Here is a 56,499-nt window from a genome sequence, read left to right as displayed (position 1 = left end):
CCCGACATAGCCCTGGACCCATTCGTGGATCGCCTGCCAGACCAGCAGGGCATCGTCGCGATAGGGATAGTCGGGCAGCTTGCTCGCATCGCCAACCCCGCGCGCCTTGAGATCATTGGGCAGCATCGCGCGGGTGAAATCGAACGTAGCCCGCGCATCGGCAGCCATCTGCTGGCTGGAAGCGATCGTCCCGCCAAAGATCCGGTCGATCGGCCCGCCGGCGGTGATCAGGCTGGTCGCGGCTTCGTAGTTGATGAACAGCGTGCCTTCGAAATGCGGCACCAGCAGCGCGCACAGCGGGTGGACTTCGGCAAGGTGGCGGCGGGTCGAGACGGCGACCGCCTCGATCACCAGATGGGTGTGGGCAAGGTGCGCGAACAGCTCGTGCCAGTTGCCGTCGGCGACCTGGACGATCAGCTTGGCGATATCCCAGCCCCATTGCTCGTCGCTGCGGACCGAAGGAGTGAAGAGCGGGTGCTCAGCCGGGTCCTGCCCGCACTGGATCGCGACCGGGACCAGGCTGGACCCGCCCGGCGGCACCGCGAACAGCGCGATCGGGCAATAGACGAACTTGGCCTGCCCGTCGGTCGATCCGGGGATCAGCACCGACAGCGCCGCGTAGTCGAGCAGGTAGAGCCGCCCGTCGGCCAGGGCATCGCTCAGGCTATCCCCGGCGACGATCGCGGCATAAGCCGCCGCGTTGAGCGGGAACTTGGCCGGCAACGCGTCGACCACCCTCGCCAGCAGCATCGGATTGGGACCAGCGACCCGCAGCCGGGCGAATTCGGCATCGTCCTGAAAGCACCAGGCGATCCCCGGCAGCGGAATCTCGCGGAACAGGTCGCGGTAAGCCTCAAGGCTGCGGGGAAAGCCGGAGCCGAGGTCCGCCTCGCTCGCCACGCCCAGTTCGAGCGCGGCGCAGAGCTTGCGCGAATGGTTCTCGAACCGCGCCGCCAGCGCTTCTTCGCCCAGCGAGAGCACTTCCATCTCGACGTCCTCGACCAGCCGCGTCCAGAAGGTCCCGCCGCTTGTATTGTGGGCGATCTTGGCCTGGATCGCGGTGACCTCGGCCTTGATCTCGGCCACCAGGGCCTGGTTCACGGCGATCTCCCCCGCCTCGACCAGCGGATCGCGGGCCAGGGCTTCCAGCTGGACGGCGATGTGGTTCTCGACCAGCTTGACCAGGATCCCGGCCAGCATCACCCACCAGCTCAGCGTCGGGGTTTCGGATCCGGGCAGGCCCTGGACCACCGGCACGTCGGGCAAGGTGCCGACCGTGCCCCATTGGTAGTCGAGCCGGGTCAGGTCGAGCTGGATGGCACGCGCGGCCTGCTGCTCGGGAGTGTCGTTCTGCGGCAGGCTGGGATTAGCGGGTGCGGTATGCGGCATGAAGGGCCCTTCGAAATTCGCGTCTATTCAGCATGACGACTATCGCCGCATTTTTAACAATTACAAGTCTTCCGCATTTTTACTTACTGATCAAATAGAACGCTGAAATACGCGTGCGGTTTAACTGATGTTTCAGGGTTTGCCCCTAGCCCTGTTGCCGTGACCAAGGTGGGGGCAGCGATCCGGGGGTTCCTCAACCCCTATGTTCCGGAGGAAATCCGGGACGAGTTCCTGTTGCTGTCCGCCGGGCAGCTGCAGGAACAGTCGAAGCTGCTGTTCCTTGCCTTCCTGCTGACCACGCCCTGCGCCGCGCTGGCCGCCGCGCCCGACGCGAGCCTGTGGGTGCGCTTTGTCGTTCCCGCGGCGATGGCGCTGTTCTGCCTCGCCGGCTACCTCAACCTGCGCCGTGACCTGCGGCTGACGGTGAGCCCGCGCCGCGCCCGCGCCTTCCTGCGCCAGGCGACGGTCTCGTCCAGCCTGATCGCGACGATGTGCTCGGCCTGGTGCGTCTATTCGTGGCTCGGCGCGCCGCCGGACGAGCGGATCTATTACCCGATGATCATAGCATTGGGCGCCTTCAGCACCGCCTATTGCGTCGCCAGCGCGCGGCTCGGCGCGATCCTCAACCTGGTGATCAACCTCGTGCCGATGGCGGCGCTGCTGTTCACCTCGGGCCAGCGGATGGACCTCGCGGTCGGGGTCAGCCTGCTGGTCGCGGCGCTGTTCCAGCTGCACATGATCCACAAGCAGCAGACCAATGTGATCCGCCTGCTCAGCCTGCAGCGCCAGAGCCGCAACCTGGCAATCACCGACCCGCTGACCGGCCTGCTCAACCGCCGCGCGCTGCTCGACACCGCGACCGAGCTGGGCGCGCAGGGCCCGATCCGGCTGCTGCTGATCGATATCGACCACTTCAAGGCGATCAACGACGCCCACGGCCACGACCAGGGCGACGAGGTGCTGCGCGAGGTCGCCACCCGGCTTGCGATCAAGGCTGACCTGCTCGGCTCGGTCGCGCGGATCGGGGGCGAGGAGTTCGCGATCATCGGCATGGCCCAGGACCTGCCCGAAGCGCTCGCGCTCGTGCTGCTCCACGATCTGCGCACCGCCGCGATGCCGCACGCCGCGCAGGTGACGATCTCGATCGGGCTGGCCGACGGCCCGGTCGCCGACGAACCCGCCTGGCGCGAGCTTTACCGCCGCGCCGACCGCGCGCTCTACGAAGCCAAGCAGACCGGCCGCAACCGCGCGGTCAGCTTCGCCAATCTGGCCGAAGCGCCGGACGACAAGGTCGCCGCGGCCTGAGGGCGCCGCCCTCCCCGTCCCCCGTCAGACCAGCCGCCATGATGGCTTGACCGAGGCGCGCCGGCGCCAGTTCAACGAGGCGCTGGCCGATACCGGCAGCGTCAAGGCCGTCCTTCGGCAAGCTCAGGACGATCGGAGGGTGCGCTACCTCCGCTCACCCTGAGCTTGTCGAAGGGGCCCCCACCCGGTTCAGCGCCGATGGCCGCGTCCTCGTCCGCCAGAACACGGTCGGCGATCCGCTCAAGGCGACCGAACTCAGCCGCCTCAAGAAGCAGTGGCGCAAGGAATGGGAAGCCGAACGCGCGGCCGAGCGCCACGATCCCCAGGCCACGGCCGAGGCGCTCAACGACCGGATCGAGCGGATCCACAAGAGCTGGCTCGCCAAGATGAGCCCCCGCACCCGCCGCCTGTACGACCTGTTCGAGCAAGCCAAGGACATCGACCGCCAACGCCGCGCCCGCCACCAGCTGCTCCGCCTGCCCAAGGACTGGACCGGCTCGCTCTGGGCCGAAGGCGAAAGCCACCCGCTGGGCGGCGTGGCCGACGAGAATTACCGCGCCGAGACGCTGGGGACGGTCGCGGAGGAGCAAACGGAGCACGCGCACCATGCGGCGAAGCTGGCGCGGCGGGGGAAGAGGAAGGGGAAGGATGGTGGGAGTGAGGAGGTGCGGGAGGGGTGAATTTAGGAGAACTTCGCGACCCTATCCGCACCACTGCTAGAAAACACGGGATGAAGCAGGGTTGCAATTGACAGGTTCTAAGATCGACAACTCTTGGGATTCTTAGATACGACATCCGCTGAGGCAATAGATGGCGATATGAAAACCAGTAGAATGACAGACGATAATCCAATCCAGATAGCGCGTCTTAACACAACATATTTAGACCAGCAAATTTGCGCCAACGTGTAACAATGATCCAATCTTGCTGCAGTAAGCTGACTTTCAGAGCATTCAGCAACCTTCTGTCGGTATGCGAGTCCGCTCGGGAGATTTTTTACCGCCCCGAAAAATATTATTCCCTCTGCACCTTTTGGGAGTCTCGGCATAACGACCCAAATTGAATGGAAAGCAGTGAGAACCAAGCCCGCAATCGCAATGCTTCCAACGATGGACCTTTCTGACGTCCAATCTGCTGTAATTAAATCTAAAAACTTCTGATTGGAAAGCATGTAAGCGAAAATCGCAGAGGATAGGCCGAAGACTGCGGCGGCTTTAGTATCAGCAAGTGCAACGTAGTGCCTGAGATAACTCTCTTCGAAACTTGCGAAATCTGTCTGCCAACGAGGAAATTCGTTTTCCGTCATATACTGTCCTAACGTACCTATATTGGTCGAACCCATCGCCCATCAAACAGGTAAAGTGGGTACGGCGAACCGTCGGGATATGTCCAACCTGTCTGCGAAGTTGCAGTACGAACGTGGCTCTGCAGCCATTCTCGGGGGAGGCCGCCAAGCATCTCTTGTCCAATCATTAGGTCGCCAGAATTTGCAAACCTAAGCATCTTCGAGGTTCGGTTTGCTGTAGCCCCTACAGCGACGATATGATTGAACCTTTGTGCCGCACCCATTCGAGCAATCGTAACAAAGCCAAAATCGATGCAAATGCGAAACGCCAATGGGGAAGCATTGCTCGCAGAAATAGCAGGATTGATGAAATTCTCAGCAGCATAGAACATCGTCATGGCGCAAGCTACAGCGCGCTTCCGCGGGTCTCCCGGCCCCGATCGTCGACTAAAATATGCCATCACGCCATCACCGGTATTCTTTTCTACAGAACCACCATAGTCTTCTATAATTCGAACAATCTCACCAAAGAAAAACGAAAGGCATCGTACGGTGACCTCTTGCTCCCCCTCAGTTTCGGAAGGTCGCGAAGTGAAGTCCGATATGTCGAGAAACATAACTGCAGCTTCTAATCGCCTACCCCTCCCAATAGGCAAGTTGGCTGGATCCGGGATCAAAAATCCTTTTGCAATGGTCCGTTCTTGAGCTTGTATTCTCCGACGAAGCAGTTCGATGCGACGACTTTGCACGTGATGATATACGGAACTTAGTCGATCAAGGTCATTGACTGGCATCTAGCGAACCTCAAAGACCTGATAACCTGGGATTCCCACGCACTGATCGTCAAAATCCACGGCGTAGGAGCGCTCAAGCCATTGAACATGGCCGATCCGATAGAGATCATATCCAACCCGGAATGAATCGGGCGCGCAACTCTGTTCTATTTTTACCGCTCGGTTTAGCGCATCACTGGTTACTTCCAGTGTTCGGAACCCTGTGAGAGGAACATTAATCGCACGAATTTGTGCTGGTCCGAAATCCGCTCCGATGCGTACTGACAACTTAGGGAAGCCCTCACCTTCTAGGGCCGGATTCACAGCACCGTGCAGCACATGAAGAAGCGATCCGCCTAGGTCAAACGCGCTGTCGGCAAGGACGTTGAAGCTCGGCAAGTCCAATAACGCAATGAAACCGTCGCCTGTGGTCTTAAGTATAGACCCTTGAAATTGCCCGACTGTTGCGCCGAGCTCCTGCATCAATATGCGATGTGATGCTTCAAACCCCTCTGGATGTGCCTGCCGCAAGGCGGTCGAACCGCAAATATCGACCGATACGAATGCGACATTTTTTTCTTCTTCTAACTCTAGCTCTCGATGCTCTCTACCTGATTGTCGCGGCCGAATGTAAGCTCCATCGCGCAACTCGCTCGCAACAGCAGCCTGCCGTTCACTGGCATATTCTTCAATGGAATCGACAGTGCGCTCCGAAGCAAAAACTGGAAGACCAGATGCACCGCTCACAAAATCATTGAGATTAAAGACCGTCTGAAAGTACTTGTCGAGAAACCAATTCCCTTCTTCCTCGCGGTCAATTTTCTGATAGCGCCGAGGGTCTGGTGTCAGCACCATTCGAACCAACCCAGACTCGTCGTCAATTGCAACCACTTCTCGGGTCAGATCGAGCCTAAAATGTTCTTGCGCCCGCCTGGGCGGGCGATCTTTGCGCGTTTGGTCAGGGTCATCGCTCATCGCAAAATGACTCGATTTTTGCTTAGGTCAGTTGACCGTCCAATGGAGCTATGTATGGCTAATTTCATTTACTGCAAAGTGCAAGTTACGAAGGGAAAATGGATCGGTGATCAATTCGCGGTGCACATTTGAATTAGGATAACAGCATATCAATTGTCACGCGCTACAGCTCCCCCGCCTGCAGTTCCGCCGCATCAATCCGTACCGGCTTACCCTCACGTACCACCACAATACCCGTATCGGTCTGGATCGCGACATTGCACGCCAGCGCTACCGCGCGGCGCATGGCGGCCAGCGATCCGCGCAGATCGGGGTCTTTGGCTTTCCATATTTCTTTGGGCTTCATGGCCAGTGCCGCGAATCCCAGCTTTGCGCGCACTGTTCGGCCGGCTTTGAACGTACTCTATGCGAACCCTCACCCCTTCCGCTTCTTCCGCGCCGCGTAGCGTTCATCGCGCGCGGCTTTGAGTTCTGCTTCGGTGGGGCCGGTCGGCTCTGGCGGGGCGGCGGCGGCGGCGAGTTTGTCGGCTTTGGCCTGGGCCTGCGCGGCCTTGGCGGCGGCGCGCTTTTCGGCGGCGGCCTGTTCGCGCGCGGCGGCGGCGGCCTGGCGCTTGGCTACTTCGGCGGGATCGGGAGCGGGCTTGGCGGCGAGCTTGGCTAGCGCCTTGGCGCGGGCCTGCTGGGCGAGCGCGGTGCGTTCCTGGAAGCTGGGTTCTTTGTACGAGGCCATGGTGGGGTGATTCTCTTTGTGGTTGTCTGGATGGTGTGCGGGGGGCCGTAACACGGTTGCGGGGGTTCGTCGCGCGGGAGTTGGTGTGGGGGGAGTGCCCCTCCGTCATTCGCTGCGCGAATGCCACCTCCCCATCGCAAGGCGATAGGGAGGATCTGGGGGTGGCGCCAATTTGGTAGTCGCCCCGGACTTGATCCGGGGTTGGGCTTGTTTGTTGCGGGGCGGAAGAAGCAAAAGCCTTGGCCCGGATCAAGGCTGCAAGAGCCACGGGTCTCTTTACGCGGCTGACGGTTGGGAAGAGACTATGGGGTTGATACCCCTCCGTCATTCGCTGCGCGAATGCCACCTCCCCATCGCAAGGCGATAGGGAGGATCTTGGCGGTCTTACTCCTCGCCCATCCTCAGCGCAGCGATAAACGCTTCCTGCGGGATGCTGACGTTGCCGTACTCCCGCATCCGCGCCTTGCCCTTTTTCTGCTTTTCCAGCAGCTTCTTCTTGCGGGTGATGTCGCCGCCATAGCATTTGGCGGTCACGTCCTTGCGCATCGCGGCGATGGTTTCGCGGGCGATCACCTTGCCGCCGATCGCGGCCTGGACCGGGATCTTGAACAGGTGGCGGGGGATCAGGTCTTTCAGGCGTTCGCACATGTGGCGGCCGCGCACTTCGGCGACGCCGCGGTGGACGATCATGCTGAGCGCGTCGACCGGCTCGTTGTTGACCAGGATCGACATCTTGACCAGGTCGCCCTCGCGCAGGCCGATCTGCTCGTAATCGAAGCTGGCATAGCCGCGGCTGATGCTTTTCAGGCGGTCGTAGAAATCGAACACCACTTCGTTGAGCGGCAGTTCGTAGCTGATCTGGGCGCGGCCGCCCACGTAGGTCAGCCCGGTCTGCACCCCGCGGCGATCCTGGCAGAGCTTGAGGATCGAGCCGAGGTATTCGTCGGGGGTATAGATCGTCGCCTTGATCCAGGGCTCGTCGATCTGCTCGATCCGGCTGGGATCGGGATAGTCGGCCGGGTTGTGGAGCATGATCTCGCGCGCGTCGTCGGTGCGCGATTTGCGCAGCTGGATGCGGTAGACCACCGAGGGGGCGGTGGTGATCAGGTCAAGGTCGTACTCGCGGGTGAGGCGCTCCTGGATGATCTCGAGGTGCAGCAGGCCGAGGAAGCCGCAGCGAAAGCCGAAGCCGAGCGCGGCGCTGCTCTCCATCTCGAAGCTGAACGAGGCGTCGTTGAGCCGCAGCTTGGCGATCGACTCGCGCAGCTTTTCAAAATCGGCGGCGTCGACCGGGAACAGGCCGCAGAACACCACCGGCTGGACTTCCTTGAAGCCGGGCAGCGCCTGGGCCGCGCCGTTTTTGGTGGTGGTGATGGTATCGCCGACCTTGGCCTGGGCGACTTCCTTGATCTGCGCGGTGATGAAGCCGATTTCGCCCGGGCCGAGCTCGCTGAGCGTCTCGATCTTGGGGGTCATGCAGCCGACCCGGTCAATCAGGTGTTCGGTGCCGCCGGCCATGAACTTGACGCTGAGGCCCTTGCGGATCACCCCGTCGATCACCCGGACGAGGATCACCACGCCGAGGTAGGGATCGTACCAGCTATCGACCAGCATCGCCTTGAGCGGGGCGGCGGCGTCGCCCTTGGGGGGCGGGATGCGCTGGACCACGGCTTCGAGCACGTCCTCGATCCCGATCCCGGACTTGGCGCTGGTGAGGACGGCCTGGCTGGCGTCGAGCCCGATGATTTCCTCGATTTCGGCGCGGACCTTGTCGGGCTCGGCGGCGGGGAGGTCGATCTTGTTGATCACCGGCACGATCTCGTGGTCGTGTTCGATCGACTGGTAGACGTTGGCGAGGGTCTGCGCTTCGACCCCCTGGGCGGCGTCGACCACCAGCAGCGCGCCTTCGCAGGCGGCGAGGCTACGGCTGACCTCATAGGCGAAGTCGACGTGGCCGGGGGTGTCCATCAGGTTGAGCTCATAGTCGAGGCCGTCCCTGGCCTTGTACTTGAGCCGCACCGTCTGGGCCTTGATGGTGATCCCGCGCTCTTTCTCGATGTCCATGTTATCAAGGACTTGCGCCGACATCTCGCGCTCGGTCAGGCCGCCGGTGTACTGGATCAGCCGGTCCGCCAGCGTGGACTTGCCGTGGTCGATATGAGCAATAATGCTGAAATTTCTGATACTTGAAAGCTTGGTCATGACAATCCCGGAACCTTTGACCCGCCGTTAGCAGGCCCACCCCGTGCTGTCACGGGTGGTGCGCCGGAATCGTCGGGGATGCGGCGCCATCGGTCGTGTCAAAGTACCATCGTCAAACTCTGCGCCAGCCTTGATTCGGCCGATTGCTGGTTCTGGCACTTCTCTGCTGGCTTTACCTATCGGTAACCTCTGCCAGCTATCGCCGACTATGGACGCAATTCGGATATAGCGGGGCAGCGGACGGAAAATGGCTGAAAAGCAAAGCCAGTTACGGCGATTAGTCCGCGACAATTCCGGCAATGTCGGCCTGATTGTCGCGGTTTCGGTGATTCCGCTGTTGGCCCTGATCGGCGGCGGTCTTGATATGAGCCGCGCCTATATGGCGAAAACTCAGTTGCAATCCGCCTGCGATGCCGGAGTTCTGGCTGGGCGGCGCGCCATGGGCAAGACCGGCGTCTACGACACCAATGAAAAGGCCAAGGCGCAAAAGCTCTTCAACTTCAACTTCGATGCCGGGGCTATCGACGCAACCGGAGTTACATTCGTTACCGCCAGCAATGATCAAGGGCAGGTAACCGGCACAGCCACAGCCAGATTGCCGACTGTGGTCATGAAGATGTTCAACAAAGACAAGTTTGATCTTCAGGCGGACTGCATGGCCGAATTGCAGGTTTCCAATACTGACGTGATGTTCGTGCTGGATACCACCGGTTCGATGGCAGGGACGCGCATCACCGGCCTTCGAGAAGCGGTAAAAGACTTTCACAGGACAATGAATGAAGCGGTGACCGCGGATGATACGCGGGTGCGCTATGGTTTTGTGCCCTATTCGACCACAGTCAACGCCAAGGGCTTGCTTGCGGACCCGACCACACCGATGCCGACCGAATATTTCAGCGACACAGCGCAATATCAGTCGCGTGAGGCCAGGTTCAACACGCCAGTGCATGTCGGAACATCAACCGTGATCAGCACGGTTGATGAAACATATCCGTCCAAGCTTAGCTCAACCAACTGCAACAAATATGGAAGCAACACTTATCCGACCACGGGCTCCAATCCCGTGATCACGGGTACTGCCCCGGCCACGGTGACGCGGAAAGACTATACCTTCAAATCCTGGACCGGCACGGGCACCACCCGGACATGCGTGCGGACCGTAAAAACCACACAAACCACTTACGTCACCAAGTATGCGTTTTCGAACTGGCGCTACAAGCAGGTGACGCTCAATACGTCTAGTTACAAGACCGGCGCGAGCGTGGCTGTGGGCACGGGCATCACAGCGCCCAGCGGGTCAATCGTCGATAAGAGCGAGAATTTCACGTACGCGGACACCCCCGGATACTATAATATGCTCACTATGGCGCAGTTGAACGGTAGCAGCATGCGCAATGTCGGCCTGACCAACATGACGTGGAACGGCTGTCTGGAAGAACGCGATACCGTTGACGACGCCGACTGGAGCCCTATCCCCGACAACGCATACGACCTTGACATCACGTCGGCACCAAATTCTACTGAAACGCGCTGGCGCCCCCAATGGGGTGGATTGACCTACTACCGGTCGAACCAGGCGTTTGAGGATTCCACCAGCAATTATTCGACGGTAACCCCTCCCTGTCCGGCGCAGATGAAGTTGTTTACCGAAGTCGAATTGGCGGCCGACCCGAACGACGTGCCTGCTTGGCTGAACACGTACCTCAACGGGCTCACTCCATCGGGTAATACCTATCACGATATCGGTATGATCTGGGGCGTTCGCTTGGCCAATCCGCGCGGGATATTCGAGGACAACGTCAACAAGGACGACAAGGCCGTTAGCCGCCACCTGATTTTCATGTCTGACGGTCAGATGGAACCTTACATCTGGGGCTACAATGCCTATGGCATTGAAGTGCTGTCCAACCGGATTGCGCCCTTCGGCAGCGATACAAACACGGTTGCGGCGCGGCATACCTCAAGGTTCCTGGCCGCTTGCGAGGAAGCAAAAGCGCAAGGGATCACCGTCTGGGTGGTTGCGTTCGGCACCACGCTCACTAATGACATGAAAGCCTGTTCAAGCGATGGCCGGGCCTATTCGGCCAGCGATACAACCGCCTTGAAACAGCAATTCAAATACATTGCTTCACAGGTCGCCAACCTGCGGCTGGGACAATAGGCGATGGCTGGATTGAGCTCTCTTCGCAAGGCGCCGAACCTGGCATCTGACTCCAACGGTGTGACCGTCGTAGAATTTGCCCTGATCGCACCGGTCTTCCTGCTGATGCTGTTGGGAACCTTCGATCTGGGTCAGGCGATATATTTGCAAGGGGTATTCCACGGCGCTGTGCAGGATGCTGGCCGCGATGCCGGGCTTGAATCGGGTGCAGCCAATCTAACCGCGATCGACAACCAGGTGATGCTTCAGATCAAGAGTGTGGCACCGGCCGGGGCCATTATTTCGTCTCGCCGCAACTACACCACATTCAATGATGTTGGCACTCCGGAAGATTTTGAAGATGCCAACAACAACAACGTCTATGACGACAATGAGTGCTTCACAGATGTCAACGGCAACGATCAGTGGGATTCTGACCGTGCGGCCAATGGCCTGGGTGGGGCGGACGACGTTGTCGTCTATACGGCAACGCTAAGCTATGACCGGATCGTACCAATTGGCGGCATGATGGGATGGAGCGACCGAAACACGATCTCTGCATCGACAGTGCTGCGTAATCAGCCTTTCGGCAGCCAGGCAGCCCGACCGGAAAAGCAAGTATGCCCAACTTGAGGAAGTCTTTTTCGGAGTTATGTTCGCGTCTTGCCGGCGACCGTTCGGGCGTGGCATTGATCGAATTTGCCTATACGGCACCGGTTCTGGCGCTGTTGCTGATCGGCGGCGTGGAACTAACCAACTTCGCCATCGTTCATATGCGCGTTAGTCAGGTTGCAGTCTCACTGGCCGACAACGCCTCGCGCGCAAAGCAAAGTGTTGTATCCGGGGTGCCGCGGATCCGCGAAACCGACGTGAACGAAGTGTTCGCCGCAGCACTCTTGCAGGCGGGAGCACTGGATTTGCAGAGCAATGGCCGACTCATCCTTTCGAGTGTCGAAACGAATGCAAATGGAGGCCAATGGATCCATTGGCAACGCTGCTTTGGAAATGCGAACTATGCTTCCAGCTATGGCCGGCAGGGAGATGGCGCCACTGGCACCGCAATTGTCGGTGTCGGCCCTGCTGGACGCCAGGTTACTTCCGAACCGGGTTCGGCGATCATGTTTGTCGAGGTCGTCTACGACTACCAGCCACTGTTATTTTCAGATTACCTTCAAGGGGCTCACGTTCGCAAAACAGCAGCAATGTATGTTCGAGATAATCGCGACCTGACAGGGATTTACAACCCTTCACCGGCTGCTGCCGTAAGGGCATGCCCATGATGCCAACTGGTTTCCGACGTTGATTGAAATGGATCAGTACAAATGAAATTGATCTATGTCCTGCCGCCGGTCCTGGCTGCATTGCTAGGGGTCGAGGTCCTGTTTGGCAATGGAAAGGCCGTTGGCGTATTGACCGAAAGTGACGGTGCGCCAAGGCAGTTCGCGCAGGCCGCAGGCCAGTCAACTGGCCAGCCCAGCCCCGCCCCCAGCAAGGTTGCTGCATTGAACAAGACCAGCCCATGGGGCGTGGATCCAGGCGATGAACCACCGCCTGAAGGATTTGCGGACCAACCCTCTGCCGATGGCAGCGAAGATGGCCTTGAGGGGACCTTGGATGAAGACCGCGGCCGCGCTTCCCTGCCCCCGGCAATCAATGCGCCGCCTCTGGCGCGGCCAGTGCTGACCGCTGCCGGCGCCAAGGTTAGCGCGCCAAGGGTTGAACTTATTGAAACCTGAATCTGGAACGATCCTGGTTGCTGCCCGGCCGATAACAAGTTGGGCGAAGACGGCTTGTTTCTGCGCCTAGGCGACCTTTACCTTAACCTTCCCGGTATCCATCTGCCCGAACTTCGGCAGGCTCATCCCAACCGCACCTTGCTGCATCATCTGTATCGGATGCTGGCCCGCGGGCAGGGCCTGCAGCGGCATCCCGGCCTGAGCCATGACATAGGGCGACACACGGTGGCGGGTGCATAGGCCCCCCGCGCCGTCATCGACGAGTTGCTGTTCGAATTCGAGCCCTTGAGTAGCGCCCGCCGATCGCCGCACCACCGCAACTGCCAGCTGGCCTTCGCCAAAGTCGACCACGAAGGGGGTGCCGACCGGAACGTCGAGCAGGCCTTCGACCATGCACCCGCCGCGCGACAGGTTGCGCATGGTCGCCTCATAGCGGTGATCTTCGTGGATCAACCCAACCTTGCGCAGCACCGTGCGGCGTTCGGGACGATATTTGCTCGGGCCTTCGGGTTCGATCACCCATTCGCCGCTGAACATCGCCTCGGACACGTCTTCAGGCGGCAAGGCGACGGCATAGATATAGCCCTGGATCTGCTTGACGCGCAACTTGCGCATCGCTTCCAGTTCGTCGTGCGCCTCGATCCCCTCGGCCGTTGTATCCATGCCAAGGGCCTCGGCCAGGCTGACGATCGATGCGATGATCGCGGCGTTGCGATTGCCTTCCTGGGTTACGCCGCGGATAAAGCTCTTGTCGATCTTGATCTTGTCGAACGGGGCGTGTTGCAGATAGCTGAGCGAGGAATAGCCCGTTCCGAAATCGTCCAGTGCCAGGCGTACGCCCAGCAACTTGAGCTGGTTGAACATGTCCGTGGTTGCACTTGCTTCACCCAGGAAGATGGATTCGGTCAGCTCCAGTTCCAGCCGTTCGGGTGGCAGCTCGGCATGGGCAAGCGCCTGCGCAACAACTGATGCAAAACTGGCATTGCCGAACTGCGAGGCCGATACATTGACCGAAACCCGGACGTTCCCCGGCCAGGTCGCGGCTTCGGCGCAGGACCGTTTCAGAATCCAGTCGCCCAGCGACCCGATCAGGTTCGCCTCTTCGGCAATTGGAATGAAGACAGCGGGCGAAATTTCCCCCAATTCCGGGTGAGTCCAACGTGCCAGCGCTTCGAGCGATACCACTTTGTTGCTCTTGGTATCGATGATCGGCTGATAGACCACCCGCATCTGATCATTGGCCAGCGCATCGCGGAGATCTTCCTCGATCTGGCGCCGGCGCTCAGCCTCTGCGTGAAGATCGCTCGAATAGAACCGGAACTGGCCGCGGCCGCCGCCCTTGGCGGCATAGAGCGCGAGGTCGGCCGAGCGGACCAGTTCCTCGGAATTGATCCCGTCGTAGGGGGCAATCGCAATCCCGACCGAGGCACCAATCACGCAGCGGCTGCCTTCGATCTGGTATGGCTGACTGATCATCGCGATCAGCGTCTTGGCGATTTCGCCGAGACGGCCACGATCGTCGATGTCGGGCAGCATGATCTGGAACTCGTCGCCGCCAAGCCGGCCGATTTCACAGCCGGCGTCGGTTACAATGCGCTGGATCCGGCTGGCGACCTGCTTTAGCAGTTCGTCGCCGGCCGGGTGGCCGAGTGTATCGTTGACCGCCTTGAAGCGGTCGAGGTCCATCATCATCACCGCGCAAGAACGCTTGGCCGATTGATAGGCCGTAAGCGTCGCTCCCAGCCGCTTGCCCGTGCGGTGCCGATTGGCAAGACCGGTCAATGAGTCGTACTGGGCCAGACGCGATGCGTCCTTCTGGCTTTGGCGAACAGACGTGACATCGCTGCCATTGCCGCGATAACCCAGAAATGTTCCGTCGGACGCGATCTGCGGCCGACCTGAAATTGACCACCAGATTTCCTTGCCTTCAAGCGCGGCGCGAACCTGCAGGTCGGAGAAGGTCTTGCGGGCCGAAAGCATCAGCGGCAGCGTCCGCTCGACGGTATCCTCTTCGTCCCGGTCGAGGATGAAAAGGCTCTGCACCGACTGGCCAAGAATTGCTGTGCGGTCACAGCCTAGCTGTTCGGCAATGCAGTTGGAAATGTATGTGATCTTGCCATCTGCATCGCTTGACCAGAACCAGCCCAGACCCGAAGTCTCATAGTCGCGCAGCAGCAATATGGCCTGCTGCAGCTCGGCTCCGCTGAGCGGGGCCTGATCGCCCGGCGCGGCCGCGCCCTTGCTGTTACCCAGCAAGTTGCGAAACCGACCAAAAGCAGAACCGCCCGACATCAATGAAAAGCCCCGAAATGCGCAAACCGGCGGCAGGTCCGCCCATTCAAGCTTGCGTAACCGAACATGGTTTCGATTTGCCTAACAGCACGCCATAGAACGAGCGATCGGATCACGCTGCCACCTCTCGGTCACGCCGGATCGAACTTTGACGCTGGCGATCGCCCGCAAAGCCGGAAATCAGCGCGATCCGACCGGAATCGTCGATTTCTAGCGGCGTGGCGAATTCTACGCCCATGCGGTCTTGCTGCGACCAACGCGCCGTCGCGGTCACGACCTGTCCCTCGCCCATTGTGATCGAGAAGATCGTGCCTGGCGGGACGTTCCAGAGCCCCTCGACCATTGCCCCGGTCGCGGAGATATTGCGGATTGTGCATTGGTAGTGTTGGCCACCATGGTCGAGCACTACCTTGCGGAGCATGGTATGGCGGACCGAACGCGCCGCCCGTGGCCCTCTGGCGATCGCTGTAAGCCCGGTCTGCAGACGCTGGGTCGCCGCCTCTCTGTTAAGCGGCTTCTCGTAGATGAAGCCCTGTACGTGGCTGCACCCAAGCATGCGGACCAGATCGAGTTCGTCGAGCGTCTCAACGCCCTCGGCCGTCGTTTCCATCCCCAGCGCCTCGGCCAGGCTGACAATCGATGCAATGATGGCCCCGTTGCGGCTGCCAGTGATAGTGGCGCCGCGCACAAACGACTGGTCGATTTTGATTTTGTCGAATGGCGCTTTCTTCAAATAGCCCAGCGCAGAGTAGCCGGTGCCGAAATCGTCCAGCGACAGGCGCACACCGACCCGCTTGAGCGCCGCAAACATCGCGTCGATTCCGTCATCGTCGCTGAGGAAGACGCTTTCGGTAATTTCCAGCTCAAGCCTGGCAGGGTCGACCTGCGCCGACGCGAGTGCGTTGGTGATGATCGATGGCAAGGCTGGATTGGCGAATTGCAGTGGCGAGACGTTGACGGCAACCCGCACGCTTTCGGGCCAGGCAGCAAGGTCGCGGCAAGCCGTACGCAAGGCCCATTCGCCAATCGGAGCGATCAGCCCGGAATCCTCGGCGACGGGAATGAACTTGCTGGGAGAGAGCCAGCCTCTGGTCGGATGATTCCAGCGCAACAGGGCCTCAAACCCCGTTATGCGCTCGGTGACGGTATGGATTACCGGTTGGTAATAGAGTTCCAGTCCGCCCTGGGAGATCGCGTCACGCAGATCTTGTTCGAGCTGGCGCCGTTCCTCGGCATCGCTGTGGAGGTCGGCAGCATAGAAATGGTGACGCCCGCGCCCGCCATCTTTTGCGGCATAGAGCGCAAGGTCGGCATTGCGGATGATCGATTCAGAAGTGACCCCATCTTCCGGAGATACTGCCACGCCGACCGAGGCCCCAATTACAACCCGGTGGCCCTCAATCGAATAAGGCTCGGAAAGGTCGCGAATGACCTGCTTGGCCAGTCCGACCAGATCCTCACGCCGGTGGCGACCTGGCAGGATCACCTGAAATTCGTCCCCGCCAAGGCGGCCAACGCGACCATGCTCACCGATCGTCCTTTGCAGGCGGCGGGCAACCTGGGTCAGCAGGTTGTCGCCGGCCGGGTGCCCCATGGTATCGTTGACCTGCTTGAAGCGGTCCAGATCGAGCAAGAAGACCGAGCAGGCGCGGTGTTCAAGGTTGGGCGCGTTGAGGATCTTCTCCAGCGTTTGCGCCATCTGCACGCGGTTCGACAATCCGGTAAGCGAGTCATAATGTGCTAGCCGGGAAACCTGTTCTTCCGAGCGGCGCTTTTCGGTCAGGTCGTGGCCCGAGCCGCGAAAGCCAAGGTGATTGCCGAAGGCATCGTAGATCGGTCGTCCGCTGACCGACCACCAGCGTTCCTCATCCTGTGCAGCGGCACGCAGCGCAAGATCGATGAAAGCCGAACGTGAAGACAAATGGAACGCCAGGGTCCGTTCACCCTCTTGCCCTTGCGAATCCGGCTCGAACAACTGCCCGAACGGACGCCCCAGCAGCTGCTGGTGATCAACCCCCAGCGCAGCCCCAACTGTTGGCGAAATGTAGACCAGAGATCCGCGCCGGTCAGTCTCCCAGAACCAGCCCTGCCCGGTCTGCTCGAAATCGTTGAGGATTTCCTCTGCTCGCAATTGAGCCCGTTGACGCTCACGTTCAAGCTTGGCCTGCTCTTCGTCGGCCATGGTCTGGCGAATTGCAGCAAACAGGCCGACCGCGCAGCCGACCGCAAGCGCGAACCAGGTTCCGCGCGATCCGGAATAGACCGCCAGGCCGCTCCAGATCGCCGCTTGTGCCGCAATAATACTCGCGACGCGCCGGTTAAGTATGATCGCCGCCAAGCACGCGACGATTACGCCGGTGCCGACCGGCCCCTCCCAGGATGCGGCGATCCGGTCAGTCCATAGCGAAAGCGCCAGCCCGACAAGGAACATCGGGATTGCGACGAACAGGCCACTCGCCACATTGCGGGTCCTGGCCGTGAACAGCTGTTGCCGCTCGTACTTGACCATCCACGGCGTACTCGCGGCCAAAGTGATCGCGACCAGCGCCATTGCGATCGTAGGCAAGCTAGGTAGCGACAGCGTCACAATTCCGTTGATCACCAGGGCTCCGGCAAACACCGGTGCCATCAGAATCCAGTTGGGCACGATCAGGTCGCGCAAGACCTGGCTATCCGATCCGCGCCGCGCAGGCAGCCGGTTTGGTGCTGTGGTTCGTGGTTTCAGCGTCTGTCCGGCGGGCGTGCCTTGCGGTCGTGCAGCAGGCGTGGTTTCTCGCTCACGCGGGCTGCGCGTGGCGGCTTGGTCTCGCTCCAATCTCGCAGGTTTGGCGGACATGGGCCTGCCAATGCGCCAAAACCATTTGAGAAACGGTTAAATTTACCATTTTCTTCGCCTGATTTCAGGCATTCTTGACGATCACCGGCGGGGGACTTGAAAGGGATCGCAGGGACAGGCACTATCGCCTCGAAAAGAGCAATTCACGGGGACGAGGCATGGCAAAAGGCGGCACGACGCTCGAGAACGAAGCAGCGCAATCGACCACGGCACTGGGCCCACTGGTCGGGCTGGCGCGCGAAGATTTTGTCGGCGCAGTGGCGCTGTTACTGCGTGAAACCGCCACCGATCCGGGCCGCACGATGAAGCATATGCAGTCGTTCGGGGATGATGTCGTCAAGATCATGACCGGCAAATCTGACCTGGCGCCCGATCCCAAGGACAAGCGCTTCATGGATCCGGCCTGGCGCTTCAATCCGTTCTTCAGGGCCGGTGCGCAGTATTATCTGGCGATCCAGAAGGGAATGAAGAGCTGGCTCGATGATCTCGAACTGGACGAGTTGGAGCGTGACCGGGCCAACTTCATTTCCAATATCATCATCGACGGCCTCGCTCCGACCAACTCTCTGGTCGGCAATCCCACCGCCCAAAAGCGCCTGATCGACAGCGGTGGGCTGAGCCTGATCAAGGGCCTCAAGAACGCCTACAACGATATGGTCCACAACCACGGCATGGTCTCGATGGTGGACAAGAAGCCGTTCAAGCTGGGTGAGAATGTCGCAACCGCCAAAGGTGCCGTGGTCTATCGCGATGCAATGTTCGAACTGATCCACTATGCCCCGACAACCGACCAGGTCTACGAAATCCCACAGCTGACAATTCCGCCGCAAATCAACAAGATGTACATCAACGATCTGAGCCCCGAGAAATCGGTGGTGAAGTGGCAGACCGACAACGGCATCCAGTGCTTCGTCATTTCCTGGAAGAACCCGACCAAGGAAGAAGGCGTCTGGGGGATGGACGATTACATCGCCTCCTGCCTGAAAGCGGTGGATGTGGTCTGCGAAATCACCGGCGCGCCAAAGGTCAACATTTCGTCAGCCTGCTCGGGCGGGCAGACCGGCGCGATCCTCGCCAGCAAGATGGCCGCCGCAGGCGACAAGCGGCTGGGCGCCCTTACCTACATGGTCACCGTTCTGCACCCCAAGCAGAACGACATCGAGGCCGGCTCGCTTATGACCGCCAATGGCCTTGAACTGGCCAAGCAGCGCGCAGCCAAGGCCGGGATCATCAAGGGCAACGATCTGGCGCGCGGGTTCGCGTGGCTGCGGCCTAACGACCTGATCTGGAACTATGTGATCAACAACTACCTGATGGGTGACGATCCACCGGCCTTCGACGTGCTGTTCTGGAATGCCGACGCGACCAACCTGTCTGCCTCGCTGATGGGCGATTTCCTGCACCTGTTTGAGACGCTCGCCTTCACCAAGCAGGGTGAGATCGAAATGGCCGGGCACAAGATCGATCTGTCCAAGGTCAAGAGCGACCTGTTCATCCTCGGCGGTACCACCGATCACATCACCCCGTGGCGCGCCTGCTATCGCTCGACCCAGCTGTTCGGTTCGAAAGACATCACTTTCGTGCTCAGCCAGTCGGGCCATATGCAGGCGATCCTCAACCCGCCGGGCAACCCCAAGGCCAAATACTACATATCGAAAAAGGGTGGACATCCGCCGGCCGATGTTGACGACTGGCTCAAAGGCACAGAGGAACAGGCGGGAAGCTGGTGGCCGTTCTGGATGGAGTGGCTGCAACGGCGCGCGGGGAACAAGGTGGCGGCACCCAAGTCGCTGGGCAGCAAGAAGCACCCACCCATGGAATCCGCGCCCGGGCTTTACGTACTTGACTAGGCCTGAGGGGGCGCATTCCACGTGAGCCAAGACATCACCGCCGAATTCTCGATGGAACAGGTCGGCGGGAGGACCCTGCGCGTCGCCCGCTGGCGCTGGAACGAGCCGAGCGAGCATCTTCCGGTGCTGTTCTTCAACGGCATCGGCGCGAATATCGAAGCGGTTGCGCCGCTGGCCGAGGCGCTGACCGAGCGGCCGTTCATCATGTTCGACATGCCCGGTGTCGGCGGTAGCCCGGAACCGCTGGTCCCCTACAACCCGTTCACGATGAGCTGGACCGCCAAGGAACTGCTCAAACGTTTCGATGCCGAGCGGGTCGACGTAATGGGGGTGTCGTGGGGCGGCGCGATGGCGCAGCACTTCACCTTGCAACACGGCGATATTGCCCGGCGACTGATCCTCTGCGCGACCACCGCCGGGATGATCATGGTCCCCGGCAATCCCGCTGCGCTCACCAAGATGGCCAACCCGCGCCGCTATGTCGACGCAGCCTTCATGGAAGAGCATTTCCGCACGCTCTATGGCGGGCTGACCGGGGGCAAGGCCGAACATATCAGCCGCCTGACCCCACCCACCCCGCGCGGCTACATGTACCAGCTGCTCTGCATGCTCGGCTGGACCAGCGTGCCGGCCCTGCCCTTCCTCAAGAAGGAGGTGCTGATCATGATGGGGGATGAGGACCAGATCGTCCCACTGATCAACGGCCGAATCCTCGAAAGTCTGATCCCCAACAGTCGGCTCGAGATTTTCGAGCAGGGCGGGCACCTGTTCATGCTGACGCACCGCGAACAAACGATCAGCTCGCTGCGGGCGTTCCTCAATGCACCGGACCGGGAAGAGAAGAAAGCGGCGTGATGGGGCAAGTCAGGCGCGATATCCTTCGACAAGCTCAGGATGAGCGGATGCTGCGTTTGGCCCCTTCTCTCATCCCCGCTCAGGCAGAGCCTGTCGAAGCCCATGCGCTACGGAGGCCCCAATAGTGCGCCACATCGCGATCATCGGTTCGGGACCCGCGGGGTATTACACGGCCGAGGCCGCGCAGAAGCAGTGGGGCGATGATGTTCGGGTCGATGTGTTCGACATGCTGCCGGTGCCTTACGGCCTGATCCGCACCGGCGTCGCCCCGGATCACCAGTCGATCAAGGGCGTATCGAAGCGCTACGAGGCCACTGCCCTGTCCGACAACGTCCGCTTCGTCGGCAACGTCATGATTGGCAAGGACCTCTCGGTCGCCGAACTGCAGAAGCTTTACGATGCCGTGGTGATCGCCACTGGCGCGCCGCACGACCGCAAGCTCGATCTGCCGGGTGAGAACCTCGGCAACGTCTATGGCAGCGCGGCCTTTGTCGGCTGGTATAACGGCCACCCGCTGTTCGCCGATCTCGATCCCGATCTGACCGGCGATACGGCGGTGGTCATCGGCATGGGTAATGTCGCACTCGATGTGGCGCGGATCCTCTCGAAAAGCCGGGCGGAATTCGCCGGGAGCGATATCGTCGCTCACGCGCTCGACGTGCTCGACACCTCGCGGATCAAGCGGATTGTGGTGCTGGGGCGGCGCGGGCCGCACCAGATCATGATGACGCCCAAGGAACTGGGCGAACTGTCGCACCTTACCCGCGCCGCGCCGCGGGTCGATCCGGCCGACCTGCCTGAGGAAGGTGAGGACGCGCTGCTCGAACCGGGCCTGCGCAAGTCGGTCAACCATCTGCGCTCCTTCGCGGCGATCCCTGAAAGCCATTACGCCGACTATGGCATCGAAATAGAATTCGACTTCTTCGCCAGTCCCAAAGCGCTGATCGGCACCGACAAGGTCGAAGGGATCGAAGTTGAACGCACCAAGGTCGAAGCCGGCCGCGCGATCTCAACCGGCGAAACCTACATCATTCCTGCTGGACTGGTGGTGGCCTGCATCGGTTATCGCTCGTCCCCCATCCCCGACGTTCCGTTCGACGAACGCGAGGGCAAGTTTGCCAATGACGAGGGCCGCATCCTGCCCGGCCTGTACTGCGTCGGCTGGGCCCGGCGCGGGCCTTCGGGCACGATCGGCACCAATCGGCCGGATGGCTTCAGCGTAGTTGAGAAGATTGCCGAGGACATCGCTTCTGGTACGCTGGGTCATGGCGGCAAGGCCGGACGCGCCGGGTTCGACTCGCTAGCGGCAGAGCGCGGGCTCGACGTGGTAACCTTTCGTGACTGGAAGAAGATCGAAGAGGCCGAAAACGCGCGCGCGCGCGCCGGCGCTCCGCGAGAGAAATTTGTCGATGTCGCGGAGATGATTGCCGCGCGCCGATGACTGCGGTCTAGCATCATGTAGTTTTCAGGGGGCGGTATGGCTAAAACCGAATCCGACGATTCTCGCTATTTGCGCCACAAATCAATAACGTTGTACAGCAAGCCGAATGCCTTTTCCGGCGAAATGCTGAAGCTGGATCTTGTTGAGGAATACGCATTTCAGAACGTGCCGACTACCGTACGGTCCTATCGCAGATCAATCCAGGTAGATGTATTTTGCGACCAAACACTGGTTCGCACAGTAAATGCGGCGCTTCGTGACATTCCGTTGACTGGCCGCACGGTGATACCCCACGCCATCTACACGTCGCTTCGCGAGCTGGGAGAGCACAACTTTGGCTTTACCGATCGATATCGGGGCGAGATTGTCTATCGAGACGGGCATATCGAATCCGACGATAATCTGGTTGCTTACACACGATCGAAGATAACAATCTACAACCCAAATTCGGTCAACGCGCAGGTCTTGCGCTCGGTCCGATCCGCAAGGGCGCGTCTAAACCAGCAAGGCATTGCCAACCCAACAGACGCCCAGTTGGCCAAGCAAGCCTATCTTGATGTTATCCGCCTGCGTGAATCCAGCGCGCAAGCGAGCCAGAACCCAGTTCTCAGGGACGCGGAATACCTGCTGCGAGGATTTGCGGGGGCAAGCCTCATTCGGCAATTCGATGCGGCAACCTTGGTCAGCGATGATGATGTCTGGAATAATCTGGCCAATATGGGCGGCGTCATATCCACGGCGATCTACAACTCGGTAAAATCCTTTAGAATATGGCGAGGACAAGACACGAACAGTTCGGAATTTCCCGCCAGCGAACCTGGGGGATATTGGGCGAACGCATATGGCTGGATGCATGGACTGGCGGGCACGCCGCTGGAAGAAACTATCCGCGATTTCGGCTTTGGGGAGCCATCGAAAAGTGTCGCCGGCACTCAACATTTGATCGAACCCCACGGCGATCTTTTGCGTCGTCCCCCCCCTGCCTTGACCGATCCGGCGGCGCAGATCGAAGTTGAATATTTCCCGTCGTACTTCGTCATCGACGTTCCCGACGAATCGTACGCGACGCTTCGCCTGAAGCCTGGCCGGTTTCACACCTTCTCGGTCGAATGCAACTCCTTCTATGAAATTACGCTCTGGGGCACGGGATTTACGTTCCAGCCATTGAATTTCATTTTGGATGTGGACGGAAATCTCGTTTTGAACAACGAACTGGAATTTTCACCCTATTTGGATTTCATTCCGCCGGTCAAAAACATTAGAATCCGATTTGACCGGCCCATCGTCGGCGAATGCTATGTCGACATCTATTTCCGGGGCGTTGGACGGACGATGCTGATTTACGACGCGTACGGTGCCTAACGAACGACGCCGTCACCAGACATCGCTGCGCCGTTGTCTTCAGCCGCTTGTAATATCGCTTCCGCCGTGATTTAATCGTTCAGTTAAAGGTAAAGACCGCAGAGAGTCGAACTAACCGGAGAGAGGCCATGCCCACTTACGATCTGATCATCCGCAACGGTACGATTGTCGATGGCACCGGGGCACCGAGCTTCACCGGCGATGTCGCCGTCAAGGACGGCCTGATCGCCGCGGTCGGCAAGGTTCAGGGCGATGCCGCGAAAGAAATCGACGCCGCCGGCAAGGTCGTCACCCCGGGGTTTGTCGACGTTCACACCCATTACGATGGCCAGGCTACCTGGGACCAGGAAATGGCCCCGTCGAGCTGGCATGGCGTGACCACGGTGGTCATGGGCAATTGCGGGGTCGGCTTTGCTCCCGCCGCGCCGGATCGCCACAACTGGCTGATCGGGCTGATGGAAGGGGTTGAGGATATCCCCGGCACCGCGCTCGCCGAAGGGATGAAGTGGAATTGGGAAACCTTCCCCGAATACCTCGATGCGCTGGAAGAGCTGCCTCGAACGGTCGATGTCGGCACCCACGTGCCGCACGGCGCGGTCAGGGCCTACGTGCTGGGTGATCGCGAGATGCCGGGCGCCGTGCCGACCGCTGACGACATCCAGAAGATGGCGGCGATCGTCGAGGACGGGATCCGCGCCGGAGCGCTTGGCTTCTCGACCAGCCGCACCGTCCTGCACCGCTCGATCGACGGTGAAGTGGTTCCCGGCACCACCGCGACCAAGGAGGAACTGATCGAGATCGGCCGGGCGATGGGCCGCGCCGGGCACGGCGTGTTCGAAATGGCCAGCGACATGCGCCGCGAATGGGACGAATTCGGCTGGATGGGGCAGATGAGCCGTGAGACCGGACTGCCGTGCACCTATGCCGCGCTGCAATCGATCGCCAAGGAAATGCCGCTGGACGAGCAGATCGCGGCGATGCGCGCGGAAAATGACAACGGCGCCAATATCGTCGCCCAGATCGCGCTGCGCGGCAACGGGATCATCATGGCCTGGCAGGGTACGGTCCACCCGTTCCGGCTGAAGCCAAGCTATCAGGAGATCGCGGAACTGCCGTGGGAGGAGCAGAAGGCCAAGCTGCTCAACCCGGCGTTCAAGGCCAAGTTGCTGGCCGAAGAGCATGACTTCAGCCAGGTCAACCAGGACATCATCGGGTTGATCATGGTCGTCTGCGGCGGCTGGAATATGCAGTACGAAATGGACCCCGATTTCAACTACGAGCCGACGGCGGAGGAAAGCATCCTGGCCCGCTCCGCAGCAGCCGGCGTCTCGGGCGACGAATACGCCTATGACCTGCTGTGCCGCGACGATGGCAAGGGCTTCATCTACCTGCCGATCCTCAACTATGCCGACGGCAATCTCGATTTCCTCGAGGCGCTGCAGAACAGCGATGACACGGTCAACTCGCTGTCCGACGGCGGCGCGCATTGCGGCACGATCTGCGACGCGGCGAGCCCGACCTTCATGCTGCAGCACTGGGTTCGCGACCGCAAGCGCGGCGGCAAGATCAGCCTTGAAAACGCGATCAAGCGCCAGTGCAACGATACCGCGCGGCTCTATGGCATGCACGATCGCGGTGTCCTGGCCCCCGGCTATCTCGCCGATCTCAACGTGATCGACATGGACCAGATCAAGCTGGGCAAGCCGTGGCTGGCCTTCGATCTGCCGGCCGGCGGCAAGCGCCTGCTGCAGAAGGCCGAAGGCTATGTCTGCACGATCAAGAACGGTGTCGTCACGTTCGAGAATGGCAAGTGGACCGGCGAGACCCCGGGCGGCCTGATCCGCGGCCCGCAGTACGTCGAGATGCTGGAAGCGGCCGAGTAACCGCCGCTTCCCCTCTCAAAACCCCGATCGGAGTAGCAAATGACTATCGCGTGCGTTCGCGTCGGCTCCCCGGCGAGCCTTGATACCCTGCTGCCCGCCACGGCCGAAGATCCCGGCCAGCCCGGCCCCGGCGAGATCCGGGTCAAGCTGCAGGCCAGCTCGCTAAATTACCACGATTTCGCGGTAGTTTGCGGAATGATCCCGACCGGTCCGGGCCGCATTCCGATGTCGGATGGCGCCGGCGTGGTCGAGGCAGTCGGCGAAGGGGTAACCGCATTCAAACCAGGTGACAGCGTGGTATCGCTGTTCTTTCCAGAATGGGTCGATGGCGCAGTTTCGGGGAACGGATTCACCCGGGTCCCGGGCGACGGGGTGGATGGCTACGCCCGCGCCACAGTAGTTACGCCTGAGAGCTGGTTCACCTCCGCCCCCAAGGGCTACAGCCACGCCGAAGCGGCAACGCTGACCTGCGCCGGGCTGACCGCCTGGCGCGCGCTGTTCTGCGACAATGCCATCAAGCCGGGCGATACCGTGCTGGTCCAGGGCAGCGGCGGCGTATCGGTTTTTGCGCTGCAGTTCGCCAAGGCCGCCGGGGCGCAAGTGATCGCAACCTCGTCGTCCGACGCCAAGCTCGATAGACTCAAGGCGCTCGGCGCGGATCATCTTATCAATTACAAGGAAACCTCCGCCTGGGGCGCCAAGGCGCTCGAGCTGACGGGCGGCGCCGGGGTCGATTGCGTGGTCGAGATCGGCGGCGCGGGCACGCTCGACCAGTCGATGATCGCGGCGCGGGTTGGCGGCCATGTCGCGCTGATCGGAGTTCTGGCGGGCTATGCCGGACCGGTCTCGACGGTGACGCTGATGGCCAAGAACCTGCGGGTCCAGGGCCTCACCGTGGGTAGCCGCGCCCAGCAACTGGCGATGATTGCCGGGATCGAGGCGAACGGGATCAAGCCAGTGATCAGCGACCATTTCCCGCTGGCCAACCTGGCCGACGCCTTCCGCCATCAAGCCGCAAATGCCCACTTCGGCAAGATCGTGGTGGATATTTAAGGCCTGATCACATTCCCCACCGCCGGATCGGCCTTGCCGACAAGAATCTCCGCAAAAACCGAACGCGCAGCCTCCAGGCCATGGTGCTCAGCCATGGTCACCGCCCCTCCGGCTTCGTCGATAAACCGGCTCCAGCTGGCCGCCACTGCCTCGCCAAAGCCCTTGGGGCCTAGCTCCTGGATGGCCGCCACCGCGTGGTGCGGGGCAAAGAACAGGACGGGCGCGGGTCCGGGCAGCGGGCCGTTGTCGCGCCCGAAGCCTTCGCCGACATGGGTCGCGCCGACGGTGCAGGAATAGTTGAGTTGATCGCCCAGCGCGGTGTGCACCGCGTGGATCACCCCGGCATTACCGGCGAAATCGACCAGTACCGAGGGCCGCTGCGGCAGTTCGGCGATGTCGCCATAGGCGAAGACCTCGTCATAAAAGCCGCCCAGGCAAACGAAATCAACATTCCCGGCGCTGGTCAGCCCGATCCGCCGGATCTGCGGCGACTTGTCACGCGCCACGCTGGCGGTTGCCATTGCGGTCTTGGATGAGGCGCTGGTACAGATCAGCGTCTGCGCCCCGAACCAGCCCTCACGCCGGAACATGCTCTCGATCAGGAACCCGGTCTTGAACAGCGGGCCGAAAATCATCCGCTCCCCTTCCCGCGCGGGATCGTGTTCGGGATCGGCGTTCAGGCGCGAATACTGGTTGTAGATCGTGCTCATCGGCTGGCGATGCGCCGCGCCATCGCTAAACCCGCCTGCGCTGACACTGACCGGCAAAACATCCAGATGCTGGCCCATCGGCAGATAGCCATAGACCCGCTCGCCCACGGCAATATCCGCATGGCGGCTCTCTTCGACCACGGCGTGGCCCCACATCGGCACCACGCCCCACTCGCCCTCGCCCGGAAAGAAGTTCCAGTATCCGAACGAATCCCCGACGACCGCATAGGTGACGTTGTTGGCGGTCACCGAAAAGCTCTCGATCCGCAGCCGCACCTCGCCCTCCCCCAGCGGCGGCAGCGGCGCTTCGGCCAGGCGGGACTGGCTGAGGTCATGGCGCTGGTACTGGACGGTCTGGCTCATCAATCGATCTCCCTAAACGCAAATGGGCGCCCCGGTTGCGGAGCGCCCATTGAAGCAACTGTTTGCGGCCCGGTAAAGCTCAGACCCGCATCGGCATCAGCACGTACAGCGCCGGGCTCTTGTCATCCTGGCGGATCAGTGTCGGTGCGCCGGCGTCGGCGAGGTGGAGTTCCACCGTGTCGCCATCGATCTGGCCGAGGATATCCTTGAGGTAATTGGCGTTGAAACCGATCTCGAACCCGGCCGAGCTGTAGCTGGCGGGCACTTCTTCGGCCGCCGTGCCATTGTCGGGGCTGGTGACCGAGAGGGTGACCTTGTCATTCTCCAGCGCCATCTTGACCGCGCGGGTCTTTTCGGTGGCGATGGTCGCCACGCGGTCGACCCCTTCCCAGAAGCTCTTGGGATCGAGCTTGAGCAGCTTGTCGTTCCCGGTCGGGATAACGCGGCTGTAATCCGGGAAAGTCCCGTCGATCAGCTTGCTGGTCAGCACCACGCCGCTTTCGCCGCCCATGGTGAAGCGGATCTTGCTGGCCGACAGGTCGACCAGCACGTTGGTATCGAGTGCTTCTTCGAGCAGCTTGCGCAGTTCGGCGACGCATTTGCGCGGCACGATAACGTCCGGCATGCCTTCGGCGCCGTCAGGGCGGGCGATGGTGAAGCGCGCCAGGCGGTGGCCATCGGTGGCCGCGGCGCGCAGTTCCTCGTCGGTCACGTGAATGAAGATGCCGTTGAGGTAATAGCGGGTTTCCTCGGTGCTGATCGCAAAGCGGGTACGGTCGATCAGCTGGGCGAGCGTGGCGGCCGGCAGCTCGAAGCTGGTCGGCAGGTCGCCTTCGACGATCACCGGAAAATCGTCGCGCGGCAGGGTCGGCAGGCTGAAGCGGCTGCGCCCGGCCTTGACCGCCATACGGTTGTCGGCTGTTTCCAGGCTGACCTGGCTGCCATCGGGCAGCTTGCGGGCGATATCGAACAGCAGGTGCGCCGAAACCGTGATCGCGCCCGGGCTTTCGACCGAGACCGCGCTGAAACTTTCCACCACCTGCAGATCGAGGTCGGTCGCCATCACTTTCAGCGTGCCGTCCGAGGCCGCTTCGATCAGGACATTCGACAGGATCGGGATGGTGTTGCGGCGTTCCACAACGGACTGCACGTGCGACAGGCACTTCAGGAGCGTCGCGCGTTCGATGGTGGCCTTCATGGTATTATCGTATCCCCCTAGGGCGCGCAGAGAGGAATCGTCCCGCGCGCCTTGGTTTGCGGTCGACATTCCTTACCGGACGGGCGGCGGGCAGCAAGCTTCCCGGCAGCATTTCCGGGGGAAACTGGGGATAATTTCGCGGCTTGCGACCGGAAGCTGCGACGGATCAGGAAATCATCGCCATGCCGCCGTTCACGTGCAGCGTCTGGCCGGTGATATAGCCCGCTTCCTTGCTGGCGAGATAGGCGACTGCCGCACCGATATCCTCGCCCTCGCCCATCCGGCCCATCGGGATCCGGGCATTGAGCGCTTCCTTCTGCGCATCGGGCAGGACTTCGGTCATCGCGGTGCGGATGAACCCGGGGGCGACGCAGTTGACCGTGATTCCCCGGCTGGCGACCTCTTGTCCCAGCGACTTCGACATGCCGACCAGCCCGGCCTTGGCCGCAGCATAGTTGACTTGACCGGGATTGCCGGTGGCCCCGACCACCGAAGTGATGGTGATGATCCGGCCGTGGCGGGCCTTCATCATCGGCTTGCAGGCCGCGCGCATCAGCCGGAATGCCGCCTCAAGGTTGACCCGGATCACCGCGTCCCACTCCTCATCCTTCATCCGCATGGCGAGGTTGTCGCGGGTGATCCCGGCGTTGTTGACCAGGATATCGATCTTGCCGAGCGTATCGACCGTAGCGGGCACCAGATGCTCGACCTGCTCGGAATTGGAAAGGTCGCAGGTAATCTCGACATGGTCATGCCCGTAGGTGTCGTTCAGCTCCTCCCGGAACGAGCGCAGCTTCGAAGGATTGGTTCCCGAAAGCGCAAGCCGTGCGCCTTGCTTCGCCAGAGCATGGCTGATCGCAGACCCAATCCCGCCGGCAGCGCCTGTGACGAGGGCAGTCATTCCGGTAAGGTCGAAAAGGCGGTGTTCCATGTCTTTCATGCTCTCGCAAAGGCGCAAAGGCGCAAAGTCTTACAAAGCTCGTCCGTGATTGTTGACAACCCGGCGAATGCCTTCCTTCATCGTCTCGCCAGAGAAATTTAGCAACAGGCCGAGTGAACGGTTGGTCAAGCGCAAGTAGGTCAGCAACTGCTTTGCATGCAAGTTGGTAAGCGCATCGACGGACTTGATTTCAAGCGTCAGCGTTGCATCGACTAAGAGATCAATTTTGAAGGCCGCAGGAATGGTCAGGCCATCATATCTAATGTCGACGGCCAGTTGCCGTTGCACCCGCAAGCCGCGCCGTTCCAAAGCGGCAGTCAAGACCGATTCGTAGACACTTTCAAGCAAGCCCGGTCCCAATTCTCGATGAATGCGAATGCATTCATCAACAACGATTCGGCTCAGCTCATCAGCCCGTTCGTCCGTTTGCATCGTCACGTCTTTGCGCCTTTGCGCCTTTGCGAGTGCATTAAAGCTGGCTCGCCAACGCCTCGATTTCGGCCATCGTCACTACGCTGGTCACCGCAACGTCGGTTACGCAGCGGCCGATCATCGGGCCGAGGACCTTGCCGCCCAGTTCGACGAAGTTTTCCACCCCGGCGGCTTTCATCGCAATGACGCTTTCGCGCCAGCGGACCCGGCCGCAGACCTGTTCGACCAGCAGGCGCTGGACATCGGCCGGCTCGCTGGCCACCGCTGCGGTGACGTTGGCGAAGAGCGGAACCGAGAGCGGCCCCGGCGGGGTCGCGGCCAGCGCCCCGGCCATAGCGTCGGCGGCCGGCTGCATCAGCGGGCAATGGAACGGCGCCGAGACCGGCAGCAGCACGCCGCGCTTGATCTCGAAATCCTTGACCATCGCTACGGCGCGTTCGATCGCGGCCTTGTGCCCCGAAAGCACGACCTGGCCGGGATCGTTGTCATTGGCGACGGTGCAGACTTCACCCTGCCCCGCGGCATCGGCCAGAGCCTGCGCCTTCTCGAGGTCGGCGCCCAATAGCGCACACATCGCCCCGACGCCCACCGGCACGGCCGCCTGCATCGCCTGCCCGCGCAGCTTCAGCAGCCGCGCCGTATCGGCCAGACTGAAGGCTCCGGCAGCGCACAGCGCGGTATATTCACCCAAACTGTGTCCGGCGACGAAATCGGCCTGCTGCGCCAGCGTGATCCCGCCTTCCTTTTCCAGCACCCGCAGCACGGCAATGGCATTGGCCATGATTGCCGGCTGGGCATTTTCGGTCAGGGTCAGCGCTTCCTCCGGGCCTTCAGCCATGATCGCGGAGAGCTTTTGCCCCAGCGCGTCATCGACTTCCTGAAACACCTCGCGCGCGGCCGGGCTGGCGGCTGCGAGGTCCACGCCCATGCCGACCTTCTGGCTGCCCTGTCCGGGAAAAACGAACGCTCTCATCTTTGGTCTCCTGATTTTCCCGCGCGCCTATTACCCGGCAAAGCCGCGGGCAAGCCCGAACGGCACAATTGTGTTGCCAGCATCATGGCCGATCTCGGCCCGGCCAAGGTAAGGGATCGAATGCCGCGCGCACCAGTGCCGAGCGATGTCCTCGGCCGACTGACCAAATTCGATCTCGTTGACCGGCACGTCGCTGACCCGACCGAGCCGCAGCCCGGCAACGCCGCCAAGGTGCGCGGTGACGTGGAAGAACAGCCGATCGACCGAATAGTCGTATTCGCTGACCTCCTCGACCAGCACAACATGCCCGGCCAGACCCGGCATCAGCGGAGTGCCGCACAGCATCGCCAGGGTGATCAGGTTGAAAGCCACCACAGGATGCCCGTCCAGCCCCGGCTCAAGCCCGTAATTGTCCCCGGCGATGAAGCCCAGCACCCGCCGGACCGCAGCATCGCCGCCGGAGCGTCGTACATCGGCGGGCATTGAGGCATGGATCGGGCGGCCGATCTTCTGCCGATACAGCCCGCCCAGCAGGTAACCGCCATCGGAATAGCCGAGAAACGCCTTGTCCTGCGCGGCATGATCGAACCGGGCGATCGCATCTTCGGCGATCCGGTTCGAACCATAGCCGCCGCGCGCGAACCAGACGGCGGCAAAGGCCGGATCGTTGGCGCATTCGACCAGCGCATCTTGTCGCTGGCGATCGGTACCGGCGAAATGCCCATGTTCGAAGAAGCACTGCGGATGGAAGTGCAGCTCGATCCCGGCAAAGTCCTCGGCAAGCGCGGTGACGCGCGCGGCATCGTCATGCGTGATCGAGCGCGACGGGGCGCAGATGGCGATCCGGGTCATGACTGGAACCATAAACACCCACCCCGCACCCGTCACCCTGAACTTGTTTCAGGGCCCATCGGCGTTCTCACCCACTGGTGCGGAACGCAAACAAACCGATCAGTCAGCTCTTCCCAAGCACACACCGGGCCATAGGCGAAATGGGCCCTGAAACAAGTTCAGGATGACGATGGAGAAGGTTGAGTTGCGGTGCGTTCATGCTTACCGCGATCAACATGACAGACCTCACTTCGCACCCCTGGTTCTTTTGCGGCATCGGCGGATCGGGCATGCTGCCACTCGCCCTGATCCTGAGGGGCGCTGGCGCCGAAGTGGCCGGATCGGACCGCAGCCGCGACCAGGGCCGGACCCCGGAAAAGTTCGCCTGGCTGGAAAGTCTGGGCTTTGTGCTTCATCCTCAGGACGGCAGCGGAATAACCTCTGCCGCACAAACCCTCGTCGCCTCCGCCGCGGTTGAAGACACTGTGCCCGAAGTGGTTCGGGCCCGCGAACTCGGATGCCCGCGGATGACCCGCGCCGAACTGCTTGCCGCGCTGTTCAACGCGGCACCGGCCCGGATCGCCATTGGCGGGACCAGCGGCAAGAGCACCGTGACCGGGATGACCGGCTGGATCATGGACCAGGCCGGCCGGGATCCGACGATCATGAACGGCGCGGTGATGAAGAATTATGCCGGATCCGATGCGCCCTTCGCCAGCGCGCGGGTCGGCAAGGGCGGGCTGTTTGTTTCGGAAGTCGACGAGAGCGACGGGTCGATCGCGCTCTATCGGCCCAGCGTTTCGGTGCTGCTCAACGTCAGCCTCGATCACAAATCGATGGAGGAACTGCGCGCGCTATTCGGCGATTTCCTGCGGGTCTGCGATATCGGTGTGATCAATCTGGATGATCCGGAGGCGGCGGCGCTGGTCGCCGAGTATACCCCGTGGCTGGGTTATGGCATTACGAATCGGGAGGCGGAGATCGGCGTGGTCGAAGGTTCGATCGTTGAAGATCCGTTCTCGATTTCCGCAACCGTGATCGACCGCCGCGATGCATCACACCACGATCTCCGGGTGGGCGTTCCCGGACGCCACAACCTGTCCAATGCACTCGCCGCGATTACCGCTGCCTGCGCCGCCGGTGTGCCGGTAGCCGATGCAGTTGCCGCGCTGGCCAGCTATGCCGGGCTCGCCCGCCGCTTCGATGTGATCGGCACCAGCCCGTCCGGAATCACCGTGATCGACGATTTCGGCCACAACCCCGAAAAGTGCGCCGCAACCCTCACTACACTCAAGGCCCAGCCGGGCCGCGTGATCGCCTTCTTCCAACCGCACGGCTATGGCCCGCTGCGCCAGATGGGCCATGAACTGGCGGAAACTTTCGCCCGGTTGCTCGGTCCCGAAGACATCACCATCCTGTGCGACCCGGTCTATTTCGGAGGAACGGTCGATCGCAGCGAGGGGAGCGAACGGATCGTTGGTCTGATCGAGGCAGCGGGCGGCAAAGCCGAGTATGTCCCGGCGCGCGAGGACTGCGCTCAGCGGATCGTCGAACTTGCAAACCCAGGCGACCGCGTGGTCATCATGGGTGCCCGCGACGATACCCTGACCCTGTTCGCCAAGGACCTTTTGGCCCGCCTGCCCTAAGCGTGCACGCCGGCCTCTTTCTTCAGAACCTTGTGCAGAACCACGGCGATGATCACGCCGAGGACCAACCCGGCGATCCCCGAAAGCGTGGCATTGGTCAGCCAGCCGAGCAGTCCGCCCAGCGCACCGGTTGCTTCATGGACCGCGTGCTCCATCGCGTGGACCAAGTCTGACGGAGCATGCAGCCCCAGCTCGTGCGCGCCGTGAATCACAATCTGCCCGCCGACCCACAGCATCGCGGCCGTACCGATCACCGATAGCGCTGCCAGCAAGCGCGGCATGGCGTGGAGCAGCCCACGGCCAAGGCTCTTTTCGAACTCGGTATGGCGGTTATCGACCAGATGCAGGCCGATATCGTCCATCTTCACGATCAGCGCGACCGCTCCGTAGACCATTATCGTGATGACGATCCCGACCAGCGCCAGGATCGCGGCGCGGCTCAGCAACGGTTCGCCGGCCACTTCGGCCAGGGCAATCGCCATGATTTCCGCCGAAAGGATGAAGTCGGTCCGGATCGCCCCGGCGGTGCGCTCCTTCTCGAACTCGGCCAGATCGGTGATCTCGTCTTCCAGCGTCTCGCCGTGCTTATCGCCGCCCAGCTTTTCCATTACCTTTTCCGCGCCTTCATAGCACAGGAACAGCCCGCCCAGCATCAGCAGCGGCGTCACCGCCCAGGGCAGGAACTGGCTGAGGATCAGCGCCGCCGGAAGCAGGATCAGCAGCTTGTTCCTGAGGCTGCCCAACGCGATTTTGCGGATGATCGGCAGCTCGCGATCGGGCGTGAATTCGGTGACATAGCTGGGTGTGACCGCCGCATCGTCGATCACCACGCCTGCTGCCTTGGTCCCCGCCTTGGCCGCGGCCACCCCGACATCGTCGATTGAAGCAGCGGCGGCCTTGGCGATTACCGAAATATCGTCAAGCAGCGCAACTAGGCCGGTAGGCACGATAAGTTCTCCTGGTCAAAAAATTTGGGATCAGGCTGCCTTAGCGCACCCTGCCCCAGGGAAAGTCGAAATCGAGGGAAGCGCAGCTGTGGTGGTAGTAGTCGGGTGCTCGCTTGTTCGCAATTGAGGTTTCCGACGCCAGAAGCGTGCAGGTCTTCACATTTTCGGCCGCAAAGCCGAGCTTTTTGACGAATATTTCCTTTATTCGCTCCATGTTTCCGCCGGTGACCGTCAAATCGTCCACGATCAGTACCTTTTGGAGATCATTGCTCGCCTTGATCTTCAGCACACCCACTGCGACCTTCTTGTCGTCGATCATTTCAAACAGTTTGAGATCCGGCGGGGTTTGATACTGGTCCTTCCAGATCGTCGTTCCTGAAAGCGAAACGTTGAGCGAGTTCATCGAATCCTGCATGATCGCCGCGATCATTCCGCCTCTGGCATCGGTTGCATAGATCATATCTGGCTGAAACTCCTTGGATACTTTCTTCCCCAAGGCACGTGACCATACAACCACGTCGCTCCAGTCAACCGAGCGCATCCGCCGGTTGAGTTTACGGTTCTCAAAACCGAAAAAAAGCGTTGATCCCAACCCGATAAAACCCGCCACCCAGCCGGACCAAGTCAGAAAATCACCCATTCGCCCCCCAATGCATCCATGCTGAAATTGCTATCAGGAACGGTTGGGCAAAGCAAAGCCCCCTGTTGAGACAACAATCCGATTGCAAATCGCAGATAATGGGCTAAGGGCCGCGACTTCTCCGGTTTTGCCGGGGAAACGAAGAAAGCCGGAGGGGCCCCGCAATGGTGCGGATCAGCCAGCGATCGGTTAGATAGATAAAGGAAGCTGCCGTGGCTCTATATGAGCATGTGTTCCTGGCGCGCCAGGACCTTAGCCAGGCGCAAGTCGATGCGCTTGCCGCCACCGCCACCCAGATCGTCGAAGCAGGTCAGGGCAAGGTCACCAAGACCGAAACCTGGGGCCTCAAGAATCTCGCCTACAAGATCAAGCGCAACCGCAAGGCGCACTTCGTGATGCTCAACATCGAGGCCCCCGCCGGCGTCGTTGCCGAGTTGGAGCGCCAGACTGCGATCAACGAAGACGTGATCCGCTGGCTGACCGTGCGCGTTGACGAGCTGGAAGCCGGCCCGTCGGTGCAGATGCGCAAACAAGACCGTGAGCGCGCCAAGCGCCGCGAACGCGAGGAGTTCTAAGCAATGGCCCGCGCATTTTTCCGCCGCCGCAAGTCCTGCCCGTTCTCGGGCAAGAACGCCCCCAAGATCGACTACAAGGACACGCGTCTGCTGCAGGGCTATATGTCCGAACGCGGCAAGATCGTGCCTTCGCGCATCACCGCCGTTTCCGCCAAGAAGCAGCGTGAGCTCGGCCAGGCGATCAAGCGCGCCCGGCACCTGGGCCTGCTGCCCTACCTCGTCAAGTAAGGGAGAGACGACATGGAAATCATCCTCCTCGAACGGATCGAGAAGCTGGGCACGATCGGCGATGTCGTAAACGTCAAGGACGGCTACGCCCGCAACTATCTGCTGCCCAACAAGAAGGCGCTGCGCGCCAACGAAGCCAACCGCAAGGTCTTCGAAGCCAACAAGGCGAAGATCGTTGCCGACAACGACGCACGTCGCGCCGAAGCTGAAAAGCATTCGGCCAACGTCGAAGGCAAGTCGGTGGTGCTGATCCGTGCTTCGTCGAACGCCGGCCAGCTTTATGGTTCGGTTTCGGTGCGCGATATCGTCGATGCGCTCAACGCCGATGGCGCGGGCATTTCGAAGTCGATGATCGTGCTGGAACGCCCGATCAAGACGATCGGCGTGTTCGACGTCAAGGTTACGCTGCACCCCGAAGTTGTCGTCCTGGTCAAGGTCAACGTGGCTCGCTCGCCGGATGAAGCCGAGCAGCAGGCTGCCGGCGTCGACGTGATCGCCGCGATGTTCGAAGACGACGCTGCCGAGGCTGCCGCCGCCGCAGGCGAATTCGAAGCCGGCAATGGCGAAGAAGTCGAAGCGGAAGCCCCGGCTGCTGCCGAAGCTTCGGAAGAAGCCGAAGGCTAAGGCTTTAAGCACCTTCAGTTAAGGATCGGGGGCGCTTCGGCGCCCCCTTTTCGTTGGTGCAATTGAAATGTCACGCGGAACTGGTTATAGGCCCGCGATGCAAACGACAGAAACGATCATCGCGGAATTGGTCCGCGTTTACGAAACCGCCGTCTCCACCCTGCAAAGCGATATCGCAAATTTTGCGGCAGACGGCATCCTTCCCCCTGCTTCTCGGCGACTCGAAAAAGCCTGGTGCTACCCCGAATTGCGGCTCAGTTACGGCGGGGTTGAAACCCGACCGGACTATCGCCGCTCATTCGGACGTCTCTCGCACGAAGGCACCTACGCAACCACAGTCACGCGCCCTGCCCTGTTCGCCGACTACCTGACCGAACAGCTCGACCTGCTGACCGATGACTACGAGATCACGGTCGAGGTTGGCCGGTCGGATCAGGAAATCCCTTTCCCTTACGTGATCGACGCCAATTCAGGCCTTGCCGGAATTAGCCCGCAGGACCTTGCCCGGCATTTCCCGACCACCGAACTGGCGCTGATCGGGGACGAGCTGGCTGACGGGATCGAGATCGATGAGCCCGGCGAAAGCATCCCGCTGGCCCTGTTCGACGGCCTGCGCACCGATTTCAGCCTGGCCCGGCTGGCGCATTACACCGGCACCCGGATCGAGGATTTCCAGCGCTTCATCCTGTTCACCAACTATCACCGCTATGTCGATGAATTTGTGGACTGGGCGGGCGAACAGCTGGGCAAGGACGGCAACGTCGCGCTGACCGGGGCCGGCGGCCTGCAGCTCGACGCTCCGGCTTCCAACGCGCGGGAGCGGCTTTCGGATACCGCCTGGCGGCGGCACCAGATGCCGGCCTATCACCTGGTTCGCGAAGACAAGATGGGGATCACCCTGGTCAACATCGGGGTTGGCCCTTCGAACGCCAAGACGATCTGCGACCACCTGGCGGTGCTCCGCCCCGAAGCCTGGCTGATGATCGGCCACTGCGGCGGGCTGCGCGATACGCAGCGGATCGGAGATTACGTGCTGGCTCACGCCTATCTGCGTGACGATCACGTGCTCGACGGGGTTCTGCCGCCGGAAATTCCCATTCCCGCCATCGCCGAAGTCCAGATCGCCCTGGCCCAGGCCGCCGAGACGGTCAGCGGCGATTCGGGCGCGGATCTCAAGAAGCGGATGCGGACCGGCACCGTCGCGACCACCGATGATCGCAACTGGGAGTTGCTGTACACCGAATCCGCGCGCCGGCTCTCGCTCAGTCGGGCAATCGGGATCGACATGGAAAGCGCCACCATCGCCGCCCAGGGCTATCGCTTCCGCGTGCCTTATGGGACCCTGCTGTGCGTTTCCGACAAGCCGCTGCATGGCGAGATCAAGCTGCCGGGCCAGGCCAACCGTTTCTACGAGGAAGCGATCGCCGCGCACCTCAAGATCGGCACCACCGCCTGCGACCTGCTCCGCGCCGAGGGTGCGCGCCTGCATTCACGCAAGCTGCGCGCCTTCAACGAGCCGCCGTTCAGGTAAGCAAGAACCCTCGGATTGCCTCGCCAAGGTCGGGCTTGGTCACGCAGCTCATGTGGGTGCCGGGGACGATCGCCTGAACCGCATTGGGCAGGGATCGGGTCAGCGCCTCGGGATCGCCATTGTCACGATCCTGATCTCCATTGACCACAAGCGTCGGCATGGTCAGCGCGGCCAGCGCCTCGGGCGGGGTATCGGCAAAGGTCTGCAGCAGCAGCCGGGCGGCAATCCGGTCAACCTTCATGGTCTTCATGAAGGACACTGCCGGAAAAGCCGGATCGCCATGCTTCACTTCATCGAACCGGTCGATAGCATCGATGAAGAAGGCCCCGCGCCCGGTCCAGCCGGCGAGACCTTCCAGCCCCATCCCGCCCAGCACCAGTCTCTGCGGTGTCAGCCCGGCAATCACCCCGCGCACCGATGTCCGCGCGCCCAGCGAAAAGCCGCACAGGTCGTAGTCTGTGAGCCCCAGGTGCGCGACCAGCGCGGCCAGGTCCTTGGCCAGCACATCGTCGGGATAGGCAGCGGGATCGTGCGGCGCTTCGCTCATCCCATGTGAACGCAAATCGGGCATCAGGCATTCGAACCCGGCATCGGCCAGCATGGCGGCGTGGCCCCACTTGATCCAGTTCATCTCGGCATTGGAGAACAAGCCGTGGAGCATGACAAGCGGACGGCCGTTGCCCATGCGGTGCAGCGCGAGGCGCGTTCCGTCGAAGCCGGAAAAGACCTCGCCGCTCATTCCGGCACCTCAAGCCCGGCTGCCTGCCAGCGATCCGCCACGCTCTTGGTCTGGGCGGTGTAGAGGCGAGGCAGATCGCGGGTGTCGAGCCAGGCCTCATGGATTGCTTCGCATCCGGCATGGACCACCGGGCGAAAGCGCGAGGGATCGTCAAAACTGCCGACGGTCAGGTCCATATCGCCCGTGCCATCGGCCCAGGCAAAGCCCAACGGAGTGCCGCACTTCGAACAGAACGGCCGCCGGGCGACCGGCGAGCTTTCGTACCAGTCGGGCTCGCTCAGCCAGGTAACCTTGGCCAGTTCAACCTGCACGAAGGCCGCCGCGATCCCGCCGGTCGCCTTCTGGCACATCCGGCAATGGCACCAATAGGCCTCATCGCCGGCGATCTCGGCGGAATAACGGATGCGGCCGCATTGGCAGCCGCCGGTCATGGTCTGGGTCATGACACCAGCTTAGCGCCGCGCGAGGTGATCGGGAAGCGCCCAACCGTCAGGTGCAGACCAACGATCGCGCGCGGGCCAATATTCGCAGGGCACCGGATCGCCCACGACCCGCACCTGCGGAGCCTCGGGCACGTTCCAGGCGAACAGGCAGGCATGCCAGCCACCGGCAATCCCGCGCGACACATCGATGATCCCCTGCGCACCGGCCGCGCGGGCCGCATCCGAGGCGCGCCATGAGGGCGGCTCCCGCCCGGCGGCCAGCTCATCGTTCCAGCGGAACTGCGACTGCTCCGGATCGATCCCCAAGGCGGCGCAGGCGGCTGGATCGCGCTGATCGAAAACCGTTGCTCCGTCCAGATCGAGCGGAACGACGACCCGCCTCACCCCATCCGCCAACAAGTAACGGCCAATCGCGATGGTCGCCCAATCCGCTTCCATCGTCACATAAAGCGCCGGTTGCCCCGGGCGGTGATAGCGTCCGGCGCTGTCCGGGCCCGGAGCATCGAGCACCTGGTCGGCCCGATCGGCGGCTATGGCCCGCCAGAAGCGGCCGGAAATGTGATGAAACAGCGGCAGGTTCAACCCTTCTTCAGATGCCGCCGCCCCAGCAGCTCTGCAATCTGCACCGCATTGAGCGCCGCGCCCTTGCGCAGGTTGTCCGACACGCACCACAGCGACAGCCCGCTTTCCACGGTCGGGTCTTCGCGCACGCGGCTTACATAGGTGGCGCCATCGCCAACGCATTCCACGGGCGTGACATAGCCGCCATCCTCGCGCTTATCGACCAGCATCACGCCGGGGGCTTCGCGCAGGATATCCTGAGCCTGCTCGGCGCTGATTTCCCGCTCGAACTCGATGTTGATCGCTTCGGAATGGCCGACGAAGACCGGCACCCGCACGCAGGTCGCGCTGACCTTGATCCTGGGGTCCATGATCTTCTTGGTTTCAACCACCATCTTCCATTCTTCCTTGGTCGAGCCGTCGTCCAGGAAGCTGTCGATATGGGGGATCACGTTGAAAGCGATCTGCTTGGTGAACTTCTTCGCCTCTGCGCTGTCACCGACGAAGATGTTGCGGCTCTGCTCGAACAGTTCGTCCATCCCGTCCTTGCCCGCGCCCGAAACCGACTGATAGGTCGCGACCACCACCCGCTTGATATTGGCAGCATCGTGCAACGGCTTGAGCGCGACGACCATCTGCGCGGTCGAGCAGTTGGGATTGGCGATGATCATCTTGGCCTTGTAGCCATCGATCGCATCGGGATTCACTTCGGGCACGACCAGCGGCACGTCCGGATCCATCCGGTAGTACGAGGAGTTGTCGATCACCACGCAGCCCTGGGCAGCGGCGCGCGGGGCGTGGGCCTTGGCGACATCGGACCCGGCCGAAAACAGCGCGATGTCCCAGCCGGTGAAATCGAAATTCTCGATATTCCGGACCTTGAGCATCTTGCCGGTCTCGCCGAATTCGACTTCGCTGCCCTGCGAGCGCGAGGAGGCCACGGCCGCGAGCTCTTCGATCGGAAACTCGCGCTCGGCCAGCACGTTGAGCATTTCCCGCCCGACATTGCCGGTCGCGCCGACGACGACTACCCGATAACCCATGTGCAATCTCCATTGGACCGCCTTCCCGGACTTGATCCGAGATCCCGGTGCTGGCCTCAAGCCTTACGCAAGAGAACAAGCCGGACCCCGGGTCAAGTCCGGGGTGACGAATTCGGACTGCATGGGTCGGACCAGAGGCATCAGCGAGAGCGCCCCCTTAGGCGGTGGAGCGACGCGGCAGAGCCGCGCCACTCCGTGATCCGCCAGGCTTACGGGCTCGCGGGCTGGTCGTCGTCGCCCCTGACCGCGAAGTAGGTCGCCAACGCCAGGATCGGTCCCAGAAGCACGAAATGAATTGTGCGGGGGAACCTTCCTCGGTCGAAGTGCTGCCCTCCGTTCGGGTTCTCATAAGCAGCCGCCGTTCCGACGGTTCCGGGAATGGCCCCGATCATCATCGCCAGGGCGCCAAGCGTGGCCCCCAGCTTCTTCTTCAATTCTGCCATGTTAGCAGTCCTTTTCATTTGTGCACAAAAGTGCCGCAACGGCAAAATCACCGCCCGGCGGCTAGCGGTCGTTGCCAGCCGGCAAATGGTTCAAGTATAGGTTAAAATATGCGAGGGGGCCGGCTGATGACGAGCCGATGACAAGCGGAAAAGGCCTAAATCCGCCAGCGAAAGCGCCCGGTCAGGCGGTGCGCGAACAGCATGTCCTCTTCGCGCGCGCCGCCGCCGATGTTGTGGATCACCAGCGGATTGCCGTTTGCCGCGATCCGGTCCGAGACGATCCCGGTATGCGGCAGGCGGCCGTCGATCAAGGCGGTGAACAGATCCCCGGGTTGCCAATCACTTGGCTGGCGCAGGACCGGCAGGCGGGCTGACTGGCGGGACCAAAACATCTCAAGGTTGGGCACCCGGCGGTGGTCGATATTGGAATCGGGCCGGCGCAGACCCCAGCGTTTGGGATAGGCGGCAAAGGCGCGCTTCATGTCTTCGTGCACCGTGCGCTGAAGATCGATCCCGAAGGCATCGCGATAGGCGCGGATCACCACATCGGTGCAGACCCCCTTGGCCCGATCGACATCACCGCCGGGATAGACCAGCCGGGTATAGACCGGATCATAGGCCAAGGTCACCCCGAGCTGCCGCCGCGCCGCCACGATCAGGGCGCGGGCGCGCGCACTGGCCGGGCGTGCTTCAGCCGCCGCCTTGCCGCAAGCGCCCAGCCCGAGCGCCGCCGCGCCAGCCAGAACGGCGCGGCGGGAAAGCGCGGTCACTGGACCTTGCCTGCGGGCATATGCTTGTCGAGGAAGGCGAAGATCGTCTCCCACAGGTGCACGCCCACCTTAGGCCCGCCGACCCGGTGGGTATAGCCGGGGTACAGCATCATCTCGAACGGCACGGCCTTAGCCTGGAGCCGCGAGATCAGCATCGAACTGTTCTCGAACACCACATTGTCGTCGGCCATGCCGTGGATCAGCAGCAGCGGATCCTTGATCTTGCCGGCATCGGCCAAGGCGTTCGATCGCTCATAGACCTGCGGCTCCTTGTTCGGATCGCCGAGGTAGCGTTCGGTATAGTGGGTATCGTAAAGCTCCCACTTGGTCACCGGCGCGCCGGATATCCCTGCAGCATAGAGCCCCGGATCGGCCTGGAGCATCTTGACCGTCATGTAGCCGCCATAGGACCAGCCGTAAGTCGCGATCCTGCTATCATCGACATAGGGCAGACCCTTAAGGAACAGGGCCCCGGCCTTCTGGTCCTCGACCTCGACCGAACCCATCGCGCGGTACAGCGTCGAGGCGAAGTCGACCCCGCGGTTTTCGCTGCCGCGATTGTCGATCTGGAAGAAGATATAACCCTTCCCGACGATCGCCTGTTCCAGCGCCCCGCCCCAGCCCTTGGTGACGGTCTGCGAAGTCGGCCCGCCATAGTGCTGGAAGAACACCGGATAGCGCTTGCCCGGTTCCATAACCGGAGTGGTCATCCGCCAGTGCAACTCGGTCCCGTCAGCCGCCTTGATTGTGCCAAACGCTGGAGCGCGGTGAGCGGCTAGGTAGGGTCCATAGGGGTGCTTGGCATCGAGCTTGTTCTCCTCGACCCAGGCGAGCCGCAGGCCCTTGCCGTCGGCTATATAGACCTGCGGCGGCTGGCTGGGTGACGAGCGGGTGACCAGCAGGGTCTGCCCGGCCTTGTCCATGCTCGCGCTGTGGACCCAGCCCGGCTCTCCCAGCTGCTCGATCTTGCCGGGGGCTGACAGGTTCAGGGCATAGATGTTGGTGGCGAGGACATCGTCCCTGTTTGCGGTGAAATAGACCCGGCCCGCCTTCTCATCGATCCCGACCAGCCCGGTCACCACCCACTTGCCCTTGGTCAGCTGCGTCCACTTACCGGACTTTAAGTGCCACAAGTGCCCAAAACCATCGCGTTCGGACCACCAGATCAGGCTGCCGTCCTTGAGGAAGCGATAATCGGTCGACAGGTTGATCCAGCTGCGCGGTGCTGCCTTCTCGGTGAATAGCACTTTTGCCTTGCCGGTGGCCGGATCGACGCTGAGCACATCGAGCACGGTTTGCGCCCGGTTCTGGCGCTGGACGTAGAGCACCTTTGCGTCGGGCGACCAGTTGACGCGCGCCAGATAGATGTCCTTGTCTGCTCCCAAATCAACCTCGACCCGGCCCGAACCATCCGGTTTAATCACGAACAGCGAAACCAGCGAATTGGGTGATCCCGCCACTGGATAGCGCTGCTGAAAGGTCTTGGTGCTCTCCGCGCCGATCGCGGTGCGGGTGACGATCCCGACCGGGGCATCATCGAACCGCTGAACCGCGATCCGGCTGTCATCGGGTGCCCACCAATAGCCGGTGAAGCGCGCCATCTCCTCTTGGGCAACGAACTCGGCTTCACCCCAATGGACCGTATCGGCCGCTTCCTCGGGCGAAACCGGCTTGGCCTCGCTGCCGACCTTACCGGCCCACAGCCGCCGGTCGCGAACGAACGAAACGTATCCGCCCTTGGGGCTGAGCGCAGGGTTGAGTTCGTCTTCCTGGCTCTGCGTCAGCCGTTCGACCGTGCCGCCAAGCCTGGCGAGGTACAGGTCGCCATCGAGCGGAACGAGGAGCGCCTTGCTGTCCGCAGTCCACTCGTAAGAGACGATCCCTTTCAGGTCGCCGATCCGCAGCCGTTCGCGCTGCATCTTTTCGGCTTCGGACAGTTCCTTGCCCGAGCCAAGCTTGAGGCTGTCAACCAGCATGGTCCACTGCCCGCTCTGGCGATCGAAACCCCACAGGTCATAGCGTTCGCGATCATCGGTGCGGCCACGCAGGACGGTCAGCCAACGCCCGTCAGGCGACAGCTTGACCCCGCGCGGCACCGCACCGTTGAGGCTGGGGCTGGCGAAGACACGCGCGAAATCGAGAGCCTTTGTCTCTGCTGCTTGGGCAGGCGCGCTCACTGGTCGTTCCTGGGCGACGGCTGGCACGGCAGAAAGCAAGGTTGCGGCAAGCAGGCAAGCAAGATGGCGCATGACAAGGCGGATATCCCAATAAGCGAAAGGCGACCCGACCATGGCCGGGACGCCTTCCTAGGTTGTCTATAGGCTCGAACGCTAGAACCTTTTCGTCAGGGCAATCAGCTCTCCACAGCCCTTCGCCGAAACGGCTGACGCTGCCAGTAGGATAGGCTGCGCCAGACCCATTCGAGCGGGCCCGAGACGAAATACCGCATCCACAGATTGGCGAACATTAGCTGTCCGACGATCACCATGGTGGCGAGCCCGGCGAGCCAGGCCCAACCCGGCGCCGTCGGCAGGTCGAAGCCGATCGGCGAATAGAGGATGTGCAGCCCGATCACTTGCTGCATCAGGTAGAGCGTGAAGGCCATCTGGCCAGCGGCAAGCAACGGGGTCAGCGCCTTGCGCCCCAGCCTGACCCGCATCAGCAGGTTGATCGCTGCGATATGCCCGACCGTGACAGCAAGCCGCGATAGCTCAGATGTAATCCACAGGGTCTTGGGGCCCGGCATGAAAGTCATCCGCTCCAGCCCACCGGTATAGCGCGCCGTCAGGCCAAAGCCGTAGGCGATCACCAGCGCAATCAGGTAGTCACGGGTCGATCGGCGGCCCTGGATGAAGCCGAGCTTCCACAGGGCAATCCCGATCAGCATGGTGCAGAATGCCTCGATTACACCGCCGATCAGCGAACCCTTGCCCACGAACAGGATGTAGGTGGAAATCCAGAAGTCGGCATAGTCGCCAAATCCACCGGCGCGGGCCTTGGCCTCGTCCTTGTTGATCTTGACCTCAACCGGATCCTTGCCCGCGATCCGGTCCAGCTTTTCCTTCCATTCCTTTGCTGCCTCGGTCTCTTCCTTGCTCAGCTTCTGGCCCTTGGCCTGCTTTTCGGCGATAACGGTCTGGGTCTGCTGCAGTTCGGTGCGGCTGATATATTCAACGGTTCCGCCAACCATTTGGATCACCGAAATCATCAGACCCAGCGCGAGTAGCCAGCGCACCCTGAGCTTGCGGAACGGGAACAGCACCAGCGCGGACAGCGCGTAGATGTGCAGGATGTCCCCCGGCCACAGCAGCAGGAAGATGTTGATCAGGCCGAACAGCAACAGCCACAGGTTGCGGCGGATATAGAGATCGGCAACCGCCACGGGCCCATCGGGCGTCATCGCCTTGGCCGCAGTGACCATCAGCCCGGCGCCGAACAGCATCTCGAGCAGGCCGCGCTGGGTGCCTTCCAGGAAAGTCGTCATGAACAGCCAGACATGTTGGTCGGCCGCGCTCCACCCCATTGCCCGGATATTGCCCAGCAACGCACTGAGCGGTCCGGCCATCGCCGGGACATTGATGTAGAAAATCGCGAGAATTGCGAAGCCCCGCAGGGCGTCAAGCACTTCGATCCGGTCCCTGCCCCGGACCGGGGCAAGAGTCATCGTCGCCGCGTCGACACGGTGGTCTGTCATTGGCTTTACTCCCCATCCTGAGACGGAAAGCTATCATAGTGTATGATTATAGCAATACACCAAGCCAGTGCGTTCGACCAAAGCAAAAGGGGCCCCGACCAGCGTCGGAGCCCCCTTGTAAACTTCGCCGGAGCGAACTGCCTAGCTCACTCGCCCGGACGCGGGTCGCGACGCTCGGCGATGCGGGCGCGCTTGCCGGTGCGGCCGCGCAGGTAATACAACTTGGCGCGACGCACCACGCCCTTGCGGACCACGGTGATGCTGTCGATGTTGGGCGAATAGAGCGGGAATACGCGCTCCACGCCTTCGCCGAAGCTCATCTTGCGGACGGTGAAATTGCTGCCGATGCCCTTGTTGGCGCGGGCGATGCACACGCCTTCATAGTTCTGTACACGGGCACGTTCGCCTTCGATCACCTTCACGCCGACGCGGACGGTGTCACCAGGGCGGAAATCCGGGATATCCTTGGAAGCCTTGGCAATTTCCTCGGCTTCAATCTGTTGAATGAGGTTCATCCCTCATATTCCTTCGTCTGTTCGCCGCGCGCCAGAGGCAGACTGGACCCGAGCTTCCTCATGAAGCTCCCAAAGATCCGGCCTGCGTAACCGTGTGTCGACCTCTGCCTGGTGTTTCCGCCAGGCCGCGATCTTCGCATGATCCCCCGATCGCAGCACTTCAGGGATCGTGCGCCCTTCCCACTGAGCGGGCCGGGTATAGTGAGGATATTCAAGCAGCCCCTGTTCAAAGGACTCCTCGGTACCACTCGAAGCGGCGCCCATTACGCCGGGAAGCAGGCGAATGCAAGCGTCAAGCAGCATCAGCGCGGCAGGTTCTCCGCCCGACAGGACGATGTCGCCAACCGAGACCTCTTCCACCGCGCGGCCTTCGAAGATCCGCTCGTCGAATCCCTCAAATCGGCCGCACAGCACCGTCACCCCGGGCCCCGCTGCCAGTTCGCGCACACGCGCCTGGCTGAGCGGCTGGCCGCGCGGGGTCATGGCGATCACCGGGCAGTCCGGATGGAGCGCACGGGCATGGTCGATTGCTGCAGCCAGCACATCGGCGCGCAGCACCATCCCTGCTCCGCCGCCGGCCGGCGTGTCGTCAACGGTGCGGTGCTTGTCGATCGCGAAATCGCGGATCTGCACCGCATCAAGGCTCCACTTCCCCTCCTCCCGCGCACGGCCGGCCAGGCTGACGCCCAGCGGCCCGGGGAACATCTCGGGGTAGAGGGTGAGAACGGTTGCGGCGAAGGTCATGGGCTAAGTTCGAAACAGGTCTCGTTGAAAATGTCCAGTTCAGGGCTGTGGACGCCTTGCCCCTTGAAACAGTTGGATGCCGGAAACGAGTCTGCAACCGCCAGCATCCCGCCGATAACAGGCAGCCTTACCACAGCCTGGTTAAGCGCTGCCTGCAATGCTGAAGTTGCCAGAAAGGCAAACCCTTCATCACACTGTCCAATTCTCAACCGCCAGACCCGGCACGTCAGCGAAATGCTGTTCGTTGTGCGTCACGACGGTCAGGCCATGCGAAAGGGCGTGCGCCGCGATCAGCCGATAATAGCCCGCGCGCTTGAAAGGCAAGGTCGCATAGGCCAGCGCCGCCTTGTAATCGAAATCGAGTATCGGAACCTCCTCGACGAAGGCCTGCAACTGCTCGAACGGCGGCGGCTTTGCATTCCGCGAGCCATAGATCACTTCGGCAAATGCAATCGCGGAAGTCACCAGATCACCCTCATCGCATTCGGCAGCCCGCAAGACGACAGATCGGTTGGTATTCGTCGTCAGATAAATGATGATATTGCTGTCGAGCAGGTATTTCACGGTGCTTTGACCGGCCAATCGAGCGGTCGTTCGTCAAACGTGCGCGCTTCATCGTCGATCAGGTTGAGGCTGGTGGCCGACCCGGCAACCTTGGCGATGTTGAACTTCCGTTTGGGCCGTTCAAGCGGGTCCAATGTCAGGAACAGGCCATCTTCCACAGTCAGCTCCATTTCCATGCCCGCTTCCAGTTTGGTTCCAGCGGGAATGCGCACGGCCAGCGAGTTGCCCGATTGAAAAACCTTGGTGCGGAACTGCTGCCGTTCGCGCAGCTTCAACCAGGGCGCAGAACCGATCATCCGCATGAACCGAGGATCGTCGGCCAGCTTGCGGCCGGATTTGCCCTTGCCGGGCACCAGCCGAACTTTGGCAGGTGATGCATCGTCCACATTGAACGCGGACGGCGCTTCTCGCAGGCGGTCATCTTCGGGCTTGCCCACTGTCAGTCTCCGTATATACATCGCGTATATACCAAACCTCGGGAGCCGACAAGTGCCCAGACCTGCGATTGCCTCCGTTCTCGTGTTTTCGCTCCTGTCCGCCCCTGCTCTGGCCGAGGAGATCGGCGAATGCCGATTCAGCCGCGAAACGCTGACCTTTGCCGGTACCCCGCTTGAGCAGGCGACCTGCCTGCTGCGCAAGGTGGAGCTGCGGGCCGTGCGCAAGCCCCAACCGCTCCCGCCCGTAATCGTCCGGCTGATGAGCGACGGCGGCGAGCCCAGCGCGGCGCAGAAGGCCGCGGCGATCGCCGCCTTTCCTGAACCCTACCGCAGCTATGCCATTCAACATGCCGATGCCCCCACCTCGCAAACCGAGGAAGGCCTGCCGCTGCTCTATTTCGTGATCCACGATACCAGCCATCCGTTCTACGCCAATGATCCCTTCCCCAAGCGGCTCAATGCCGACCTCCAGGTCAACGATTTCGCGCCCTACATGAACCAGACCTTCGCCAAGGCCCCTGTCGCGCATATCTTCCTCAACCGGGTCGGGCAGATCTGGGCGGGGCATGAGTTCCAGGAGGGCTGGCGCGCGACCAAGCTGGAAAGCCGGGTGGTGGGATCGCGGGCACGCGGGCGCTTTGTCCATATCGAAACGGTTCAGCCGCGCCGCTTCCTGCCGGGCGCGACCAGCCGCGGCCAGACCTATGGCCCCAAGCCCGGCTTCACCCGCGAACAATACCGGATGCTGGCGGCGCTCTATGTCTATACCAGCGCGCGGGCCGGTCGCTGGCTGATCCCGGCGCAGCACAATACGGTCGATTCGACCATCCCCGAAGCCCACGACGATCCGCAGAACTTTGAGCTCAAGGCCTTCGGGCGGGAACTGGAGAAGCTTTTAGAGGCTGCCTAGTCGAAAGCGCCCGGATCAACCGCAGCTTTGCCTTTACGCTTCCCGACCAGCAAGGCAATCGGCAAGCCGATCACACAAGAAAAGAACAGCCCGCCGAAAAGGATCGAAGCCACGGAGGCGAACAGCCCCGGATTGTTTGGATCCGTCGCGGCCGCAATGATGGGCAGCAACATCGGCAGGTAGCCGGCGGTCAAGGCCGCAACGGCAGTCCGGCGACGCAGGCTCCAGCGCGGCGTAAATGTTGGCAGGGCAAAGGCAATTGCCGCCGCCAGCGCCGCAGGAATGGCCACAAGGATCAGCAACCCGATGAGCATGAACATCGCAGCTGGCTAGCCGATCAATCCTCGGCTGCAAAGCCTGCACTAATGACGAGCCGCTCGCCATTCCACTCGGGCACGGCCTCGATCCGCATCGGAACCATGAAGCGCTTGCCGCGCTTGCCTTCGATCCCCGGTCGCTCGATCTCCAGCACATCGCCGGCGCCGTAGTTCTCGACCGCGATGCAGGTGCCTAGGGCCTCGCCATTGGTCGAAACCGCCGACAGTCCGAGCAAGTCGGCGTAGTAATATTCGCCCTCACACAGCGGCGGCAGGGCCGAGCGGGGAACGGTAAGTGCAGTGCCGCGGAGCTTTTCGGCGGCAGTGCGGTCGGCCACTTCGGCGAAGCGGGCGATCGCCCCGCCCTTGCCGTCGTCTTTCAGCTTTTCAACCGTCAGCGACGAATCGTTGAAGGCGCGGAATTGCTTGAGCGATGCCACGCCTTCACCGAACAGCTTGAGCCGGACTTCGCCTGCCACGCCATGCGCGCCGATGATGGCGGCCAGCGTGACAGGTCGATCGATGCCCAAGGTTTAGCCTTCAGCCTGCTCTTCGCTGGCTTCAGCAGCCGGAGCTTCCTCAGCGGCAGCTTCCTCAGCGGCAGCTTCTTCAGCAGCGGGCGCTTCGGCAGCTGCTTCTTCAGCTGCGGGGGCTTCGGCAGCAGCTTCTTCAACAGCGGCTTCTTCAGCGGCAGGCGCTTCAGGAGCAGCTTCTTCAACAGCGGCTTCGACCACTTCTTCGACAACCGGAGCGGCGGCAGCAGCAGCAGCGGCTTCGGCGGCTTCAGCGGCCTTTTCAGCCTTTTCTTCGGCGCGGTCCTTGGCCTTCTGACCCGGTTCACCCTTCTTCGGGTTCACGGTCGCGGCGCGTTCCTTGATTCCGGCCTTATCAAGCATGCGGGCGACGCGGTCGGTCGGCTGCGCACCAACGCCCAGCCAATAGCGGACGCGATCTTCAACCAAGCGGACGCGGTTTTCATCGTCCTTGGCAAGCAGCGGATTGTAGGTGCCAACCTGCTCGAGGTACTTGCCGTCGCGCGGAGCGCGGCTGTTGGCAACGACGACCTTGTAGTACGGGCGCTTCTTCGAACCACCGCGCGAAAGACGAAGGGAAACAGACATTTGAACTACCTTTCTAGCAAACTGAATTAATCGGAAATCACTTTTTCATCAAATCGTTGAGGTTCGGTGGCAGGCTTGGCCCGCCCAGTCCAGGAAGCCCGCCGCCACCGCCGCCCAGCCCTGGCATCGCGGCGCCAAGGCCGCCCTTGCCGAACAACTTGGCGAGGCCGCCGAGGCCGCCCATCTTCTTGATCTGCTTCATCGCGCGCTCCATTTCCTGGTGCATCTTGAGCAACTTGTTCACATCCTGGACCTGCATACCCGAACCCTTGGCAATGCGGATCTTGCGCTTGGCGTTGAGCAGATCGGGACGCGCGCGTTCCTTGGGCGTCATCGATCCGATGATCGCGTCCATCCGCACCAGCACCTTGTCGTCCATGCCGCTGGCGTCCATCGCCGCCTTGGCCTTTTTCATGCCGGGCATCATCCCGGCCAGCGCGCCGAGCCCGCCCATCTTCTGCATCTGGCGCAGCTGGCTGCGCAGGTCGTTCATGTCGAACTGACCCTTGGCCATGCGCTCGGCCATGCGCTCGGCTTCTTCCTGCTCGATCGCCTCGGCCGCCTTTTCGACGATCGAGACGACATCGCCCATGCCGAGGATCCGCCCGGCGACCCGGCTCGGCTGGAACACTTCGAGCGCATCGAGCTTTTCGCCGACCCCGGCAAACTTGATCGGCTTGCCGGTGACGTGCCGCATCGACAGTGCCGCACCGCCGCGGGCATCGCCGTCCATCCGGGTCAGCACGATCCCGGTCAGGTCGATCTGTTCGGTAAACGACTTGGCGACGTTGACCGCGTCTTGCCCGGCCAGCGAATCGACCACCAGCAGGACTTCCTTGGGCGAGGCGATCTTCGCCACCGCCTGCATTTCGTCCATCAGCGCCTGATCGACGTGGAGTCGGCCCGCCGTATCGAGCAGCAGCACGTCGACGGCTTGCAGCCTGGCTGCCTGCAGCGCGCGGGTGGCGATCTCGGTCGGCATCTGGCCGGTGATGATCGGCAGCGTCGCCACCTCGACCTGCTCGCCCAGCACCTTGAGCTGTTCCTGCGCGGCCGGGCGGTTGACGTCGAGCGACGCCATCAGCGCCTTCTTGCCGTACTTTTCCTTCAGCAGCTTGCCGAGCTTGGCGGTCGTGGTGGTCTTGCCCGAGCCCTGCAGGCCGACCATCATGATCACCACCGGCGGCGCGGCATTGAGATCCAGCCCCGGCACATCCTCGCCGCCGAGCATGTCGACCAGCGCATCGTTGACGATCTTGACGACCTGCTGGCCCGGCGTGACCGAACGCAGCACGTTCTGGCCGACCGCCTTCTCGGTCACTTCGTCAATGAAGCGGCGGACAACCGGCAGCGCGACATCGGCTTCGAGCAGCGCGATCCGCACTTCGCGCATGGCATCGCGAACGTCCTGTTCGTTAAGCGCACCACGACCGCGCAGCCTGTCGAAGACAGTGCCAAGCCGGTCTGAAAGGGCGTCGAACATGCTCGTTTCCATCCAAAACGCGAAAAAAGCCGGTGGGCGAAACCTCGCCGACCAGCTTGCCGCTCAGGTACTCTAACTCTTTGGAATGGTGGAGCCTAGCGGGATCGAACCGCTGACCTCTACAATGCCATTGTAGCGCTCTCCCAGCTGAGCTAAGGCCCCATTCCATTCATCCCGACAGACCCTGGGAGGTCAGCCGCCCCTCGCTACAAGCGCGAGAGGCCGCCCCATTAGTGGCGGCCTTCGCGCTTGGCAAGGGGTTAATTGTCGTCGGTGTCCACGGCGTCATCGATGCCGACGCCAAGGTCGTCATCGCCGCCGAGGTCGACGTCGTTGTCCGGCGAATCGCCGTCTTCGTCGATATCCAGATCGGGATCGGCGAGGTCTGTATCCTCGACCACTTCGACCTTCTTGATCTCTTCATACGGAATCGGCTGCTTCGACTTGAGCACCGGATCCGGATGCCAGGCATAGCCGCATTCGATGCAGGTCACCGGGTCATCCTTGCCCAGATCGTAAAAGCGGGTGCCGCATTTCGGGCAGCCATGCTTGGCGCCCCATTCAGCCTTGACCATAAAATTCCTCACTAGCGCTGGCCCAGCGGACCTCGCGGAAAACTGCTAAATACGTATTGGGAGGCAGATGCGCCAGTCCCAGCGCGGGCGCGCCTTGCCATAGCAGGGCGGCGCTGTCAAAAGCCGCGCGCATTTCTTGGCAATTCGATCGAAAGTCCAACCCGTGTCCGCGCCCGTCAACTCCGCCCCTACCCCGCGCCGTTTCCTGCCTACCGGGCCGCTGCGGGGCACGATCCGCGTTCCCGGCGACAAGTCGATCAGCCACCGCTCGATCATGCTGGGGGCACTGGCCATTGGGGAAACGCGGGTCAGCGGTCTGCTCGAAGGCGAAGATGTGCTGGCGACCGCCGCCGCAATGCGGGCGATGGGGGCCTCGGTCCTTCGCCAGGCTCAGGATGATCGGGGCAATGCCGAATGGATCATCCACGGCGTTGGCGTGGGCGCACTGCTCCAGCCAGAAGCACCGCTGGATATGGGCAATTCGGGCACTTCGACCCGGCTGCTGATGGGCCTGGTGGCGAGCCACGCTATCGAGACGCAGTTCTTCGGCGATGCCAGCCTGTCAAAACGGCCGATGGGCCGGGTAATCGAGCCCTTGAGCCAGATGGGCGCTGCCTTCGAAGCAAGCGAGGGTGGCCGTCTTCCCTTGACCGTGCGCGGCGCCAATCCCGCCGTGCCGATCGAGTACCGCCTGCCGGTCGCCAGCGCCCAGGTAAAGAGCGCGATCCTGCTCGCCGGGCTCAACACGCCCGGAATAACCACGGTGATTGAACCGGTGCCGACCCGCGATCACAGCGAACGGATGCTCCGCGGGTTTGGCGCCGAGCTGGAGGTCGAGACTGATTCGGCCGGGGTCCGCACGATCCGGGTTCGCGGCGAGGCCGAACTGCACCCCCAGACCATCGCGGTGCCGGGCGATCCCAGCTCCGCCGCCTTCTTTCTGGTCGCGGCGTTGATCGTACCGGGCAGCGAGCTGACCATCGAGAACGTCGGCCTCAACCCGACCCGCGCCGGGATAGTCGAAGTGCTGCGCCAGATGGGCGGCAGCATCGAGGAAGTGAACCCCCGCGAAGTCGGCGGTGAGCCGGTCGCCGATCTGGTGGTCCGGCACTCGGCGCTGAAGGGTATCGAAGTCGATCCCGCCATCGCGCCGAGCATGATCGACGAGTTTCCCGCGCTGTTCGTGGCTGCTGCGCTGGCCGAAGGGACCACGGTCACAACCGGTCTCGAAGAACTGCGCGTCAAGGAAAGCGACCGCATCTCCGCCATGGCTGCGGCACTAACTACAGCCGGGGCTCGGGTGGAAGAAACGGAGAACGGCCTGACCATCCATGGCAGCGGCGGTGAACCGCTTCGCGGCAGTGCCAATTCACGGGTCAAGACCCACCTTGATCACCGCATCGCGATGAGCATGGCTGTGGCGGGGCTGGCGAGCCAGGACGGGGTACTGGTGGACGATACCCGCCCGATTGCAACAAGCTTTCCGGTGTTTGAAAGTCTGCTGGACGGGCTGGGCGGGCAATGATGCTCGATTGGGCCACTCTAGTCGGTTTTGCGGGCACCGCCTGCATCATCGCCGCCTATGCCTATCTGACTGTTCAGGATCAGCCCAATCCCTACATTCTGCATCTGACCAACCTGGTGGGCGCGGCATTGCTGACGATCTCGTTGCTCGTGCACTTGAACCTGGCGTCGCTGATTCTGGAAGGGTTCTGGGCGGCAATTGCCGTGTACGGTCTTGTCAAGGCGGCCCGCGCGCGGCGAGAAGGCAGCAGCCTATGATCATTGCGGTCGATGGACCCACCGCTTCGGGCAAAGGCACCATCGCCAAGGCCCTCGCCGCACATTTCGGTTTGCCGCACCTCGACACCGGGCTGCTCTACCGGGCGGTAGGGCGGCAGTGCGCGCTGAACAGTGGCAATGCCGATAGCCCGGTGGACGCCCTCGCCGCCTGCGCCTTTCCCGACAGCCTGCTGGATGACCCGGAACTGCGCAGCGAAGCGACCGGCGGGCTGGCCAGCCGGGTTTCGGTCCATCCGGAGGTGCGGCATGCGCTGTACGAGCGCCAGCGCAGCTTCGCCACGCAGCCCGGAGGCGCCGTGCTCGACGGGCGCGATATCGGCACGGTGATCGCACCAGAGGCGGAGCTGAAGCTGTTCGTGGTCGCCTCGGTACCGGCCCGGGCCGAGCGGCGCTTCAGGGAGATGCAGGCAGCGGGCCGCGCGGTGTCGTTGGCCGATATCGCCGCCGATCTCGAAGCCCGCGATGCCCGTGACCGCAGCCGCGCCGAAGCCCCGCTGGTTGCCGCGCCCGATGCTGTGCTGCTCGATACCTCCGACCTTGGCCGCGACGAAGCGATAGCGGCGGCAATCGCGCTGGCCGAAGCGGCCGGGGCGCGGCCTTGAGCGGCTGGCTGAGCCAGCTCGGGCTCGATTGGGCCGCGTTCAAGGTGTTCTTCGCTCACGCCAGCGGCGTCAGTCACGATGCAATGCACGTGGTTGCCGGGGTGCTGGCGCAGCTGATCCTTGCGGCCGTGCTGCGCAGGTCGGTGGCCTCGCCTTGGCCGTGGCTGGTCGTGCTGCTGGCCGAACTGGTCAACGAATGGAACGATCTCCATGTCGAGCGCTGGCCCGAAGTGGCGATGCAATACGGCGAGATCGCCAAGGACATCGGACTGACCATGCTTTTGCCGACAGTGCTGCTGATCGCCGCGCGCTGGTCGCCGGGACTGGTCGCAAGGCGCTAGACCCGGCAGCCCGTGCGGGTTAGGCGTGGCGGCGATGTCCAGACTTGCCCTGATCGCCTTGTCCGCCCTCGCCCTGCTCGGCTGCGCCACTGCCGATACCGCGCGTCTCACCACGTCCGAAAAGCGCGGGCTGACTTTCGCCCAGGCGCATTGCGCGCAGTGTCATGGGGTTATGCGTGGCACAGCCTCGCCCAATCCGGAATCGCCTGCGTTCGAAGCGATCGCCAACCAGCCCGAACTGACCCGGGAGACGCTGGCCACGTTCCTGCGCGATTCGCACAATTTCCCGGCGGCGATGAATTTCAGCGTCAGCGCGGCCGATGTCGATGATCTGACGGCCTATCTGCTGAACTTGCGCAAGCCTGGATACAAACCGGCGATCTGATCGCTAGTCTAGCAGACCGACCGCCAGCTGCGCCCAGATCACCAGCAACGCAAGCAGCACCAGCCCGGCCGCAAAGAACCGCGCTGCACGGCCGATCGGAGCGCGCGCCGCAAGCTCCAGCCCTAGTCCGGTCAGGCCGAGCAGGACCGCTGCGGCGACGAAATCGCCCGGCCCCCAGTTCACCTCACGGGTGAATTGCATCGCCACTGCCGGCAATGCCAGCAGCGCAACGATCGCGCCCCACAGCGCCAGGCGCCAGGACGGGGGAAGACCGGGGCGATCGATCGAAGCTTCAGGGGCCATGCAATCCTCCACGAGGGAACCGGGGACCGGTCTAGACCGCATTGCCCCGCAACGCACGTGGCGATCCGGTGGATTTCGCGTGCAGGTGTTCGTTCTGCCGCAAGCAGGCCGCAAAACGCGCCATTTTCCTTGCATTTGCGCCGCCCCGCGCATAAGGGCCGCCGGTCCGATGGAGCCTTGGCTTCAAAGGGCGCGGTGGACGGCATGCGGCCCCCATCGCAGCTCGGCCCCTTTTGGCCCGTTTCCGGCAATCCCGCCGGGACGGAGAAAGACCGGCGGAACAACCGCCTGGCCGGAAACATCGATACGAGGAAACTCAACCTATGGCGTCTACCGCCAACCCCACCCGCGATGAATTCGCGGCTCTCCTTGATGAATCACTCGGCGGCGCTGCCGACGGCGGCTTTGAAGGCCGCGTGGTCAAGGGCACCATCACTGCAATCGAAGGCGACAAGGCTGTCATCGACGTTGGCCTGAAGAGCGAAGGCCGCGTAGCCCTGCGCGAATTCGCCATGCCCGGTCAGCCGCACGGCCTGTCGGTCGGCGATGAAGTCGAAGTCTATGTCGACCGCGTCGAAAACTCCGAAGGCGAAGCCATGCTCAGCCGCGACCGCGCCCGCCGCGAAGCTGCCTGGGACAAGCTTGAAAACGAATTCGGCGAAGGCAAGCGCGTTGACGGCGTGATCTTCGGCCGCGTCAAGGGCGGCTTCACCGTCGACCTCGACGGCGCTGTGGCCTTCCTGCCCGGCAGCCAGGTCGATATCCGCCCGGTTCGCGACGTGCAGCCGCTGATGGACATTCCGCAGCCGTTCCAGATCCTCAAGATGGATCGCCGCCGCGGCAACATCGTGGTCTCGCGCCGCGCCGTGCTCGAAGAAACCCGCGCCGAACAGCGTTCGGGCCTGATCTCGGGCCTGGCCGAAGGCCAGATCATCGACGGTGTGGTCAAGAACATCACCGA

The 56,499-nt window shown here is 62.1% G+C and carries 60 protein-coding genes and 1 tRNA gene (1 of these 61 only partly in view); 24 read left to right on the top strand and 37 right to left on the bottom strand.

Going from position 1 to position 56,499, the window contains the following annotated elements:
• Positions 1–1,389: the 5' portion of a lipoxygenase family protein gene (locus B2V17_RS02665; RefSeq protein WP_292994890.1), read on the bottom strand. Its footprint begins 558 nt before the window's first position; 1,389 of the gene's 1,947 nt are visible here — the first part of the coding sequence; its start codon is at positions 1,387–1,389; its stop codon lies off the left edge, out of view.
• Positions 1,390–1,548: 159 nt separating this feature from the next.
• Between B2V17_RS02665 and B2V17_RS02660 the strand changes: the two genes are divergently transcribed.
• The gene (locus B2V17_RS02660) at positions 1,549–2,694 is read left to right on the top strand and encodes a GGDEF domain-containing protein (RefSeq protein ID WP_292994888.1); all 1,146 of its coding nucleotides are present in this window, start codon (positions 1,549–1,551) and stop codon (positions 2,692–2,694) included.
• A 101-nt stretch (positions 2,695–2,795) separates the two neighbouring features.
• Here the strand turns inward: B2V17_RS02660 and B2V17_RS02655 are convergent, their stop codons facing one another.
• The gene (locus B2V17_RS02655; RefSeq protein ID WP_292994886.1) at positions 2,796–3,062 is read right to left on the bottom strand and encodes a hypothetical protein; all 267 of its coding nucleotides are present in this window, start codon (positions 3,060–3,062) and stop codon (positions 2,796–2,798) included.
• Positions 3,063–3,080: 18 nt separating this feature from the next.
• Between B2V17_RS02655 and B2V17_RS02650 the strand changes: the two genes are divergently transcribed.
• Positions 3,081–3,374, top strand: coding sequence for a hypothetical protein (locus tag B2V17_RS02650; RefSeq protein WP_292994884.1), 294 nt, complete (start codon positions 3,081–3,083; stop codon positions 3,372–3,374).
• A gap of 77 nt (positions 3,375–3,451) precedes the next feature.
• On the opposite strand, the gene B2V17_RS02645 is transcribed toward B2V17_RS02650, so the two are convergent.
• From B2V17_RS02645 to lepA, 6 genes are all read right to left on the bottom strand, one after another.
• The gene (locus B2V17_RS02645; protein ID WP_292994882.1) at positions 3,452–4,000 is read right to left on the bottom strand and encodes a Pycsar system effector family protein; all 549 of its coding nucleotides are present in this window, start codon (positions 3,998–4,000) and stop codon (positions 3,452–3,454) included.
• Between the two features lie 17 nt (positions 4,001–4,017).
• A complete protein-coding gene (locus tag B2V17_RS02640; protein WP_292994880.1) occupies positions 4,018–4,596 on the bottom strand; it encodes an adenylate/guanylate cyclase domain-containing protein in 579 nt (192 codons plus the stop codon).
• 177 nt (positions 4,597–4,773) lie between these two features.
• Complete coding sequence (locus tag B2V17_RS02635; RefSeq protein WP_292994878.1) at positions 4,774–5,727, bottom strand: adenylate/guanylate cyclase domain-containing protein; 954 nt, start codon at positions 5,725–5,727, stop codon at positions 4,774–4,776.
• Positions 5,728–5,890: 163 nt separating this feature from the next.
• Positions 5,891–6,106, bottom strand: a complete 216-nt coding sequence (locus B2V17_RS02630) for a hypothetical protein (protein ID WP_292994876.1) — start codon at positions 6,104–6,106, stop codon at positions 5,891–5,893.
• Between the two features lie 36 nt (positions 6,107–6,142).
• Entirely contained in the window at positions 6,143–6,457 is a 315-nt protein-coding gene (locus B2V17_RS02625; RefSeq protein WP_292994874.1) for a DUF6481 family protein, read from the bottom strand.
• A 384-nt stretch (positions 6,458–6,841) separates the two neighbouring features.
• Entirely contained in the window at positions 6,842–8,659 is a 1,818-nt protein-coding gene (gene lepA / locus B2V17_RS02620; RefSeq protein WP_292994872.1) for a translation elongation factor 4, read from the bottom strand.
• 247 nt (positions 8,660–8,906) lie between these two features.
• Between lepA and B2V17_RS02615 the strand changes: the two genes are divergently transcribed.
• From B2V17_RS02615 to B2V17_RS02600, 4 genes are read left to right on the top strand one after another with little or no spacing between them, the layout of a single operon-like run.
• Positions 8,907–10,820 carry a TadE/TadG family type IV pilus assembly protein gene (locus tag B2V17_RS02615; protein ID WP_292994870.1) on the top strand — a complete coding sequence of 638 codons (1,914 nt, stop codon included), beginning with the start codon at positions 8,907–8,909 and terminating at the stop codon, positions 10,818–10,820.
• A gap of 3 nt (positions 10,821–10,823) precedes the next feature.
• Positions 10,824–11,432, top strand: coding sequence for a TadE/TadG family type IV pilus assembly protein (locus B2V17_RS02610; RefSeq protein WP_292994869.1), 609 nt, complete (start codon positions 10,824–10,826; stop codon positions 11,430–11,432).
• 50 nt (positions 11,433–11,482) lie between these two features.
• Entirely contained in the window at positions 11,483–12,079 is a 597-nt protein-coding gene (locus B2V17_RS02605; RefSeq protein ID WP_292994868.1) for a TadE family protein, read from the top strand.
• A 42-nt stretch (positions 12,080–12,121) separates the two neighbouring features.
• Positions 12,122–12,535: a hypothetical protein gene (locus B2V17_RS02600; RefSeq protein ID WP_292994867.1), complete on the top strand. Its 414-nt coding sequence runs from the start codon at positions 12,122–12,124 to the stop codon at positions 12,533–12,535.
• 66 nt (positions 12,536–12,601) lie between these two features.
• Here B2V17_RS02600 and B2V17_RS02595 read toward each other — a convergent pair whose 3' ends face one another.
• Both B2V17_RS02595 and B2V17_RS02590 read right to left on the bottom strand, forming a co-directional pair.
• Complete coding sequence (locus B2V17_RS02595) at positions 12,602–14,827, bottom strand: EAL domain-containing protein (protein ID WP_292994865.1); 2,226 nt, start codon at positions 14,825–14,827, stop codon at positions 12,602–12,604.
• 112 nt (positions 14,828–14,939) lie between these two features.
• Positions 14,940–17,663, bottom strand: a complete 2,724-nt coding sequence (locus B2V17_RS02590) for an EAL domain-containing protein (protein WP_292994863.1) — start codon at positions 17,661–17,663, stop codon at positions 14,940–14,942.
• A gap of 158 nt (positions 17,664–17,821) precedes the next feature.
• Here B2V17_RS02590 and B2V17_RS02585 point away from each other — a divergent pair, with 158 nt between their 5' ends.
• From B2V17_RS02585 to B2V17_RS02560, 6 genes are all read left to right on the top strand, one after another.
• Positions 17,822–19,513 carry a PHA/PHB synthase family protein gene (locus B2V17_RS02585; protein WP_292994861.1) on the top strand — a complete coding sequence of 564 codons (1,692 nt, stop codon included), beginning with the start codon at positions 17,822–17,824 and terminating at the stop codon, positions 19,511–19,513.
• A 21-nt stretch (positions 19,514–19,534) separates the two neighbouring features.
• Complete coding sequence (locus B2V17_RS02580) at positions 19,535–20,368, top strand: alpha/beta fold hydrolase (RefSeq protein WP_292994859.1); 834 nt, start codon at positions 19,535–19,537, stop codon at positions 20,366–20,368.
• 124 nt (positions 20,369–20,492) lie between these two features.
• Positions 20,493–21,809, top strand: a complete 1,317-nt coding sequence (locus B2V17_RS02575; protein ID WP_292994857.1) for an FAD-dependent oxidoreductase — start codon at positions 20,493–20,495, stop codon at positions 21,807–21,809.
• 36 nt (positions 21,810–21,845) lie between these two features.
• A complete protein-coding gene (locus B2V17_RS02570) occupies positions 21,846–23,171 on the top strand; it encodes a hypothetical protein (protein WP_292994855.1) in 1,326 nt (441 codons plus the stop codon).
• A 128-nt stretch (positions 23,172–23,299) separates the two neighbouring features.
• Positions 23,300–25,054 carry an N-acyl-D-amino-acid deacylase family protein gene (locus B2V17_RS02565; RefSeq protein WP_292994853.1) on the top strand — a complete coding sequence of 585 codons (1,755 nt, stop codon included), beginning with the start codon at positions 23,300–23,302 and terminating at the stop codon, positions 25,052–25,054.
• 39 nt (positions 25,055–25,093) lie between these two features.
• A complete protein-coding gene (locus B2V17_RS02560; RefSeq protein WP_414690750.1) occupies positions 25,094–26,107 on the top strand; it encodes a zinc-dependent alcohol dehydrogenase family protein in 1,014 nt (337 codons plus the stop codon).
• Here the strand turns inward: B2V17_RS02560 and B2V17_RS02555 are convergent.
• The 6 genes from B2V17_RS02555 to B2V17_RS02530 form a co-directional block, all read right to left on the bottom strand.
• Positions 26,104–27,180 (bottom strand): DUF2855 family protein, encoded by a 1,077-nt coding sequence (locus B2V17_RS02555; protein ID WP_292994851.1) that lies wholly within the window; start codon positions 27,178–27,180, stop codon positions 26,104–26,106. The two genes, B2V17_RS02560 and B2V17_RS02555, sit on opposite strands and share 4 nt — an antisense overlap.
• A 79-nt stretch (positions 27,181–27,259) precedes the next feature.
• Positions 27,260–28,378 (bottom strand): DNA polymerase III subunit beta, encoded by a 1,119-nt coding sequence (gene dnaN / locus B2V17_RS02550; RefSeq protein ID WP_292994849.1) that lies wholly within the window; start codon positions 28,376–28,378, stop codon positions 27,260–27,262.
• Between the two features lie 166 nt (positions 28,379–28,544).
• Positions 28,545–29,309, bottom strand: a complete 765-nt coding sequence (fabG, locus tag B2V17_RS02545; RefSeq protein ID WP_292994847.1) for a 3-oxoacyl-ACP reductase FabG — start codon at positions 29,307–29,309, stop codon at positions 28,545–28,547.
• Positions 29,310–29,348: 39 nt separating this feature from the next.
• Positions 29,349–29,750, bottom strand: a complete 402-nt coding sequence (locus B2V17_RS02540) for a GxxExxY protein (RefSeq protein ID WP_292995273.1) — start codon at positions 29,748–29,750, stop codon at positions 29,349–29,351.
• A gap of 37 nt (positions 29,751–29,787) precedes the next feature.
• The gene (gene fabD, locus B2V17_RS02535) at positions 29,788–30,723 is read right to left on the bottom strand and encodes an ACP S-malonyltransferase (RefSeq protein WP_292994845.1); all 936 of its coding nucleotides are present in this window, start codon (positions 30,721–30,723) and stop codon (positions 29,788–29,790) included.
• Positions 30,724–30,753: 30 nt separating this feature from the next.
• Positions 30,754–31,575 carry an LD-carboxypeptidase gene (locus B2V17_RS02530; RefSeq protein ID WP_292994843.1) on the bottom strand — a complete coding sequence of 274 codons (822 nt, stop codon included), beginning with the start codon at positions 31,573–31,575 and terminating at the stop codon, positions 30,754–30,756.
• 215 nt (positions 31,576–31,790) lie between these two features.
• Here B2V17_RS02530 and B2V17_RS02525 point away from each other — a divergent pair, with 215 nt between their 5' ends.
• Positions 31,791–33,200, top strand: coding sequence for a glutamate ligase domain-containing protein (locus B2V17_RS02525; RefSeq protein WP_292994841.1), 1,410 nt, complete (start codon positions 31,791–31,793; stop codon positions 33,198–33,200).
• Here the strand turns inward: B2V17_RS02525 and B2V17_RS02520 are convergent.
• Entirely contained in the window at positions 33,197–34,147 is a 951-nt protein-coding gene (locus B2V17_RS02520; protein WP_292994839.1) for a DUF808 domain-containing protein, read from the bottom strand. The genes B2V17_RS02525 and B2V17_RS02520 overlap by 4 nt on opposite strands.
• A gap of 40 nt (positions 34,148–34,187) precedes the next feature.
• On the bottom strand, positions 34,188–34,787 hold the full coding sequence (locus B2V17_RS02515; RefSeq protein ID WP_292994837.1) for a phosphoribosyltransferase: 600 nt from the start codon (positions 34,785–34,787) through the stop codon (positions 34,188–34,190).
• 212 nt (positions 34,788–34,999) lie between these two features.
• Between B2V17_RS02515 and rpsF the strand changes: the two genes are divergently transcribed.
• The 4 genes from rpsF (at position 35,000) to B2V17_RS02495 (ending at position 37,745) form a co-directional block, all read left to right on the top strand.
• Positions 35,000–35,362: a 30S ribosomal protein S6 gene (rpsF, locus tag B2V17_RS02510; protein ID WP_292994835.1), complete on the top strand. Its 363-nt coding sequence runs from the start codon at positions 35,000–35,002 to the stop codon at positions 35,360–35,362.
• Positions 35,363–35,365: 3 nt separating this feature from the next.
• Positions 35,366–35,590: a 30S ribosomal protein S18 gene (gene rpsR / locus B2V17_RS02505; protein WP_292994833.1), complete on the top strand. Its 225-nt coding sequence runs from the start codon at positions 35,366–35,368 to the stop codon at positions 35,588–35,590.
• A gap of 12 nt (positions 35,591–35,602) precedes the next feature.
• The gene (gene rplI / locus B2V17_RS02500) at positions 35,603–36,214 is read left to right on the top strand and encodes a 50S ribosomal protein L9 (RefSeq protein ID WP_292994831.1); all 612 of its coding nucleotides are present in this window, start codon (positions 35,603–35,605) and stop codon (positions 36,212–36,214) included.
• A 97-nt stretch (positions 36,215–36,311) separates the two neighbouring features.
• Entirely contained in the window at positions 36,312–37,745 is a 1,434-nt protein-coding gene (locus tag B2V17_RS02495) for an AMP nucleosidase (protein ID WP_292994829.1), read from the top strand.
• On the opposite strand, the gene B2V17_RS02490 is transcribed toward B2V17_RS02495, so the two are convergent.
• The 12 genes from B2V17_RS02490 to B2V17_RS02435 all read right to left on the bottom strand — a co-directional run bounded on the left by B2V17_RS02490 (position 37,738) and on the right by B2V17_RS02435 (position 47,698).
• Positions 37,738–38,484, bottom strand: coding sequence for an alpha/beta fold hydrolase (locus tag B2V17_RS02490; RefSeq protein WP_292994827.1), 747 nt, complete (start codon positions 38,482–38,484; stop codon positions 37,738–37,740). The two genes, B2V17_RS02495 and B2V17_RS02490, sit on opposite strands and share 8 nt — an antisense overlap.
• Complete coding sequence (locus B2V17_RS02485) at positions 38,481–38,927, bottom strand: GFA family protein (protein ID WP_292994825.1); 447 nt, start codon at positions 38,925–38,927, stop codon at positions 38,481–38,483. The genes B2V17_RS02490 and B2V17_RS02485 overlap by 4 nt, the downstream gene beginning before the upstream one ends.
• 9 nt (positions 38,928–38,936) lie before the next feature.
• Positions 38,937–39,509, bottom strand: coding sequence for an RES domain-containing protein (locus B2V17_RS02480; protein ID WP_292994823.1), 573 nt, complete (start codon positions 39,507–39,509; stop codon positions 38,937–38,939).
• The gene (locus tag B2V17_RS02475; RefSeq protein ID WP_292994821.1) at positions 39,506–40,531 is read right to left on the bottom strand and encodes an aspartate-semialdehyde dehydrogenase; all 1,026 of its coding nucleotides are present in this window, start codon (positions 40,529–40,531) and stop codon (positions 39,506–39,508) included. The genes B2V17_RS02480 and B2V17_RS02475 overlap by 4 nt, the downstream gene beginning before the upstream one ends.
• A gap of 209 nt (positions 40,532–40,740) precedes the next feature.
• Positions 40,741–40,974, bottom strand: coding sequence for a hypothetical protein (locus B2V17_RS02470; RefSeq protein ID WP_292994819.1), 234 nt, complete (start codon positions 40,972–40,974; stop codon positions 40,741–40,743).
• Between the two features lie 155 nt (positions 40,975–41,129).
• On the bottom strand, positions 41,130–41,744 hold the full coding sequence (locus B2V17_RS02465) for a DUF1287 domain-containing protein (protein WP_292994817.1): 615 nt from the start codon (positions 41,742–41,744) through the stop codon (positions 41,130–41,132).
• On the bottom strand, positions 41,741–43,993 hold the full coding sequence (locus tag B2V17_RS02460; protein WP_292995271.1) for a S9 family peptidase: 2,253 nt from the start codon (positions 43,991–43,993) through the stop codon (positions 41,741–41,743). The genes B2V17_RS02465 and B2V17_RS02460 overlap by 4 nt, the downstream gene beginning before the upstream one ends.
• A 104-nt stretch (positions 43,994–44,097) precedes the next feature.
• The gene (locus B2V17_RS02455) at positions 44,098–45,438 is read right to left on the bottom strand and encodes a DUF418 domain-containing protein (RefSeq protein ID WP_292994815.1); all 1,341 of its coding nucleotides are present in this window, start codon (positions 45,436–45,438) and stop codon (positions 44,098–44,100) included.
• Positions 45,439–45,584: 146 nt separating this feature from the next.
• Positions 45,585–45,953 carry a 50S ribosomal protein L19 gene (rplS, locus tag B2V17_RS02450; RefSeq protein WP_292994813.1) on the bottom strand — a complete coding sequence of 123 codons (369 nt, stop codon included), beginning with the start codon at positions 45,951–45,953 and terminating at the stop codon, positions 45,585–45,587.
• A 3-nt stretch (positions 45,954–45,956) separates the two neighbouring features.
• A complete protein-coding gene (gene trmD / locus B2V17_RS02445; RefSeq protein WP_292994811.1) occupies positions 45,957–46,697 on the bottom strand; it encodes a tRNA (guanosine(37)-N1)-methyltransferase TrmD in 741 nt (246 codons plus the stop codon).
• Between the two features lie 189 nt (positions 46,698–46,886).
• Positions 46,887–47,261, bottom strand: coding sequence for a type II toxin-antitoxin system VapC family toxin (locus tag B2V17_RS02440; protein WP_292994809.1), 375 nt, complete (start codon positions 47,259–47,261; stop codon positions 46,887–46,889).
• Positions 47,258–47,698: a hypothetical protein gene (locus tag B2V17_RS02435; protein WP_292994807.1), complete on the bottom strand. Its 441-nt coding sequence runs from the start codon at positions 47,696–47,698 to the stop codon at positions 47,258–47,260. Before B2V17_RS02435 ends, B2V17_RS02440 begins: the two co-directional genes overlap by 4 nt.
• Before the next feature lie 82 nt (positions 47,699–47,780).
• Between B2V17_RS02435 and B2V17_RS02430 the strand changes: the two genes are divergently transcribed.
• Positions 47,781–48,608: a hypothetical protein gene (locus B2V17_RS02430; protein WP_292994805.1), complete on the top strand. Its 828-nt coding sequence runs from the start codon at positions 47,781–47,783 to the stop codon at positions 48,606–48,608.
• On the opposite strand, the gene B2V17_RS02425 is transcribed toward B2V17_RS02430, so the two are convergent.
• The 6 genes from B2V17_RS02425 to B2V17_RS02400 form a co-directional block, all read right to left on the bottom strand.
• Positions 48,605–48,928, bottom strand: a complete 324-nt coding sequence (locus B2V17_RS02425; RefSeq protein ID WP_292994803.1) for a hypothetical protein — start codon at positions 48,926–48,928, stop codon at positions 48,605–48,607. The genes B2V17_RS02430 and B2V17_RS02425 overlap by 4 nt on opposite strands.
• A gap of 17 nt (positions 48,929–48,945) precedes the next feature.
• Complete coding sequence (rimM, locus tag B2V17_RS02420; RefSeq protein WP_292994801.1) at positions 48,946–49,455, bottom strand: ribosome maturation factor RimM; 510 nt, start codon at positions 49,453–49,455, stop codon at positions 48,946–48,948.
• Positions 49,456–49,458: 3 nt separating this feature from the next.
• Positions 49,459–50,046 (bottom strand): 30S ribosomal protein S16, encoded by a 588-nt coding sequence (rpsP, locus tag B2V17_RS02415; RefSeq protein ID WP_292994799.1) that lies wholly within the window; start codon positions 50,044–50,046, stop codon positions 49,459–49,461.
• 37 nt (positions 50,047–50,083) lie between these two features.
• The gene (gene ffh / locus B2V17_RS02410) at positions 50,084–51,529 is read right to left on the bottom strand and encodes a signal recognition particle protein (RefSeq protein WP_292994797.1); all 1,446 of its coding nucleotides are present in this window, start codon (positions 51,527–51,529) and stop codon (positions 50,084–50,086) included.
• Positions 51,530–51,615: 86 nt separating this feature from the next.
• Positions 51,616–51,691, bottom strand: a tRNA-Ala gene (locus B2V17_RS02405).
• Positions 51,692–51,789: 98 nt separating this feature from the next.
• Positions 51,790–52,104: an FYDLN acid domain-containing protein gene (locus tag B2V17_RS02400; protein WP_292994796.1), complete on the bottom strand. Its 315-nt coding sequence runs from the start codon at positions 52,102–52,104 to the stop codon at positions 51,790–51,792.
• A 163-nt stretch (positions 52,105–52,267) separates the two neighbouring features.
• On the opposite strand from B2V17_RS02400, the gene aroA reads away from it, so the two are divergent.
• From aroA to B2V17_RS02375, 5 genes are read left to right on the top strand one after another with little or no spacing between them, the layout of a single operon-like run.
• Complete coding sequence (gene aroA, locus B2V17_RS02395; protein ID WP_292994795.1) at positions 52,268–53,629, top strand: 3-phosphoshikimate 1-carboxyvinyltransferase; 1,362 nt, start codon at positions 52,268–52,270, stop codon at positions 53,627–53,629.
• The gene (locus tag B2V17_RS02390; protein ID WP_292994793.1) at positions 53,626–53,886 is read left to right on the top strand and encodes a CBU_0592 family membrane protein; all 261 of its coding nucleotides are present in this window, start codon (positions 53,626–53,628) and stop codon (positions 53,884–53,886) included. The genes aroA and B2V17_RS02390 overlap by 4 nt, the downstream gene beginning before the upstream one ends.
• Positions 53,883–54,509, top strand: a complete 627-nt coding sequence (locus B2V17_RS02385) for a (d)CMP kinase (protein WP_292994791.1) — start codon at positions 53,883–53,885, stop codon at positions 54,507–54,509. The genes B2V17_RS02390 and B2V17_RS02385 overlap by 4 nt, the downstream gene beginning before the upstream one ends.
• Positions 54,506–54,850: a hypothetical protein gene (locus B2V17_RS02380; protein ID WP_292994789.1), complete on the top strand. Its 345-nt coding sequence runs from the start codon at positions 54,506–54,508 to the stop codon at positions 54,848–54,850. The genes B2V17_RS02385 and B2V17_RS02380 overlap by 4 nt, the downstream gene beginning before the upstream one ends.
• Positions 54,851–54,884: 34 nt before the next feature.
• Complete coding sequence (locus B2V17_RS02375; RefSeq protein ID WP_292994787.1) at positions 54,885–55,235, top strand: c-type cytochrome; 351 nt, start codon at positions 54,885–54,887, stop codon at positions 55,233–55,235.
• 3 nt (positions 55,236–55,238) lie between these two features.
• Here the strand turns inward: B2V17_RS02375 and B2V17_RS02370 are convergent, their stop codons facing one another.
• Complete coding sequence (locus B2V17_RS02370; RefSeq protein WP_292994785.1) at positions 55,239–55,538, bottom strand: hypothetical protein; 300 nt, start codon at positions 55,536–55,538, stop codon at positions 55,239–55,241.
• Between the two features lie 323 nt (positions 55,539–55,861).
• Here B2V17_RS02370 and B2V17_RS02365 point away from each other — a divergent pair.
• Positions 55,862–56,499: S1 RNA-binding domain-containing protein (locus B2V17_RS02365; RefSeq protein ID WP_292994783.1), on the top strand; the 638-nt coding region annotated here is incomplete at its 3' end.

This window comes from Novosphingobium sp. UBA6272 (assembly GCF_002440635.1).
Lineage (GTDB): Bacteria > Pseudomonadota > Alphaproteobacteria > Sphingomonadales > Sphingomonadaceae > Novosphingobium.
Note: the sequence above shows the minus strand (reverse complement) of the source record. Positions and strands in the feature narration are given on the sequence as shown.

Coding starts and splice junctions, on each gene's coding strand:
- B2V17_RS02610 (WP_292994869.1), top strand. CDS start 10,824: ATGGCTGGATTGAGCTCTCTTCGCAAGGCGCCGAACCTGGCATCTGAC.
- B2V17_RS02555 (WP_292994851.1), bottom strand. CDS start 27,180: ATGAGCCAGACCGTCCAGTACCAGCGCCATGACCTCAGCCAGTCCCGC.
- B2V17_RS02495 (WP_292994829.1), top strand. CDS start 36,312: ATGCAAACGACAGAAACGATCATCGCGGAATTGGTCCGCGTTTACGAA.
- B2V17_RS02455 (WP_292994815.1), bottom strand. CDS start 45,438: ATGACAGACCACCGTGTCGACGCGGCGACGATGACTCTTGCCCCGGTC.
- B2V17_RS02370 (WP_292994785.1), bottom strand. CDS start 55,538: ATGGCCCCTGAAGCTTCGATCGATCGCCCCGGTCTTCCCCCGTCCTGG.
- B2V17_RS02470 (WP_292994819.1), bottom strand. CDS start 40,974: ATGGCAGAATTGAAGAAGAAGCTGGGGGCCACGCTTGGCGCCCTGGCG.
- B2V17_RS02635 (WP_292994878.1), bottom strand. CDS start 5,727: ATGAGCGATGACCCTGACCAAACGCGCAAAGATCGCCCGCCCAGGCGG.
- rpsP (WP_292994799.1), bottom strand. CDS start 50,046: ATGTCTGTTTCCCTTCGTCTTTCGCGCGGTGGTTCGAAGAAGCGCCCG.
- B2V17_RS02615 (WP_292994870.1), top strand. CDS start 8,907: ATGGCTGAAAAGCAAAGCCAGTTACGGCGATTAGTCCGCGACAATTCC.
- B2V17_RS02460 (WP_292995271.1), bottom strand. CDS start 43,993: ATGCGCCATCTTGCTTGCCTGCTTGCCGCAACCTTGCTTTCTGCCGTG.
- B2V17_RS02515 (WP_292994837.1), bottom strand. CDS start 34,787: ATGGGTGATTTTCTGACTTGGTCCGGCTGGGTGGCGGGTTTTATCGGG.
- rplI (WP_292994831.1), top strand. CDS start 35,603: ATGGAAATCATCCTCCTCGAACGGATCGAGAAGCTGGGCACGATCGGC.
- B2V17_RS02565 (WP_292994853.1), top strand. CDS start 23,300: ATGCCCACTTACGATCTGATCATCCGCAACGGTACGATTGTCGATGGC.
- fabD (WP_292994845.1), bottom strand. CDS start 30,723: ATGAGAGCGTTCGTTTTTCCCGGACAGGGCAGCCAGAAGGTCGGCATG.
- B2V17_RS02390 (WP_292994793.1), top strand. CDS start 53,626: ATGATGCTCGATTGGGCCACTCTAGTCGGTTTTGCGGGCACCGCCTGC.
- ffh (WP_292994797.1), bottom strand. CDS start 51,529: ATGTTCGACGCCCTTTCAGACCGGCTTGGCACTGTCTTCGACAGGCTG.
- fabG (WP_292994847.1), bottom strand. CDS start 29,309: ATGGAACACCGCCTTTTCGACCTTACCGGAATGACTGCCCTCGTCACA.
- B2V17_RS02600 (WP_292994867.1), top strand. CDS start 12,122: ATGAAATTGATCTATGTCCTGCCGCCGGTCCTGGCTGCATTGCTAGGG.
- B2V17_RS02400 (WP_292994796.1), bottom strand. CDS start 52,104: ATGGTCAAGGCTGAATGGGGCGCCAAGCATGGCTGCCCGAAATGCGGC.
- B2V17_RS02625 (WP_292994874.1), bottom strand. CDS start 6,457: ATGGCCTCGTACAAAGAACCCAGCTTCCAGGAACGCACCGCGCTCGCC.
- B2V17_RS02595 (WP_292994865.1), bottom strand. CDS start 14,827: ATGTCGGGCGGTTCTGCTTTTGGTCGGTTTCGCAACTTGCTGGGTAAC.
- B2V17_RS02490 (WP_292994827.1), bottom strand. CDS start 38,484: ATGAGCGGCGAGGTCTTTTCCGGCTTCGACGGAACGCGCCTCGCGCTG.
- B2V17_RS02590 (WP_292994863.1), bottom strand. CDS start 17,663: ATGTCCGCCAAACCTGCGAGATTGGAGCGAGACCAAGCCGCCACGCGC.
- dnaN (WP_292994849.1), bottom strand. CDS start 28,378: ATGAAGGCCACCATCGAACGCGCGACGCTCCTGAAGTGCCTGTCGCAC.
- B2V17_RS02385 (WP_292994791.1), top strand. CDS start 53,883: ATGATCATTGCGGTCGATGGACCCACCGCTTCGGGCAAAGGCACCATC.
- lepA (WP_292994872.1), bottom strand. CDS start 8,659: ATGACCAAGCTTTCAAGTATCAGAAATTTCAGCATTATTGCTCATATC.
- B2V17_RS02375 (WP_292994787.1), top strand. CDS start 54,885: ATGTCCAGACTTGCCCTGATCGCCTTGTCCGCCCTCGCCCTGCTCGGC.
- B2V17_RS02485 (WP_292994825.1), bottom strand. CDS start 38,927: ATGACCCAGACCATGACCGGCGGCTGCCAATGCGGCCGCATCCGTTAT.
- B2V17_RS02650 (WP_292994884.1), top strand. CDS start 3,081: ATGAGCCCCCGCACCCGCCGCCTGTACGACCTGTTCGAGCAAGCCAAG.
- B2V17_RS02475 (WP_292994821.1), bottom strand. CDS start 40,531: ATGGGTTATCGGGTAGTCGTCGTCGGCGCGACCGGCAATGTCGGGCGG.
- B2V17_RS02570 (WP_292994855.1), top strand. CDS start 21,846: ATGGCTAAAACCGAATCCGACGATTCTCGCTATTTGCGCCACAAATCA.
- B2V17_RS02645 (WP_292994882.1), bottom strand. CDS start 4,000: ATGACGGAAAACGAATTTCCTCGTTGGCAGACAGATTTCGCAAGTTTC.
- trmD (WP_292994811.1), bottom strand. CDS start 46,697: ATGACCTTCGCCGCAACCGTTCTCACCCTCTACCCCGAGATGTTCCCC.
- B2V17_RS02525 (WP_292994841.1), top strand. CDS start 31,791: ATGACAGACCTCACTTCGCACCCCTGGTTCTTTTGCGGCATCGGCGGA.
- rplS (WP_292994813.1), bottom strand. CDS start 45,953: ATGAACCTCATTCAACAGATTGAAGCCGAGGAAATTGCCAAGGCTTCC.
- B2V17_RS02540 (WP_292995273.1), bottom strand. CDS start 29,750: ATGCAAACGGACGAACGGGCTGATGAGCTGAGCCGAATCGTTGTTGAT.
- B2V17_RS02585 (WP_292994861.1), top strand. CDS start 17,822: ATGGCAAAAGGCGGCACGACGCTCGAGAACGAAGCAGCGCAATCGACC.
- B2V17_RS02560 (WP_414690750.1), top strand. CDS start 25,094: ATGACTATCGCGTGCGTTCGCGTCGGCTCCCCGGCGAGCCTTGATACC.
- rpsR (WP_292994833.1), top strand. CDS start 35,366: ATGGCCCGCGCATTTTTCCGCCGCCGCAAGTCCTGCCCGTTCTCGGGC.
- B2V17_RS02530 (WP_292994843.1), bottom strand. CDS start 31,575: ATGACCCGGATCGCCATCTGCGCCCCGTCGCGCTCGATCACGCATGAC.
- B2V17_RS02640 (WP_292994880.1), bottom strand. CDS start 4,596: ATGTTTCTCGACATATCGGACTTCACTTCGCGACCTTCCGAAACTGAG.
- B2V17_RS02425 (WP_292994803.1), bottom strand. CDS start 48,928: ATGTTCATGCTCATCGGGTTGCTGATCCTTGTGGCCATTCCTGCGGCG.